The sequence below is a fragment of the Burkholderia sp. SRS-25 genome, from assembly GCF_004343765.1.
Lineage (GTDB): Bacteria > Pseudomonadota > Gammaproteobacteria > Burkholderiales > Burkholderiaceae > Burkholderia > Burkholderia contaminans.
The window spans coordinates 1-57,671 of sequence record NZ_PTXM01000017.1; the positions used below are offsets into that span (position 1 = coordinate 1).

The window sequence follows — 57,671 nt, forward strand, 5'->3', positions numbered from 1 at the left end:
GGGGGAGACGGCGTGGGGGCAGGGGCTGGCGCTGCGTTGGAAGAAGACGGGTTGCTGCCGTCGCCGCCGCCTCCACCGCCGCAACCGGCGAGGGGCAGGAGGGCGGCGGCGGACAGCATGCCGGCGAGCATGCGCGCATGTGCGGAGCGCGCCAGCGCAAAATTGAAACGCTTGGTTCTCATGTTGAAACTCGATCCTCGTAGATAACCGTCGTGCCGGCGGTGGCGCTGGTCCGGCTGACCCGGACCTTGTCTTTTTTTTGTCTGACGGTTGCAGCAAGGTTGCTGCGACGCGCCATGCACTGGGTAACGGCCAGCGCGGCGGCTTCTTGAGTGCGTTTCACGAGAAAAACCGGGGTGGGCGCAAACGATTACGTTGGTGCGTTGCAGCATGAACGCGTGTTTGGAACGCATGGCACAAAAGGTGGGGCGAGTGCGTGCGCGGCCGGTCGGGCGACACGTGCGGCGCGGGCCGGTTTGCGCGGTACGGAAAACATCTTTCACGGCCCGGCCACGATGGAAGGTTGATTGCGCTTTCCCTGATGCGACGCGAATTTTGTCGGGCGTACGATCGCGATTCGATCAACGTTTCGTCAGGAGAAAAGCATGGATCGCCGCTTACGCTGGCTGGCCGTTGCGCTGTCCTGTGCGCTGGCGGGCACCGCGCATGCACAGGCCCTCACCGGCACGCTGAAGAAGATCAAGGACACGGGCGTCGTGTCGCTGGGCATTCGCGAATCGTCGGTGCCGTTCTCGTATTCGGACAACCAGCAGAAGAACATCGGCTATTCGCGGGACATCGCGTCGCGCATCATCGACCAGTTGAAGACGGAACTGAACGCGCCAAACCTCACCGTGAAGGAAATCCCGATCACGTCGCAGAACCGGATTCCGCTGCTGCAGAACGGGACGATCGATTTCGAATGCGGTTCGACGACGAACACGCTCGAACGGCAGAAGCAGGCCGCGTTCTCGAACAGCATCTTTCTTTATGGCATCCGCTTCAGCACGCGCAAGGATTCCGGTGTGAAGGACTTCGCGGACCTGGCCGGCAAGACGGTCGCGACGACGGCCGGCACGTCGGACGAGCGCCTGCTGCGCAAGCTCAACGAAGAGAAGGCGATGAACATGACGATCATCAGCGCGAAGGATCATGCCGAAGCGTTCATGAACGTCACGACCGGGCGCGCGGTGGCGTTCGTGATGGACGAGCCGCTGCTGTACGGCGAGATCGCGAAGGACCGCAACCCGGGCGCGTACACGGTGACGGGCACGCCGCTCGTCCACGAGAACTACGCGTGCATGATGCGCAGGGACGATCCGGCGTTCAAGCATGTCGTCGACGGCGTGATCGCGAAGATGCAGACGTCGGGCGCGGCCGAGAAGCTCTACAACCAGTGGTTCATGCAGCCGATTCCGCCCAAGGGCGTGAGCCTCGGCTATCCGCTGTCGGCGGAAATGAAGCAGCTGTTCAGGAATCCGACGGATCAGGCGCAGTATTGATTCGGCCGTCGCAATGAAAAACCGCCGGCGTATGCCGGCGGTTCGAGCGCGTGGCGCCGAGCGGCGCGACGCGTGTCAGGCCTTGATTTCCGGGCCGCGCGCGGCGGGGGCGGCCGGCGTTGCCGGGGCCGTCGAACGCACCGACGGCTGCGCCGGCACGATGACGAGCACCGGCTCGGGCATGGCCCACGGCGCCATCGCGAAGCCGACGGGCTGCGGCATCGGCATCGCGAACGCATTGGCGAGCGCGATGTGCTGGAGCGCCATCATCTGCTGCTGCATCGCGGCCATCTGCGCCTGAGCCGCCTGCATCAGGTACTGCACGGCCTGCATTTGCCGCAACGCTGCCGCGGGCGGCAGGCCGCCCGACGACGACGTCTGCATCTCGAAGCTCGCGCCGCCTTGCGGGCTATGCCAGCTCCACGTGCTGACCTTCATCGGGCCGACGGCCGTCTGGACGACCCGCGTTTCGGCTTTCACGGGCACGGCCTGCCCGTCGACGTTGACGAACATCGGTTGGGCGGCAGCCGCGCCGGCCTGCCCGGCCAGGGCGAACACGGGCGCCAGCGCCAGCGCGCCCGCCGCCATATACGAACGGAATCGCATCTTCGTATCTCCATCAAACGAGACTGATCGAATCAACAATGACGTGCGGCTCACGGAGTGAGCCGTCCGAGACAATGCAGCCGTCGGCTTAAATCAACATTAAAACCGCCGCCGGTCAGCGCATGTCGGGACGCTCCGCAATCGGCATTCAACCTCGCCCGTGCCAGGGGAATCCTGTCGCTCGATGCAACAACAGGCACAATACGGAATTCGCCACGACACGCACGCGTGTTCGACATTCGAACATTGACGCTGCGGCACTGCTGCCCGACCTCCTTCCCCGTCGTCATGAACGCCACGCTCACTCCCGCGCGCGAGTCGAATTCGCCGCGTTTCCTGCTGTTCCTGATCTGCCTGTTCGCGTCCGCCGGCCAGCTCGCGATCGACATCTACGTGCCCGCGCTGCCCGACATGGCACGTTCGTTCGCCACTACGCCGCAGGCGATCCAGTCGAGCGTGTCCGGCTACATGGCGGCCTACGCGCTCGGCCAGCTGATTTTCGGGCCGGTCGCCGATGCCTACGGGCGCAAGCGTGTGCTCGCATTCGGGCTCGTGATCTACACGATCGGCTGCCTGCTGTCGCTCGGCGCGCAGAACCTGGAGACGTTCGTGCTCGCGCGCTGCCTGCAGGGCTTCGGGATCGCGACCACCAACCTGCTCGCGAAGGCGATCATCACCGATTCGTTCTCCGGCCAGGCGCTGATGCACGCGTTTACGTACATGTCGATCGCGTGGGGGCTCGCGCCGATCGTCGCACCGGTGATCGGCGCGCACCTGCAGGAATGGTTCGGCTGGCGCGCGTGCCTCGTGTTCCTGCTCGTGTACTCGCTGGTGATGTGGGCGCTGCTGTGGCGTTACCGCGAAACCTTGCCGAAACCGGTGCATCTCGAGCCGCGCACGCTGATGACGAACGCGGGCAAGGTGCTGGCGAGCCCGGTGTTCCAGAGCTGCTTCCTCGCACAGGGGCTGTGCTACAGCATCCTGCTCGTGTTCAACATCGTCGGGCCGTTCATGGTGCAGACCACGCTGCACAAGCCGCCGACTTTCTTCGGCTATCTCGCGCTCGGGATCGGGCTGATGTATTTCCTCGGCGGCCTGTCGAACCGGATTCACCGGCCCGGGCTGCCGAGCGCCGAGCAACGGCTGCGCATCGGTGCGCGCGTGATGGCGGGCGCGTCGGTCGCGATGCTGGTGCTGGCGCTGACCGTCGGGCTGCGCGTCTGGACGCTCGCGACGCCGGTGCTCGTGATGGGCTTCTGCGCGGGCGCGATGTATCCGACGCTGATGGCCAAGGGCAATTCGCTGTTTCCGCATATCGCCGGCCTGACGAGCGCGATCCTCGGGTGCGCGCTGCTGCTGGTGTCGTCCGCGATGATGGGGTTGGCCGGCTTCGTGTCGATTCACGTGCTGACGCCGCTCGCGGTGTTCTTCGTCGTGCTGTCGTGCATCGTCGTGTGGATGGTCACCAAGCTGCTGCGGTACCTGTCGCAGCAGCAGGCCCAGGCCGCGTCCGTCGTGTGCGGGCGCGAGGAGGCCGCGTAAGTGCCCCCTGTCGACCGAGCCATGAGCCCGATCCTGCTGAACCGCGTCGCCCGCACCGACGCCGCCGACCTGCTCGCCGCCAACCGCGCGAGCCGGAGCCACCATCTCCCGTGGGTCGATTCGTTCACTGACCAGGCGGGATTCGACCAGTGGTTCGGCCGCTGCCTGACGGGGCCGAACGTCGGCCTCATCGCGCGCGAACGCACGTCCGGGGCGGTGGTCGGTGTGGTGAACCTCAACGAGATCGTCGGCGGTGTGTTCCAGAGCGCGTATCTCGGGTACTACGGAATGGCGGCGTTCAGCCGTACGGGGTTGATGACCGAAGCCCTGCGCGCGGCGATCGGCGTCGCGTTCGGCGAACTCGGGCTGCATCGGCTCGAAGCGAACATCCAGCCCGGCAACCACGCGTCGATTGCGCTGGTTCGGCGGCTCGGTTTCGCGAAAGAGGGGTTTTCGCCGCGCTATCTGCGCATCGGCGGCGAGTGGCGCGACCACGAACGGTGGGCGCTGCTGGCTGACGGCGAACCCGAAGCGCGCACCTGACGGCCGCTACCGGGCGAATTTCTTCCCGCCACAGGCCGCTTACAGCGGATGCGCCGCGCCGGCCTGCGTCAGCAGCGATACGGCAGCCGGATCCGGCATCCCGTTCGAGTCGATCGCGCCGGCTTTCGCGAGTGCGGCGAGATCGCTGTCGACACCCGGTTGCCCGACCGTGAACGATGTGGTCAGGAACGCCGGCGCGGTGAACGCCACCGAATAGCGCTGCTGCAGGTTCGTCACCACGGCCGATTGCGCGGCCTGTACGGTGTCCGCGTTGTTCATCGCCTGCTGATAGCGCGAATTCCCCTGGAAATTGCCGATCAACGTGGCCGTGTTCGTGCCGAGCTGGGCGGCGAGATAGACGAGCATCAGCTCGGTTTCGGGCGTCGTATTGAACGTGCCGCCAGCATAGGCGAGCGAATGCAGGCTCGTGCCGCCCGACGTCACGGTGATCACGCACGGCAGCGCCGCATTGACCGTCACGCGGTAGTTGCCGCCGCCATCCGTCAGCGTCGTCGCCGACCCTGCCACGCAACTGACCGTGACCTGCGCGCTGGCGAGCGCGCCACCCGTCGCGGCCGTGCCGGAAAGCGCGACCGTCTGCGTGTTGTTGTTGAAGCAGGCATCGACGCCGAAGCAGGCATCGCCGTTGCACGCCTGAAGCGTCGCGAGGGTGGCGAGGCAGAGCGTGCCCAGCGCGGGGCGGATGAAACGCCTGGGATGAATGTTCATGGTCGCGGGCCTTGAGGAGAGTGGGGCAACCGGTTGGCGCCGAAAGTGCGGTGCCGTTCCTATTCTAGGTCCCGAATCGGGGCGCTGCTCGGCCGTTTGGCATGCTGCCGTCGAGCGGGTCGTGCGCCGTGCCGCTACGCCGGCGGCGGGGCGTCAGTCGTGCGGTGAGCGAGCCGGCGCCATCGCGTAGGCGAGCAACAGGCAACGCCGGCACACGCATTCACCCGCTCAGGGCTTGCGCGCGGCCGCCTTCGCGAATGCGCCGCGCACCTCGAAGCTGATCGTATCCGCCACATTGCCGCGCGCATCGACGAGTTCGAGCCGGTGCCGGCCCGGCCATGGCATCCACGCGATGCGATCGGCATGCCCGATCACCTTGTCGTCGAGCCGCCACGCGAATTTAGAGGCGTGCCCGGCCGAGCGCTCGAACCAGATCCGCTGGTTCTTCGGCGGAATGTCCGGATCGATCGCGAAGATCGTGCCGTCGGTCGGCGTGCCGATCGTCAGCGGCGCGCGCGCGCCGTCCTTGCCCGGCGTGACGGGGGCGGCAAGCCGGATCGTGTCGACCGCCGTTCCCGCGATGAACCACTCGTTGCGCGACGGTTCGATATCGCGTTCGAACGTGATGCGGCGCGTCTCGACACCGGCCGGCGCGCGCGGCGCACGGCTCGGCTGGTCGCGGTGGAGGTAGCCCACGACGGCCGACCACACGGGCGACGCACCCGTGACGCCCGACACGTCCCACATCGGCGAGCCGTCCGCATTGCCGACCCACACGCCGACCGTATAGCGCGACGTGAAGCCGACGGTCCAGTTGTCGCGCATGTCCTTGCTGGTGCCGGTCTTGACCGCCGAGAAAAAGCGCGTCGCGAGCGGATTGTCGAAGCCGAACGTGCGCACGCGCGCGTTGTTGTCGGAGAGGATGTCGGTCACGACGAAGCTGGCTGCCTCGCTGAACACGCGCGTGCCGTCGGTCGCTGGCGCAGCGGCCGACGCGCCGGATGCCGGTGCCGGCGCTGGCGCTGGCCGGTCGACGACCTTGCGGGCAACGCCGCCGTTCGCAAGCGCGCGGTACGCATTGGTCAGCGACAGCAGCGTGACATCCGCACTGCCGAGCGCGAGACTGAAGCCGTAGTAATCGCCTTCCTGCGCGAGCGGCAGGCCGAGCGCGGTCAGCGTGCGCGCGAAGCGGTGCGGCGTGACGAGCACGAGCGTGCGCACGGCCGGCACGTTCAGCGAGCCGCCGAGCGCGCTGCGCACGCTCACCCAGCCCTTGAAATCCTTGTCGTAGTTCTGCGGAATGTACAGGCCGCCCCCGGCGGCGAGGTTGATCGGCGCATCGTCGAGCAGCGACGCGGCCGTCAACCGTTTCTCGTCGATCGCCTGCGCATACAGGAACGGCTTGAGCGTCGAGCCGGCCTGGCGCGGCGCGAGCACGGCATCGACGTCGCGCGCGCCCGACAGCGCGCCGGACGAGCCGACCCACGCGCGAATCTCGCCGGTCGCGTTGTCGATCACGACGACTGCGCCGTCCTGCACGTTGCGCCGGTGCGCGGGCGCGTTGAGTTCGGTCAGCGCGCGCACCAGCGTGTCGCGCGCGAAGCGCTGCAGCGGCGCATCGAGGGTCGTGCGGATCTGCGCGCCGGCCGTTGGCCGGGCCTCGGCCGCGATGCGTCGCGCGAAGTGCGGGGCGAGGGCGGCGCCGTCATCGCGCGCGGCGCTGGCCGGGCGCGCGATGACGAGCTGTACGTAGCCGTCGAGCGACGCGCAGGCCTGCTCGGCATGCATGTCGCGCAGGATCCGGCATGCGCGCTCGGCGACTTTCGCGGGCGTCGCGTTGGGCGCGCGCACGAGCGCGGCCGCGATCGCGGCTTCGCGTGCATCGAGGCCCGACGGCGCCTTGCCGAACAGCACCTGCGACAGCGCGGCGAGGCCGATCGTCTCGCCACGGAACGGCACGAGGTTCAGGTATGCCTCGAGCACCTGGTCCTTGCGCCAGCCGCGTTCGAGCAGCAGCGCGTTGACCGCCTGCGTCGCCTTCTGCGGCAGCGAGCGCTGGCCCGAGCGGCGCGGCGAATCGCTGAGCAGCCCGGCGAGCTGCATCGTGACGGTCGATGCGCCGCGCGTGCGCTCGTTCCACAGGTTGCCCCATGCGGCACCGGCGATGCCGCGCCAGTCGACGCCGCTGTGCTCATAAAAGCGCTTGTCTTCGGACACGACGATCGCCTCGCGAAACGCGGGCGACACATCGGCGAGCGACACCCAGTCGCCGCGCCGTTCGGTGAGGTCGACACGCGTGCGCTGCAGCGGCGTGCCGTCGCGCGCGAGCAGCACCCAGTCGGAGCTGCGCCAGGTGCGGCGCACTTCGTCGTAGCTCGGCAGCGCATGTGCGACGAGCGGCGCAGCCAGCACGATGGCGACAAATACGCGGCCGGCGAAACGCGCCGGCCGCGGCAATACCGGATCGATCATCAAGGTCTCGTTACTTGCCCGCTTCGGCCGGCTTCACGGTCATCGGCGGGTTCGGCCACAGGCCGTACACGGACGGCGCGTACAGCGCCTCGACACGCGTCGGCGGCAGCCCGAACGTGCCGACGTTGTTCAGCCGCACCGTGTACTCGACCGAGAATTTGCCTTTCGGCAGATAGTCGTAGTACGCGCGGTAGCCGTCGAAGTCGCGCTCGATGAACGCCGGCCACGCGCCGTCCGGCGTCTTCTCGCCCTGCGTCGCCGCTTCGGAGTCGCGGCCGAGGCCCGAACCGAGGATCGTCGAACCGGCCGGAACCGGATCGTTGACGACGACCCACGTCATGTCGCTCTGCGCATCGATGTCGAGATGCACGCGCACGACGTCGCCGCGCGTCAGGACGCCCTTGACCGCAGGTGATACGGGCGTGACGGTCTTCGTGATCCGGTAGCCGGCCGCGAACGGCGAACGCAGCGGCACCGCCGCGAGGCTCTCGATCGTGGCCCACGGGCGGCCCGTGCCGTCCTGCGTGACCGACAGCGTGGCCGGCGCCTGCGACGCGCGCGGCCACGGCAGCATCACGCTGCGGGCCGCGGCGGCGCGGGTGGCCGGGGTCGCCGACGCCGGCGCCTGCGTGTCGGTGGCCGCGGGTGCCGGTGCCGCTCCTTGCGACCACGCGATCGTGCGCGCGTCGCCGCCGAGCGCGACCTTCGTCGCGCCGGTGACCGGCGTGCTCTCGTAGGTGCGCGAGAAGCGCTCGACCGCGAGCAGGCCGAGCGCGTTCGACGTCGTGGTCTGCCATGCACCCTGGTGTTGCAGCGCGAGCAGGCCGGCCGTCACGCGCGGCATCTCGTCCTTCCACGCCGGGTCGCCCGCGAATTCCAGCGCGAGACGTGCCGCGTTGGTTTCGTTGCTGGTCATCAGCCACCACAGGTCGTCGTCGCGTGCGGTCGAGAAGACGAGCTGCGTGCCCTGGTACGTGAGGCGTGCCCGGAGGATCTGTTCGACCTGCGCGCGTTTTTCGTCGCGTTGCGGGATGTCCTTCACGCGCGTCAGGATCGCGTGATAGTCGATCACCGCGGAAGTCGGCCACTGGTTCGGCGCGATCTCGATCGAGCCGAGCATGCGGCCCTGCGCGGCGCCGTAGCGCGACAGCGCCTCGATCGCGGCCAGCTTGCGCAGGTCGCGATCCTGGCGCGGCGCCCACGTGTTGCGTTCGAGGCGGCCGTCGACGAAGCGCACGAGCCCGGCCTCGAGCTGCGTGCGCAGGTCTTCCGGCAGCGCGAAGCGCGGGTCGAGACGGCTCGCCTCGTCGGACACCACGAGCAGGTACGACGAAAGCGTCGCGCTGCCGGCATGCGAATCGTCGGACGACGGCGGGAAGTAGCTCGCGAGCCCGTCGCTGTCGAGATAGACGGGCATGCGTGCGATCAGCGCCTGCCATTGCGCGGCGTCGCGCAGGCCGATCGCGCGCGACGTCTGCTGTTCGAGGCAGCGGTACGGATAGCGCTCGAACCAGCGCTTCACGCCGGGCAGCCCGTCGGCGAGCTTCGACTGCAGCGACACGGCGATGCCGCCGCGCGGCAGGCCTTGTGCGTTGTTCGCGGCGCCGGCCGGGGAGGCGACCGGCACCGTCAGCGTGCCGTCGACTTGCGCGAGCGTCGCCTGCTGGACCGTGACCGGCAGCGCGGGCACGACCTTCTGCGCGACCGCCAGCGCGTCGGACGCGCGCTTGCCGCCTTGCTCGGCCGCCTCGATGCGCCAGTTCAGCGCACCGGCCGCGTCGAGCGCCTGCTCGGGCACGGTGATCGTCCATGCGACCTCGGTGGCAGCGTTGGCCGCGAGCGAGACGGTTTGCGGCGCGACGTCGAGGCCCGTCACGCGCGGCGTCACGACGACCTGCATCGCACGGTCGGTCGTGTTGCGCAGCGTGACCTGCGCACGGAACGCGTCGCCTTCGCGCACGAGCGGCGGCAGGCCGGAGATCAGCTGCAGATCCTGCGTGCTACGGATCGACGTGCTGCCGGTGCCGAAGCGGTCGGCGCCGACCGCCGCGATCGCGACGATCCGGAAGCGCGTGAGCGCGTCGTTCAGCGGCACCTCGACGGTCGCGCTGCCGTTCGCATCCAGCGTCACGCGCGGATTCCACAGCAGCAACGTGTCGAACAGCTCGCGCGTCGGCGCGCCGCCGCCGCCGCCGCCGGCCGGCACAGCCTTGCGGCCGAAGTGGCGGCGGCCGACGATTTCCATTTGTGCCGTGGATGTCTCGACGCCGTACGCGCGTCGCCGCAGCATCGCGTCGAGCAGGTCCCAGCTGTTGTTCGGCATCAGTTCGAGCAGCGCCTCGTCGACGGCCGCGACCGCGATCTGCGTGCCGGCCGGCGCGGGCTGGCCGTTGGGCAGCGTGACCTTCACGTGCGCCTGCGCCTTGCTGCGCACCGTGTAGCGCGTCGCGTCCGTCGTCACGGTCACGCCGAGGCGGTGCACGCCCGTGCCGACCTTGATTTCGCCGAGACCATAGCGGAACGCGGGCTTCGACAGGTCGACGAACGCGGTCGGCGCTTCATAGTGACGGCCTTCGCGCCAGAATGCACGCGCCCATTCGACCGGCGCCTTCCAGCCCCACGTGAAGAACGAGTACCACGGCACTTCGCGAATCCGGCCACGCAGCGCGAGCACCGACACGTAGACGTTCGGCCCCCACGATTCGCCGACCTTCAGGTCGACCGTCGGATTCTTGCCGTTCAGCTCGACGATGTGCGTTTCCATCACGCCGCCGCGTTCGACCGCGACCAGCGCGGTTGCGTAGCGGAACGGCATCCGCACCTGGAAGCGGGCGGTTTCGCCCGGCTCGTACGCGGTTTTCTCGGGGATCACGTCGATCCGGTCGGTGTTGTCGCCGCCGAACCAGAGCTCGTCTTCGCGCGTGACCCACACCGACGTCGATGCGTTCGACGTGCGGCCGTCACCGTCCTTGGCGACCGCGATCAGCTGCACGTTGCCGGCCTGTTCGAGCGTCGCGTCGCAGGCCATGCGGCCCTTGTCGTCGGTCTTGCCCGAGCACAGCACGCCGAGGTCGCGCGTGTCGCTCTTGTTGTCGTACGCATAGAAGCCGCCGACCATCCGCTTGCGCGACGACGTCGTGATGTGCGCGACACCCTTGATCTCGATCGGCACGGACGCGCGCGGCTTGCCTTGCAGGTCGACCGCCAGTGCCTGCACGGGCACGCGCTGGCCGACCGATACCCAGCGGCCCGCCTTGACGCCAGCCACCACCGCGGCCGGCCACAGGATCGTGTCGCCGCGAATCGTCTGCACTTCGCCGTTCGGGTCGGCGAACGTCGCTTCGAGCGCGATGCGCTTCGGTGCGTCGACGTCGGGCAGGCCCTTGAGCGTGACCGAGCCCGCGCCGTTGCGGTCGAGCGTCAGCGGCAGCTTGTCGGCGATCAGCTTCGTTGCATCGGGATCGTTGTTCGACGCCGATGCGTTGTCGCCGTCCTGCGAATCGTCGTCGGCGTTGCCGTCGCTCTTGTCGGCGCGATACGGCGTGAAGCTGAAGTCCTCGAAGCGATCCGCGAACGGCGGCGACGCCCACTTCATCAGCGCCGACACCTGCACCGGCAGGTTCGACGCGCCGCCGCCCGATACGTAGTCGATCTGCACCGCGAGCGGCGCTTCCTTCACGGCGACGAGCGGGCTCTTCTGCGCGTCGCGCGCGCCGATCGACCCCTTCAGGACCGGCAGGCGGAATGCCTCGACGCGGAAGCTGCCGCTGTAATAGGTGGCGGTCGGGGCGTCTTCCGGGCCGCCTTCGAGCTCGACGCTGTATTCGCCGAGCTTCGCGGCGGCCGGCAGCGTGAACTGCGTGTCCGCGCTGTGGTCGGCTGCCCACGTGAGCGGCAGCTTGTAGGTCTGGCCCGTGCCGAGATGGCGGATCGTCACGCGCGTCGGGTATTGCGACGGGAACGCAAGGCTCTGCAGCGTTTCGGCACGAATGAAGTGCTTCATCGACACGGTTTCGCCGGCGCGCAGCAGCGTGCGGTCGAAGACCGTATGCGCGCGCACGGTGCGTGCGCTGTCCGTGTCGGTCGGCACGTTGAAGCGCCACGATTCGATTCCGCGGTTCCAGCCCGAGCTGACGAACGCCATGTCGGGGCCCGTCTTCGGATCGTTCACGCGGGCCGACACGAAGTAGTCGTCGAAGCGTTGCTCCGAATCGGACGAGCTGCAGGCGCGCTTCGATTCGAACGCGCCGTCGATCTTCAGCAGGCCCTGCGCATCGGTCTTGCCGGACGCGATCTCGTCGCCGTTGCAGTCCGATACGCGGATCTGCGCGTTCGGCACGGGCTTGCCCTTGTCGAGCGTCGTGACCCACACGAGGTTGTTTTCGCGGCCCTGTTTCAGGTGCACGCCGAGGTTGGTGACGAGCACCGTGGTGCGCACGTACATGCTCGACGGCTTCGCGAGCAGCGAGCGGCCGAGCGCGGGCGACGCGAGTTCGAGCACGTAGAAGCCGGGCTTGTCGATCGGCACGCCCACGACCTCGAACGGGCGCAGCGCCTTCGGGTCCGCCTTCGGCAGCGTCAGCGCCTGCACGCCGGGCTGGCCCTTGAGCAGCGTCAGCGAGCGCACGTCGATGCGGCGATCCTTCGGCGCGGGCGCCTTCTCGCCGGCCTCGCGCGGCACGTAGACGGGATGCTGGCCCTTGCGTTCGAGCAGGCCGGGAATCTGGCTGTCGATCGAGCCGGCCGTCATCGACCAGTTGTCGAAGCGGTCGACCGTGCGCATCCACTGGCGAATCGCGGTGTCGTCGTCGACCTTCAGGTTCGAGAATTGCGCACCTTGAGTGTTGAGGCCGTCGATATGCAGGTCGGCCTCGACGTTGCGCAGCGTGACGGGCACGAGCGCGGGCGAATCGGGTTCGGCGAAGCGCTCGACGATCCCGAAGGTGCCCGACGAGAATTTCGCGAGCGGCGGCATCGGCGCGGTGCGCGTCGCGAGCGGGAACAGGTCGGCGTTCGACAGCGAGCGGTCGGTCACGTCACGCAGGCCCGACGGCAACTCGATCGTGAGGCCGGCCTGCTCGGGCAGCGGCGGGTTGAACGTGACGGTGGTGACTTCCTCGCTCTTGTCGTCGGCCGCGAAGGTCGGCGAGAGCGTTCCGTCCGGGCCGCGCAGCTTGATCGCCTCGGCGTTCTTGCGCGACATCGGCGCGTTGAACGACAGCGTGAGCGGGCGCAGCGGCGTGCAGGGCGCCTTCGCGTTTTCGCGTTCGCACGAGAAGCTCGCGGCGAACGGGGCGCGCACGGTGAAATCGAAGCGGCGTTCCGTTTCGTTCGGGATCCCGCTCGGGCTCGTGACGCCCTTGCCGTACACGAGCTGCATCTTCGCGCTCGCCGGCAGCGCCTGTGCGCACGACAGCGTCAGCACGCGCGCGGCATCCTTCCTCAGACCGAAGTGGTCGAGCAGTGCATTGCGCGCATCGTCGTCGGCGGCCGTGACGGGAATGCGGTTGCCGATGCCCGCTGCTTCGCACCAGATGTTCGCGAGCGCCGAACGCGGTTCGGCCGGGCCGTTCAGCTTCAGCACGAACATCTGCCGTTCCTCGATCTCGCGCGAGGCGGGGCGGACGTTCACCGGGAACGGGCCGCCCGTCTGGAACGTGAAGCGGCGCGGGCCGCTGGCCGCATTGCCGGCGACCGAGCGCAACGTGTCGTTGAGCGCGACCGAGCAGCGCACGCCGGGCGGCAGGTCGTTTTCGAAATCGTAAACCCAGGTCTTGTCGTCGAGCCAGTGACCCTGGCCGCGCGCCGCGGTGGAATCGTTACAGGTGACGCGTGCGGGATTCGGCGCGGAGGCGGACCCGAACGCGACCATCGGTTCGTCGAACTTGACGACGGTTTGCCGGACCTCGGTGACGGTGCCTTGCGGCGACACGCTCACCGTGCGCGCCGCGCCCGCATGCAGTGACAGCGCCGTGGCGCCGCCGAGCGCCGCGACGGCGCCGATGCGCCAGAGCAGCCGGGTGGTGTGGTCGGTTCGCTTTGCTTTGTTCTGTTTGTCGCGTTGCTTCATCGCTCGTTGCCCTTGGAGGGAAGCTTTCTGTTTGATTGCACGCGATTCTAACCGACCGACCTGCACGCGCATCGCGCGGCACAGTGTGTCGTCGGCGTGCGACACTGGGGTGCGTGCCGCAGATTTGTCGCGTCAACGACACAAAAATGCAGCGAAATGTCGATTGTCTCGGATTGCGGAACATTTAATGGACTATAAAAAGATTGTTCGATCTGATTTGTGCGCGTACATTTCAGGTCCACGCCAATGTTTGAGAAATATCAAGCGTGGTTTTCCCGAATCCGGTGTTCGAGAGAAGGAAACATGCACAACGACAACACTCCCCACTCGCGTCGCACAGGCGACGCAGCCGTAACAGGCATCACACGACGTCAATGGCTGCAGGGCGCACTGGCGCTGACGGCGGCGGGCCTCACCGGCTCGCTGGCGTTGCGGGCCCTGGCCGACGATCCCGGCACCGCGCCGCTCGATACGTTCATGACGCTCTCCGAAGCAGTGACAGGCAAGAAGGGGCTGAGCCGCGTGCTCGGCCAGCGCTTCCTGCAGGCATTGCAGAAGGGTTCGTTCAAGACGGCCGACAGCCTGCCGCAACTCGCCGGCGCACTCGCGTCCGGTTCGCTGAATCCCGATCAGGAAGCACTCGCGCTGAAGATTCTTGAAGCGTGGTATCTCGGTATCGTCGATAACGTCGTGATTACCTACGAAGAAGCATTAATGTTCAGCGTCGTATCCGATACGCTCGTGATCCCGTCGTATTGCCCCAACAAACCCGGCTTCTGGGCCGAAAAACCGATCGAGAGGCAAGCCTGATGGCCGATACCGATACGCAAAAGGCCGACGTCGTCGTCGTCGGATCGGGTGTCGCAGGCGCGATCGTTGCACACCAGCTCGCGATGGCGGGCAAGTCCGTGATCCTGCTGGAAGCCGGCCCGCGCATGCCGCGCTGGGAAATCGTCGAACGCTTCCGCAACCAGGTCGACAAGACCGATTTCATGGCGCCGTACCCGTCGAGCGCGTGGGCGCCGCATCCGGAATACGGCCCGCCGAACGACTACCTGGTCCTGAAGGGCGAGCACAAGTTCAACTCGCAGTACATCCGCGCGGTGGGCGGCACGACGTGGCACTGGGCCGCGTCGGCGTGGCGCTTCATCCCGAACGACTTCAAGATGAAGACCGTGTACGGCGTCGGCCGCGACTGGCCGATCCAGTACGACGACCTCGAGCATTACTACCAGCGCGCAGAAGAGGAACTCGGCGTGTGGGGCCCGGGCCCCGAGGAAGACCTGTATTCGCCGCGCAAGGAGCCGTACCCGATGCCGCCGCTGCCGTTGTCGTTCAACGAGCAGACGATCAAGAGCGCGCTCAACGGCTATGACCCGAAGTTCCACGTGGTGACCGAGCCGGTCGCGCGCAACAGCCGCCCGTACGACGGCCGGCCGACCTGTTGCGGGAACAACAACTGCATGCCGATCTGCCCGATCGGCGCGATGTACAACGGCATCGTGCACGTCGAGAAGGCCGAGCAGGCCGGTGCGAAACTGATCGACAGCGCGGTCGTCTACAAGCTCGAAACCGGGCCGGACAAGCGCATCACCGCCGCGGTCTACAAGGACAAGACGGGCGCCGACCATCGCGTCGAAGGCAAGTACTTCGTGATTGCGGCGAACGGCATCGAGACGCCGAAGATCCTGCTGATGTCCGCGAACCGCGATTTCCCGAACGGTGTCGCGAACAGCTCGGACATGGTCGGCCGCAACCTGATGGATCACCCGGGTACCGGCGTGTCGTTCTATGCGAACGAGAAGCTGTGGCCGGGGCGAGGCCCGCAGGAGATGACGTCGCTGATCGGTTTCCGCGACGGCCCGTTCCGTGCCACCGAAGCCGCGAAGAAGATCCACCTGTCGAACATGTCGCGCATCAACCAGGAAACGCAGAAGATCTTCAAGGGCGGCAAGCTGATGAAGCCCGAGGAGCTCGACACGCAGATCCGCGACCGTTCCGCGCGCTACGTGCAGTTCGACTGCTTCCACGAAATCCTGCCGCAACCCGAGAACCGCATCGTGCCGAGCAAGACGGCCACCGATGCGATCGGCATCCCGCGCCCCGAGATCACGTATGCGATCGACGACTACGTGAAGCGCGGCGCCGTGCACACGCGCGAGGTCTACGCGACGGCCGCGAAGGTGCTGGGCGGCACCGAAGTCGTCTTCAACGACGAGTTCGCGCCGAACAACCACATCACGGGCGCGACGATCATGGGCGCGGATGCACGCGACTCGGTCGTCGACAAGGACTGCCGCACGTTCGACCATCCGAACCTGTTCATCTCGAGCAGCTCGACGATGCCGACCGTCGGTACGGTGAACGTGACGCTGACGATCGCGGCGCTTGCGCTGCGGATGTCGGACACGCTGAAGAAGGAAGTCTGACCGTGCGGAAATCTACTCTCACCTTCCTCCTCGCCGGCTGCCTCGCGCTGCCGGGTCTCGTACGCGCGGCCGATGCGGCCGATCCGGCGCTCGTCAAGCGCGGCGAATATCTCGCGGTCGCGGGCGACTGCATGGCGTGCCACACCGCGAAGGGCGGCAAGCCGTTCGCGGGCGGTCTCGGCATGCCGATCCCGATGCTCGGCAAGGTGTACACGAGCAACATCACGCCCGATCCCGACACGGGCATCGGCAACTGGTCGGCCGAGGACTTCGAGCGCGCGGTGCGCCACGGGGTGTCGAAGAACGGCGGCAACCTGTATCCGGCCATGCCGTACGTGTCGTACGCGAAGATCAACGACGACGACGTGAAGGCTCTGTACGCGTACTTCATGCACGGCGTCGAGCCGGTCAAGCAGGCGCCGCCGAAGAACGAGATCCCCGCGCTGCTGAGCATGCGCTGGCCGCTGAAGATCTGGAACTGGCTGTTCCTGAAGGACGGCGCGTACGAACCGAAGCCGGCGCAGAGCGCCGAGTGGAACCGCGGCGCGTATCTGGTCCAGGGCCTGGCTCACTGCAGCACGTGCCACACGCCGCGCGGCATCGCGATGCAGGAGAAGTCGCTTGACGAGACGGGCGGCAGCTTCCTGTCGGGCTCGGTGCTCGCGGGCTGGGACGGCTACAACATCACGTCCGACGCCAACGCGGGGATCGGCGGCTGGACGCAGCAGCAACTCGTCCAGTACCTGCGCACCGGCAGCGTGCCGGGCCTCGCGCAGGCGGCCGGCCCGATGGCCGAGGCGATCGAGCACAGCTTCTCGAAGATGACCGAAGCCGACATCGGCGCGATCTCGACGTACATTCGCACGGTGCCGGCCGTCGCCAGCGGCGATGCGAAGCAGTCGCGCGCGTCGTGGGGCAAGCCGGCCGAAGATGGCCTGACGCTGCGCGGCGTCGCGCTCGCGTCGTCGGGCATCGATCCGGCACGGCTCTATCTCGGCAACTGCGCAACGTGTCACCAGATGCAGGGCAAGGGCACGCCTGACGGCTATTACCCGCCGCTGTTCCACAACACGACGGTCGGCGCATCGAACCCGACCAACCTCGTGCAGGTGATCCTGAACGGCGTGCAGCGCAAGGCCGGCAGCGAGGACGTCGGAATGCCGGCGTTCCGCCACGAGCTGTCGGATGCGCAGATCGCCGCGCTGACGAACTACCTGACCGGGCAGTTCGGCAATCCGGCCGCGAAGGTGACCGAGCAGGACGTCGCGAAGCTGCGTTGATGCGGCGCGTGACGAAGCAGGGCGATAACTGACAAGAGGAGGAGTACAGCACATCGGGTCGTTGCCCGATGCCGGTTGTTGCAGAGCGGGGCGGGCGGCGCAGGCGGCCGCCCGTCCTGGTTCATTCGCAATCCGGTGCGCCGGCGCTGTTCGGGCTACGCGCATCGTTTTCGTTGATCGACACCATGACACCGAATCAACCGTTTCTCGCGTCCCAGCGCGATGTGCTGCTGCTGCTTGCCCGGATCCTGCTCGTGATCCTGTTCATCATGTTCGGCTGGAAGAAGATCGTCGACTTCCCCGGGACCATTGCGTTCATGGGTTCCGAAGGCGCGCCCGCGCCGATCATTTCCGCCGCGATCTCCGTCGTGATGGAGCTGTTCGTCGGGGTCGCGATCCTGGTCGGCTTCCAGACGCGGGCGCTCGCGCTGCTGCTGGCGCTCTATACGATCGGCACCGGCATCATCGGCCACCACTACTGGACGATGACGGGCGGCGAGCAGATCAACAACATGATTCATTTCTACAAGAACATCGCGATCGCCGGCGGCCTGCTCGCGCTTTGCGCGGCGGGCCCCGGGCGTTTTTCGATCGATCGCGGATAAACGGACCCGGGGCGCACGCATGGGGCGCGCGCTGGAAGGTCGAGACTCCGAGGGGGCATCATTTTGCGACTCAAACATTTCGCATGGCTGATCGCGGCCGCCACACCGGCGGCCGCTTTTGCACAGACGAGCGTGACGCTGTACGGCCGCGTCGACGGCGGCATCGAATACCTGAACCACATCGCGAAGCCGAATGGCGGCAGCGGGACCCGGTGGAGCGCCGAAAGCGGCGACTGGGGCACCAGCATGTTCGGGCTGAAGGGCATCGAGGATCTCGGCGGCGGGCTGTCGACGGTCTTCAACCTGGAAACCGCGTTCCAGGTGATGAACGGCCAGACGGGCGGCGGCCGCATGTGGTCGCGTCGCGCGTACGTCGGGCTGAAGAGCAACACGTGGGGCCAGCTGCAGGCCGGCCGCAACCTGTTCATCGACAGCGACGGCGTGTGGGAATTCGACCCGTTCGTGCAGCAGGCGTTTTCGTCGGCCTCGCTCGTGCGCGGCCGCAACTGGCAGCAGACCAGCAACAACATCGAATATCACAGCCCGGTGATCGGCGGCTTCGACGTGCAGGCGCAATACGCGTTCGGAAATCAATCGCGCGGCTTCAACTATGGCGCGGCCGACGATTTCGGCCGCTCGGACGGGATCATGATCTCGTACCACTCGCCGTTGCTCGACGTGCGCGGCATCTACGACGAACTGCGCGACAACAACGGCAAGTTCAGCAACATCTTCACCGCGTCGCGCGAGTACTTCGTCGGCGCGAACGTGAAGGTGTCGAAGTTCAAGATCCAGGGGGCGTATACGCACTACCAGGCGCCGGATAGCCCGGCGGGCGTTGCGGATCGTGCCGATCATTACTGGCTCGGTGCGACGTACACCGCGACGCCGCAATGGGCCGTGACGGGTGGCGGGTACTACGTGAAGGTGGGCGACGGCGGCGGCGATGCGTCGCACGACCCGTCGGGGCACGCGATGATGTATGTGCTCGGCACCACGTACAACCTGTCGAAGCGCACGTTCCTGTATGGGACGGTTGCATATGTGCGCAACGGCGGGAATTCGAACTTCTCGCTGATTGCGTCGCCGCGGGATGCGACGTCGGGGACGAGCCCGATGACGGGAGAGTCGCAGACGGGGGCGTATGTGGGGATGATGCATACGTTCTGAAGGTAGGCAACGCCAGATACGCAAAAGGCACGGGTGATTGAACCCGTGCCTGTTGCGTTTACAGCGCTTGCGAAGCGTTCTGGCAAGCATGCCGATGTCGGGCGGAGGAATCAGAGGCATCGTATCGGCCGCGGCAGTTCTCACGTACCCAACCGCACGTTGCTCGACTATCCATTGGCCCGCAGAGGGCGCATGGCTTGCGCGAGCATTGCGTTGCGGGGAGTTCGCGCTCGATGGATTCACGGTTTCTGACGTTTATGGACTGGAGGCTTCGAGGTAAACGGCGGTTATTCGATTTATCGCTATCTGGCTGGCCCGAGCTACGGTGGGCGCTGTCGTTAGCGAATGCCGTGGCCTACGGGCTGCGTGCCGGTACCGCCTGACGGCATTGATTTGCGCGAAAGCATGACGTAAGCCACATCCGAGTTCGTTTTGATATGATGAATTCCGGTTCAGCCAGATGTGGTTTGAATCGTGTCTATGCCGAAGGCCTCTGTAGGGGCCAGAAAAAATTCTGGGCCGTTTCCTATTGCGAAGAGATACCAATCTGCCGCCCGGCGATGCTCGGCGGCCGTTTTTGTTACTACACGGTACGGGGTAGTTTGATGGTTTCCGATCTCCTGAACAAGGCGCTGCGCACGCAATACGTGCAACACGGACGCATTGTCCGCCTCGATACGCCGCTTGGCGAAGACTGGCTGGTCCCGCTCTATGTCCGTGGGCGTGCTTGCCTCGGGCGAGACTTCGAATTCACGATCGACGCAACGTCGACGCGACTCGAAACGATTCAGGCGAAGGCACTGATCCGGCAATCCGTGACGCTGTGGATTCGGCAGACGGACGGCAGCGAAATGCCGATTCACGGTTATGTGACTGCGTTCAGTCGCTTGGGCGGAGACGGAGCCAACACCTATTACCAGCTCCGATTCAATTCGTTCCTCGCGCTGCTGCGGCTCGGCAGCGACCGGCGCGACTGGATCGAGACTCCTGCGCAACAAACCGTGTCCGATGTGCTTGGGAAGTATCCGCAGGCGGCCGGTAACTTTACGTGGCAACTGCGTCAGGCATTGCGCTCGTATTCGCAGCGGATGCAATGGGAATCCGACTGGAACTACGTCCACCGTACATTTGAAGAACTCGGCCTTTTTCCGCGTTTCGATATCGCGCAGGACGGCAAGTCGCACAAGGTCGTCATCATGGACGATCTTTTCTCGGTCCCCGAGTTGAAGCAAAAGACCATTTTGTTTAGCCGCTCAGTGCAGAACGAAGAATTCGATGGTCTTAGCGAGTGGATCGATTCGCAGGAAATCCAGTCGGCCGAACTCGACACAGGTACGTTCGACTACAAGCGTCCGGATCTTTCGAAGCACGTCACGATGCCTGCGTTCGATCTTGACGATGTACCGGGGCTGGGTGAGCAGTACGAATACACCGGGTCGCATACGTGGTCCGATCGCGACATGGGCGAGGCTCAGGCAAACGTTGTCACCGAGGAATGGCGCTCACGCGCGCAACGCTTCTACGGCGTGGGCGCATTGCGTTGCGCATGGCCTGGCCGCTATGGGGTGCTGACCGGGCACCCGGTGCATGACGCACAACCGGATCAGGATCGCGAAATGGCGATTCTCTCAGTGAACTGGCTCATCCAGAATAACGTGCCGGGACTCGAGAACCTGATGCGTTTTCGCAGGAGCCTGCGCGCTGAAGTCGAGCAAGCGCGCGCGAGCGGTGCGGGTTCGTCCGTGCGCCATGACGACGGCGGCGTTGGATTCTTCCACGTCGAAATCGAAGCGCAACGGCGCCGCGTCGCGTTTCGTAGTCCGTTCGAACACAAGAAGCCGATCATGCAGCTTCAGACGGGCATCGTCGGCGGTCCCGAGGACGAAGAGATTTATACGGATGCGATGCTGCGTGCGAAGGTGCGGCTGACGTCCAATCGACTCAATGACGGCGACCAGAACGTGTCGGCGTGGATACGTGCGGCGATGCCCGATGCGGGCCGAAAGCGCGGCGGCATGTTTCCACTGCGCAAGAACGACGAAGTCTTGATCGGCTTCATCAACGGTGATTGCGATCGTCCCGTGATCCTGTCCAGAATGCACGGCGGCGAAAGCATGCCCGAATGGCACACGCACGGGCTGACCTCTGGCTTGTTGTCGCGCGAATACGGCGGCGAAGGCTACAACCAACTGATGATGGACGACGCCAGCGGGCAGAACCGTGTGCACTTGTACTCGACGAGCTATAGCTCCCATCTGCACCTGGGCTATCTGATCCAGCATTCGAGCAACACGCGCGGCGCGTTCATCGGGCAGGGCTTTGACCTCAAGTCATTGGGCTACGGTGCGGTGCGGGCCGAACAAGGGCTCTACGTTTCGACGCAACCCGCCGCGACGCAACCGATGAGCGCGACGGCGGCATCCGAACAACTGACCCGCGCCGAGGCGACGCTGGAAACAACATCAAAGGCGAGCCAGACGAATCGGGCGCAAAGCCAGCAAGACGGCCACAACGCGCTGAAGACCTTCACCGACGCGACGCAACACCCGGTGGCAGGCACAACCAAGGGCGGTCGCACGGCAGGCGGCGGCACGGGCAACGCGAACGGCTTCGCGAAGCCGATCATGCTGCTGTCGAGCCCCGAGGGTATTGCCGCATCGACGCAAGGATCGGCGCACATCACAGCAAACCAGCAGGCCAATGTGGTCGCCGGCGAGAACATCAACCTCGCAGCCGGCCGTGCGTTGCTTGCCAGCGTACTGGAACAAATCAGCCTGTTTGCGGAAAAACTCGGAGTGAAAATTTACGCGGCGAGTGGTCCGATCGACCTTCAGGCACAGAACGATTCGATGAGCTTGGCTGCATCGCAGGATGTGAAGATTACGGCGGGCAAGAAGATGTACCTGTCGGCCGACGAAATCTGGATTGGCGCGAACGGTTCGTATATCAAATTGACGGCGAACATGATCGAAAACGCAACGTCAGGTCAGATTGTGGAAAAGTGTGCGGATTGGGAAAAGGCCGGCGCGGCAAGCGGTACGCTGAAAAATCCGCTGCATTCGTCGCCGGTATCGGTCGATGGCGGGCGTTTCACCCTGTTCTCCGGTTGAATCGCGCAGCCGGTATCGTATCAACATAAAAAATTCTGAAAACCGAATCCGAGTCGGGAATCATGAGCAAAACAACGCCTAAAAAGAAGCACCATCCAGCGGCCGCTCCTCACTCGGCCCCCAAGCACGCCGAGCCGGTTGATAGGCCGCTGAGTTGGGCCTACCCGTTCACGCCCGCAGACAAGAGCGACGCGGCGGACCCGATGACGTATTTCAAGGCGCTCGCGAAGTGCGGGACCGGCTTTTTTCCGTTGGGCATCAGTGGCATGTGGCATGGGGGCGTGCACTTCGACGAAGGCAGTGCGCAAATGCTGACGCAGGATAGCGGCGTGCGCGCAATTGCGGACGGTAAGATCGTCGCGTACCGGCTGAACACGAAATACGAGGAAACGAAGTACCCGGACAATAGTCTGGCGCACTTCTCGACCGGTTTTGTACTGGTCCGGCATGAACTGAAACTGCCGCCGAAGCCAGCACCGAAAGAGCCTGCCAAACCAGCGTCGGCTCCTGCGTCGGCTCCCGCGCCCGCATCGACCACCGCCGCGCCTCCCACACCCGCGTCCGCTCCGGCCGATCACGCGCCAGCAAACAGCAAACCGGGGAACGACAAACCCCTCGTGTTCTTCAGCCTGTACATGCACACGATGGATTGGAACACCTATCAAAAATCGCTTGGACAAGCGAAAACCGACCGGCATCCGAATCAAGTACCTCTCTCGCCGATGTCCTATTGGGAAGGCGACCGCTATTATCGGGTGGGCGACAAGGCGAAGGACAAGCAAGCCGTTCCGAAGCCGAAAGCGCCTGCGCAGCCGCCTGCGAGGCGCACCGATGGGGCCGACGATCTGCCGATTAACAATACGAACGAGAACGCACCGCCGCCCGTCGATACCGATCAGGATGTCGCCCTGCCGCCGCCCGAGACGGGATTGCATATTCGAGAATTGCCGAACGGCAAGAGCAAGATTATCGGGATATTACCGACCGGGGCCGAAATCATTGCGGGCGAAGGCGATCCCGCCCACCGGGACTGGATCAAGATCAAGTCCATCAAATCGGGCACGGTTTTGTCTGCGGAAGTTGGTAAGCCGGTGTCTCCCCAAGCGCAGTGGAGCTACGTGTTCAAAGGGGAACTGGACGCCGTTGTCGATCCGCAGCCGCTTGATACGGTCGTGATCCTGAAGGAGCCGCAACGCGTCAAAGCGGGCGAAGTCGTCGCGCATGTCGGCCAGTATCAATGGCCCATGAAAGCCAGTCCGATACCGCCGAAGCCGAACTACCCGATGCTGCATCTCGAAGTATTCGCGGGGCCGGACCTGAAGGACTTCATCGATCGAAGCCGCGCGCGTGCGAAAGAATTGAACGAGAAAAACAAACCGCTTCTGGAAATCGAGCCGGGGGCCAAACTGGTCAGCGAAATTCCCACGCCCGATCAGAAACTGACTCAATCGGGGTTGAAGCTCGTGCCGATAGGCGATGTAAAAAAGGGTTCGCGCTGGATCAAGGTGCAGCCCAAGAGCGTGACTAACGTGCCCGCGAAAGGCAAACAGAAGGCCCAACAAAAGTTAGCGGACGTTGGCAATCCGCTGTGGGTCGAAAGCAGTCTGGCGAACACGATCAGCACGACGAACGTTGCGGGATGGCAGAACTTTCCGCTGGACGTTTCCAAGGCAAGCGGACCGGGCGCGGACTTCCGTGACGTGCTGCGTCGTACTGAACTCGACAAACTCGGTGAGGGCAATGTCGCGGTCGACGACAAGGGCCATCATTGGTGGAACATCACGGTTGGCTCGAAGGACGGCTCCGGCCTGACTGGCTGGGTGTGCGACACCGATCACCCTCACGTACAGCTTCGTAGCCCTTGGGAATGGCCGGGTTTCGAATTGGTGGACAACGGCAGCGTCAACCCTGCCGACATGTTCAAACGTCATATTCATACGACCGAGCAGTATATGGCGGACGAGGAAGGCACTGAGTTTTTGGGGGAAACTGCGAAGGTCAACGCTGGCGAACTCATCACAAAGATTGAAAAGGCGATCGATACGGACCACGACGGAAAGGTGACGGCGCAAGAACTGAAACACGCGCTGGAAACTCCGTGGATGGCCGAAGCGGTGTCGCATCTGGTCGTGCGTAACGAAACCGAATGGGGTGGCGGTCTGGGCAAGTGGGAAGAACTCACCCCGCTCATGCAGAAGCAGACCGAGATGTGGAAGACGGAACTTGAACGGCTCGCGAAGCTTCAGTGGTGGGAGCAAATCAAGGGCGTTGACGGCTTCCCCGCGGACCTTTCTCCTTGGCATCTTCATCCGATTGGGTTGATCGGGAATTTCACGGCGAAAGAGGTGACCATCGGTCACGCTCTTTCTGACGATGGGTTATGGTTTATATTTTCACACGAGGCGCAGGCTGGCACGACTAATCGATTGCATTGGCCCGGCGGAGCAAGCGGAGTTACGTTGGGAGCTGGATATGATATGAAGGGGCGCAGCGAGGCAGGGATTGCTGCGGACATGAAAGCCATTGGCCTGTCTGACGAAGCCGCCGCAGGTATCGCGAAGGCTGCGGGAAAACAGGATTCTGACGCCAATGATTTCGCAAAAAATAATCGAAACTTGGTCGATCTGACCCATGAGCAAGAGGTCGGTTTACTGCGCCATACCGTCAAGCCATATGAGGAAATGGTCCGGCGCTCAATAAAAATCGAACTCTCTCAGAATCAATTTGATGCACTTGTCAGCTTTGCCTACAACCCTGCGGCGCGATGGGACAGTGTGACGAATTTGATTAACGATGGAAAAGTTGACGCTGCAATGAGTAAGATTAAAGAGGGCATTAAATCAAAGGGAACGGTGCTTCCCGGTCTCGTGCACAGACGAGATGATGAAGTGAATTTGTATCAAGAAGGACGATATGAGATGAACGGTGTGCCGATTAATCATGAATGATCGAACTTGTAAGTCCATAGGGGGTGGCATGTTGATAAGATTGCGAGAAATTTTTAAACTGATGTGGGTTGGGTTATTTATTTTTCTCCAGTCGTTGCAAGCTATTGCTGCCGAATGGAATCCAGTCATTGAAGGTCGGTGGGAAGTACAGTCGGTGCACTTGAATGCTGATGCGGAGTGGACTCCAAGCTACGGATGGAATGATCCAAGGTTGGTAGGAAGGCTGTTCGTTTTTAAAAAAAATCAGATATGGACTGACGCCCCTGAAAATCAATCTTGTGCCGAAATAAATAGCAAAACCTCACAAACTAGCTTGCGCGAACTGATTTCATCAAGCATGTCTGGATTTGGAAATCCAGCAATAAATGCTACCGAAAAAAATTACAAAATTGATATTCCGGGATCAACGGCGGTTGATGTTATTCGGGTCTTTTGTGGTGCTCAGCCATGGCAAGGAAGTTTGGGGGCATCAAATAAAGAAAGTGGTGCGTGGATGTTTTCTCCTAGTTCCGGAAAACTTCTGCTGCGGTGGTATGGGGAAACGATTCTCACTCTAAAACGGGTTCGCGATAACGCGAAGCCTAATCCATCTTTCAACTGCAACAAGGCAAAGAGTGAAGTGGAGATGGAGATATGCGGCTCATATGAGCTTTCATCGTTTGATAAAAGCGTTGCTACATCGTTTTCACAATTGATCGAGCAAAGAAAATCGGCCGGGGAGTCGCTGGGCGACGCAATTGGCCAACAAAGAGAATGGCTTTCGAAGCGAAATTTATGCGGCAAAGATGCTACCTGTATTCTTGATGCAATGAAGGCGCAGCTTCTAAAGCTTGACGGCATGGGTCGAAATTAGCGAAAACTATCTAGGTCATTTCATGATGAACTTGATTCGCGTCGGTGACGACACTGACCACGGCGGCAAAGTCGAGACGGGCTCATCGACCATGAAATTCGATGGTCGCTATGTCGCTCGCAAGGGCGATCGCGTGTCGTGTCCGCAGCATCCCGACGTGTCACCGAACCTCATCGAGGAAGGCGATGAATCGATGAAGGACAACGGCATTCCGATTGCTCGACACGGCCATCGAGCAACATGCGGCTGTCACCTGATTTCGAGTCTTGTGTAACGCTACAACAGCGGCGCGAGGCCCGGCCGCGTCGGGCAACGAACGATCACGGAGCCGTCGTTCTTCGATAGCACGACGAGCTGCGTAAAGCTATTGGCGGGCGCGTACCGCGACAGGTATAGGTCGAGCTGAAGGATCAGCGTACCCATGCTGTTTTCAATGAACGCGCTCTCATCTGCCGCCATCACAATTTCGAAGCCTCTCACTAGGGCCGAATGCGGCTTGATCGCCAGTAGTCTCTCGACGACGTTTCGCTTGACGAACGAAATCGCCCCGACGTGTTCGGCGCGTCGGTCGCTCGGTGCAAGTTGGCGCACGAGTTTCACGAAGTCCGGCCACCCCCCGCGTGTCAACTGCGTCAGGTTGGCTGTCGTCAGTGCGAGCACGCGCCACTGCGCTTCCGACTCACGGGACGCGCTATAGGTCGGCGTCGGCTGTTTCAGCAGCGTAATCCTGCAAGGCACTTGATCGTTTTCGTTTTTCAGATCGCCCTTGAGGGAGCCGATCCGCATCCGCGATGGCCAGTCGCGATTCGTGCAGGTGAGGTCGGCACTCAATTGCAGCGGTGTTTTCGCCACCGCTGTCCCGTCCGCTCGTAGCAGTACGAGCGACGTTTCATGTCCGGGGTGATGGATTGCCGCGTAGGGACCGTGGCGCGTGATCCAGAACCGTTCGCCGGCGCCGACACCCCACGCATTCAGTGGTGAAATAGCGATCCCGTCTGACAGATCGCGAACCGCATCAACCGAATAGATGCCGCGTATGTCTGGTCGGCTCGGTTTCGGCACTACGGGATAATCTGCGACGATTTCGCCGCGCGACGACTTCACTCCCATATGCTTAAAGAGGTTCACGATTGGCGTACAGAACAATCCCATGTTGTCCGCCGATAGCGGGGTGAGCGCTTGCGCGACCCGCGAATCGGCGTGCATACCTTCGATCGCCAAATGTAGGGTTAATCGCCGCGCGCGATTCATTTGGAGAGGTTTGAGACATCGGCGTAAATGAATGTCGACAAAATCGAACTTGTCCGGAAATCCGACGTATTCCAGCAGCGGTTGAACCAGCGGCGAATTTTGCGACGGCGGCAGCAGCATATCGTTCGGGCCGAACCCGACCGGAGTGACCGGTATCCCTGCAATTGGCAACCACCGTCCACTGTCGTCCGCTTCGACAAATGCGCCCCGGACGCGCAGCAGGACCGTATCCAGCAGCGCGACGACGGTCTGGCGTTCTCCAGCGAAATGGACGCGCAGCGTGTCGGGCGAAACGGCGCCGAGCAGCGAGGCGGCGATCGTCGGCTCAATCGTGATAGAAATGAAGCGGGTTGTGTTCGGCGGCAATGCGACTTGTGCCGGTGCGACGGTGCTGCGGGAGAATTGAGTGTTTGCGATGCGGATCGGCGCAAGCGTTACGTCATAAGCGGTTCGAAAGCGAACTTCCCCGCCGCGCGACGTGAGCTCCATGCCACGCGGCAAGACGACCGGCTTGCCCGGTAATTCCTTGATCGGATCGAAGCGAGCGATCGAACATGCGGGGAACGGTCGCAAGTAGTGCGGGTGCAAGACATGAAGCAGCGCTTCGGTGAACTTCGGTGCGCCGTCGTCCAGGTTGGCCCGGATTTCGGCTGCAATCAACGCGAATGCCTGCATCATCCGCTGGACGTGCGGGTCGTCCGTCTGTCCGCCTGTAAAGCTCAGGCGGGCGGCAATTCGTGGATATTCGTTGGAGAAGGTTGCGAACTGATTTTCCAGCTTCGCCAGTTCCTGTTCATAGTAGCCGCGCAGCTTGTCGTGCATATTCAACGTCGTCGGCCCTGCAGGTCACGACGTGCGTCGTATTATCCAACGGTCATCGTAGTCGAATCTTCATTCTCCGAGTTCTCGCAGCCCGATAGTCCGACGCCAAAATATGAGTCCGATGCGATTACGGTAACTGCACGACGGCGGGAAAAAGCCGCTTACATTCGCATGCGATTGATATTCAGTAACCGATATTGATGGATTTTGGCGTCAGCCGTCGTTCCTTCAATCTCGGCGTGAATATGTTTCGCACTGTGAAATTCAAGATGCGGCTCGTCGAGATAAAGTCGAGGCGGTAGCCGCCGACGCGGGACGGGATCGGCAGGGTGATGTTGGCGAGCACGCGTTTCTCTTCGTATGGACGTTCGAGGCCGTAAAGCATCCCGGCATGCGTGTCGCTGATGGGCAGTGCGTGTTGAAGATAGCGGATCGGCCATCGCGTTCTCGAGAGTGATCGGTATGGACGGAGACGAGGAAAGACCCCGTCTGGAACCGGTGGAGCCAATGAGGCGTATTGCTGAGAGACGTCGAGCATCTCGGCGGCAGCGATGCGTCGCACGCTCCGTCGGGGCACGCGATGATGTGCATGCTCAGTGCTGACGTTATCGCAACGCGCTCTCTCGCGCGCCCCAATCCGATCGGCGCGTCGTGCGTCAGAACACGCACGCGTCGGTCGTAGTCAGCGTCGCAAACGGGCCGGCAAGCGTCGCATTGTGATGCGCGACGATCCTCTCGGCCGGCAGTTCCGGCGTGTCCATGCAGGTGTGCGCGTCGGTCACGAGCACCGCGCGAAAGCCGTGATCGGCGGCCGCACGGCAGGCCGTGTCGATGCAGTACTGGGTCTTCATTCCCGCGATGACGATCTCGCCGATGCCGGCTTCGCGCAACCATTCGGCGAGCCGCGTACCCGCGAAGCAGCTCGGCCGCGTCTTGTCGAACACGGTGTCGCGCGCCGTATCGATCGCGAGTTCCGGCACCAGCGCGGTCAGCGGCGTTCCGGGTGCGATCGGTGAACCGGCCGGCCCGGTGTGACGCACGGCGAACACCGGCGCACGGGCTTCATGCGCGCGACCGATCAACCGGTTGATGTTCGCGAGCACGCGTTCGCCGTCGTACGGACGGTCGGGGCCGTGAAACAGGCCGACCTGCATGTCGACGACGAGCAGTGCGCGTTTCGGGGAAGAGACTTCGGACATTGCGTTTCTCCTGAGTGACCAGTACGGACGGAGAAACGACAAGACCCCGTCCGGAACCGGCGGGGCCTGTGAGGGATGGCGCTACGACCTTGCGCGCACTCGCCGCACGAGCCCGCCGAAGGCGGTCGTGCGCGTCGTGGTCGAGGTGGTGGTCGTGATGTGGCGCATGGAGCGATCATGCACGATGCGCGCGTACCACGTCAATCGCGCATCGCGCATCGGCCACCGGTCAGTCAAGTGCCTTCCCGGCCTTTTCATCCATGCAGCGGACAGCAAGCAGCGTCATCGCACCGCAGCCGATCGCGTACCACGCAGGTGCGTTCGGGTTGCCGGTCGCCGCGATCAGCCACGTGACGAAGAATTGCGCGAAGCCGCCGAAGATCGCGACGCCGATGCTGTACACGAGCGCGCCGCCGGTCGCGCGCACCGCACGCGGGAACAGTTCGCCGAGCATCGCACCCGTCGCGCCGATGTTGATCGCATGCACGATCGACAGCGCGGCGATGATCGACAGCAGCGATGCGGCGCCGGGCCAGCGGTTCAGCGCGACGAACGCCGGATAGATCGCGGCCATCAGCACGATACGCGTCCACCAGACGATCCGGTTGCGCCCGTAGACGTCGGACAGGTGGCCGCCGATCGGCGTCACGAGCATCAGGATCGCGCCCGCGACGCAGCCGGCCGTCATCGACAGCCAGGTCGGCAGGTGCAGCACCTGCACGCCGTAGATCGCCATGTAGAATACGATGATGTAGTGGATCGACGTGCCGCCGATCGTCACGCCGAGGCCTGCGAATACGGCCTTGCCGTGATGGCGCAGCACGTCGGCGAGCGGCAGCGATGCAACTGGCTCGTCGTGCGCGGCGGCAGGCGCGGCGGCCGGCACTTCCTCGACGGTGCGGCGCAGCCAGTAGCCGAGCGGCACGAACAGCGTGCCGATGATGAACGGCACGCGCCAGCCCCAGCTTTCGAGTTGCGCGGCATTCAGCGTCGACGTCAGCGCGACGCCGGTCAGCGCGCCGGCGAGCGCGGCGAGCCCCTGGCTCGAGAACTGGAACGATGCGTAGAAGCCGCGACGATGCTGCGGCGCCTGTTCGAGCAGCAGCGTGGTCGACGCGCCGACTTCGCCGCCCGACGCGAACCCCTGCAGCAGGCGCGCGAGCACGAGCAGCAGCGGTGCGGCGAGCCCGATCTGCGCGAATGTGGGCGCGACCGCGATCGTCGCGGTGCCGAGCGCCATCAGCAACAGCGTGAGGATCATCGCCTTCTTGCGGCCGGCGCGGTCGGCATACATGCCGATCACGAGCCCGCCGAGCGGGCGCGTGACGAAGCCGACGCCGAAGCTCGCGACCGCGAGCATCAACTGCCCGAACGACGAATGCACGGGAAAGAACAGCTTGCCGATCAGGATCGCGAAGAAGCTGTAGACCGTGAAGTCGTAGAACTCGAGCGCGTTGCCGACGGCGGCGGCCGCGATCAGCCGGCGTTTCTTCGCGGCGGCGCGTGCATCGACCGGCATGCCGGCGAACGAAAGGGCGGACGTTTCCATGTGGGGCTCCCCGGTTGGGCGCGAAACGATGGGGTGAAGGGCTGTCAGGCCGCGAGCCAGGCTTCGGCGATGCGAACCCAGTAGCTCGCGCCGATCGCGAGGATGTCGTCGTTGAAGTCGTAGCCGGGGTTGTGCACCATGCAGCCACCCTTGCTGCCGATCCCGTTGCCGATGAACGCATAGCAGCCGGGGCGCGCTTCGAGCATGAACGCGAAATCCTCGCTGCCCATCAACGGAGCGGCGTCGGTTTCGACGCGTTCGGCGCCGAGCATCTGGCGCGCGATGTCGGCCGCGAATGCGGTCGGCTCCGCGTGATTGACGAGCACCGGGTAGCCGTAGTCGTAGTCGACTTCCGCCGTGACGCCGAAGCTTTCCGCCTGGCCTTTCGCGAGCGCTTCGATGCGGCGCGCGAGCAGCGCGCGCACGTGGGCGTTCAGTGCGCGCACCGACAGTTTCATCGTGACGGTTTCGGGAATGATGTTGAACGTCTCGCCGGCCTGCACGCTGCCGACCGTGATCACGGCCGCATGCTGCGCATCGACCTCACGTGCGACGATCGTCTGCAGCGCGACCATGATGCTGCCCGCGGCCGACATCGGATCGCGCGCGAAATGCGGCATCGCGCCGTGGCCGCCGACGCCGCGCAGCGTAATCGTCACGCGGTCGGCCGACGCCATCGCGGCGCCGGTGCGGAAGGCCATGTCGCCGGCCGCGCGGCCCGGCATGTTGTGGATCGCGAAGATCGCGTCGCACGGGAAGCGTTCGAACAGGCCGTCGTCCATCATCGCCTTCGCGCCGCCGAAGTTTTCCTCGGCCGGCTGGAAGATCAGGTTCAGCGTGCCGGAGAACTGGCGCGTGGCTGCGAGGTGGCGCGCCGCGCACAGCAGCATCGCGGTGTGGCCGTCGTGGCCGCATGCATGCATCTTGTTCGCGTGGCGGCTGGCGTACGGCAGGCCCGTGGTTTCCGCGAGCGGCAGTGCATCCATGTCGGCGCGCAGCCCGACGGTGCGCGTGCCTTGCCCTTCGCGCAGCACGCCGACCACACCCGTCTTGCCGATGCCGCGATGCACTTCATAACCCCAGCCGGTGAGCAGTTCGGCGACGAGATCGCTCGTGAGCGTTTCCTCGAACGCGAGTTCGGGGTGAGCGTGGATGCGGCGGCGCACTTCGACCAGCTCGGGTGCGATCGCGGCGATACCGGGGATGACGGGGTTCACGGCTTGCAGCATGGTCTCTCCTGTGGGGCAGGTGGGGCGTTTGACGCACCTATGACGAGCAAGCATATAAATTTCTTTTGTGTACCAGAAGCTGATAAATTGCTTTGGTGCTCACCACCGGTTGCCGCTCGGGAATACCCTGAGCTGGCGTGTGCCGCGCAGCACAGGGTTTCCACGGGTCACGCGTTGCCGCCATGAAATACCATCAGTTGAAAGCGTTCGTCACCGTCGCGGAAGAGGGGAGCATTCGCGCGGCCGCGCGGCGCCTGAACGTGTCGCCGGCGGCGCTGACGAAGGCGGTCAAGGAACTGGAGATCGCGCTCGGCGTGTCGCTCGTCGTGCGCACCGCGCGCGGCGTGCAGCTCACGGCGTTCGGCCAGCAACTGCAGGTGCGCGCGCGGCTGATCGTCGCCGAAATGCAGCGCGCCCGCGACGACATCGAGCAGGCGCAGGGCGCGATGACGGGCTCCGTCGCGGCGGCGATCACGCCTGCCGCCGCGGTGACGATCCTGCCCGACGCGTTTCGCGCATTCCGGCGCCGCTTCCCGGTGGCGCGCGTCAACCTGATCGAAGGGTTTCCGGGCGTCGCGCTGCCGCGCCTGCATGATGGCTCGCTCGACTTCGCGGTGGCCGTCGTCGTGCCCGAACTGCTCGCGGCCGAATTCGATCACGCGGAGCTCTATGCCAGCCGGTCGCTGATCGTCGCCCGCAAGGGGCATCCGCTCGCGTCGGCCACGTCGCTCGCCGATCTCGTCGAGGCCGACTGGCTGATGAACCCGTCGCCGGAAAGCTCGACGCAGGTGCTGTTCAATTCGTTCGTCGCCTACGGGCTGCCGGTGCCGGCGCGCGTCGTCGAATGCCCGAGCTTCGGGCTCGCGCGCAGTTTGATGATGGAATGCGACCTGATCGCGTCGATGCCCGAGCAATTGCTGCAGGCCGAATGGGCGCGCGACCAGCTCGCGGTGCTGCCGATCCGCGAGCGCCTGCCGGGCGTTTCGGTGCAGGTCATCACGCGCCGCGACAGCCCGCTGACGCCGGCGGCGGCGATGTTGCTCGACTGCCTGCGCGATTCCGCGCGGCGCAAGGGGCTGCGGTGAATCGGCGCCCGCGGTTGACGATCTCAAATGCATCGTCATCCTGACGATTATCCGTGCGGCGTTGCCGTCGTGTGACGGGCACGCGGCTTGCGCGGCGGGCACGCCATTCCGGCACATGCCGCGCGAGCCGGTATCATAGCGGCCGGCCCGCCGCTCCGGCCGGCCTCCAACAACATCGCCATCCGGCATCCAGCAATCAGAGGCATTTCATGACCAGTGCAACCCAATTCGACAACGTATCGGTCGTCAAGCGCGCGAACGTCTATTTCGACGGCAAGTGCGTGTCGCATACCGTGCTCTTCCCGGACGGCACGCGCAAGACGCTCGGCGTGATCCTGCCGTGCGCGCTCAACTTCGGCACGGACGCCCCCGAATTGATGGAAGTGCAGGCCGGCAAGTGCCGCGTGAAGCTCGACGGCAGCAGCGAATGGCAGACCTACGGCGCCGGCGAATCGTTCTCGGTGCCGGGCAAGAGCCGCTTCGACATCGAAGTGCTCGAGACGCTCGATTACGTCTGCAGCTACCTGTAACAGGCAGCCGCGCAGCAAAAGAAAAGCCCCGCCGAAGCGGGGCTTGTCGCAAGCGGATGGCGCCGAGGCCATCCGGAGCGCCTGTTCTTGTTACAGGCAGGCGTTGATGTCGCCGGCCGACGATGCATCGCCGCCGCGGAAACCGACCCAGGTTTTCGCATTCGCGGTGTTGGCCGGGCGCACGACGGCGGCAGCGCCGTTCGGCGGCTGCTGGCCCGGCGCATACACGGCCATCGCGAGGCCGTTCGCGAGTTCATACTGCGACGTCACTTGTTGCTGCGACTTGTCGGCCCAGGTCTTCGCGATGCACTGCGCGACCTGGTCGGCGGGTTTCTGGCTTTGTCCCACGTTCTGCAGGGCAGAATCGGCTGCATGAGCAGAAAATGCCACGGTCAATGCGATGAGCGGTAAGTATTTCACGTTCACGTTATCTCCCTCGAGTCGTGATTGATTGAGTGGGATGCGCAGCACAGGACTGCGTAAAAGTGAGATTGCATCGGCAGAGCACGGTTCCGGCTATTCCGAAACAAGTTGTTAACGCACTTGCCAAATGGCGGCTGCGATGCTGTGCACTTTGCTGCGGCACGGCATGCATCGTGTGCGGCACGACGCCATGCGCGGCGTGGTCGGCGCGCGGCCCGGTCGTGTGGTGACGTGACGGTCGCGGCGAGCGGCATGCGTCTGCATGCCGTGCCGCGACTCTTTATTTGATCGCGAAGTGGAATGGCTGGATGGTTGGCCCCGTCGCATGAGTTCCATGATGACAAACTTTCGCCCGTCTAATTGTTAACCAACTTTAAACACGGAAAGCGGCGGAATGCGATGCGGCACGCGAGGGGCGTGCCGCATCGAGCGGAAGCGGTGACGCGAGCGGGTCGTGCGCGGCGAGGGTGCCGCGGCGCGCGGTGGGTCAGCCGGCCTTGCGCGTGCCGATGTCGCGCAGGTTGGCCGGAACGATCGGGCGGAAGCGTTCGCGCTTCTGTTCGTCGTCGAAGTGCTGGAGGGCGGGCTTGATCAGGTCGCTGCGCGACACGATGCCCATGAGACGCATCGATTGCTCGTCGGCGACGACGGGCAGGCGTTCGAGGCCGAGCATCGCGAGTCGCGACGCGACGACGCGGCACGTTTCGTGCGCCTGCGCGACCGCAGGCGTGCGGTTGGCGAATGCCCCCGCGATCGGCGTGTCGGCCGCGGCCTGCGCACGCTGCGCATCGAGCGTCGCGCGATCGATGAGCCCGAGCAGGCGGCCGTTCTGCACGACCGGGTACGCACGGTGTGTTTGCTTCACGCCGAAATACTGCGACTCGACGGCATCGAGCGTCGCTGCGCCGTCGATCGCGACGAGCAGGTCGGCCGACGTCATCACTTCGCCGATGTCGTGCCGCTCGAGCGGATCGACGCCGTATTCTCGATAGATGTGATAACCGCGGCGCGCGATCTTTTCCGTCATGATCGAGCGCTTCATCACGATGGTCGCGAAGCCGTGCGCGACGAGCGTCGCCGCGAGCAGCGGCAGCAGTGCGTTCGCGTCGTGCGTGAGGCCGAATGCGAACACGATCGCGGTCAGTGGAGCACCGAGCGTCGCGCCGAGCGTTGCGGCCATGCATACGAGCGGCCACAGTGCCGGGTCGCCGCCCGGCAGCATCGGCGACAGCACGGTGCCGAGGCCGGCGCCGAGCATCAGCAGCGGGGCCAGCACGCCGCCCGACGTGCCCGAGCCGAGCGCAATCACCCACATCACAGCCTTCACGATCAGCAGCGCGAGCGCGATCTTCAATGCGATGTGCTGATGCAGCAGATCGCCGATCACGTCGTAGCCGACGCCGAGCGCGCGCGGCTCGAGCCAGCCGCCGATGCCGATCACGATCGCGCCGAGCGCGGGCCACCACATCCAGTGCACCGGCAGTTTCGCGAAGGTGTCCTCGACGCGATAGAGCGCTGCAGACAGGCCGCACGCAAGCATGCCCGACAGCAGGCCCGCGACGATGCACGACAGCAGCGCGACGGGTGTCGGTGCGGCGGTGGTCAGCGGAAACAGCGGATCGACGCCGAAGAACACGGCGCGGGCGAAACCGGCCACCGCGCAGGCGAGCGCGACCGGCAGGAAACTGCGCGGACGCCATTCGAACAGCAGCAGTTCGACCGCGAGCAGCACGGCGGCGACCGGCGTGCCGAACACGGCCGTCATGCCGGCTGCCGCGCCGGCGACGAGCAGCGTCTTGCGCTCGGCGGCGGTGACGTGCACGCACTGCGCGATCAGCGAACCGAGCGCGCCGCCCGTCATGATGATCGGGCCTTCGGCGCCGAACGGGCCGCCGCTGCCGATCACGACGCCGGACGACAGCGGCTTGAGGATCGCGACCTTCGGCGACATGCGGCTCTTGCCGAACAGGATCGCCTCGATCGCCTCGGGAATGCCGTGGCCGCGGATCTTTTCCGAACCGAAGCGCGCCATCAACCCCACGATCAGGCCGCCGATCACCGGCACGACGATCACCCATGCGCCCAGCGTATTGTTCGCCGGCGAGCGGTCGGCGAACGAGACCTGCTGGTAGAAGAACAGGTTCGTGAACAGGTGGATCAGGCTCAACAGCACGAATGCGGCCAGCGTGCTGAGCAGGCCGATCGCGGCGGCGAGCAACGCGATCCTGGGCAGGCGGTCGTTGGTCGCGAAATCGCGTTTGTGGGGTGCGTTCATCGGAGTGGAAAGAGCAGGGGTCAGTAATCGATCTGGGGAACCTGGAACGCGCCCTTGAGCGACTTCAGCTCGGCGCGATGCATGGCTGCGAGGCGGGCGAGCAGCGTCTCGCCGGCCGGCTCGAGGTGGACCTCGACCTGCCGCCGATCCGCTTCGCTCGTCTTGCGCTTCACGAGGCCAAGCGATTCGCAGCGCGTAACCAGCGCGACGACGCCGTGATGCTGCGCCTGCAGGCGTTCCGCGAGTTCGCCGATGGTGGCCCATTCGCGATGCGGATAGCCCTTGATGTGCAGCAGCAGCAGGTATTGCAGCGGCGTCACGCCTTCGCTTTGCGCGGCGCGTTCGGAGAAGCGCTCGAAGCGGCGCATCTGGTAGCGGAACTCGGACAGTTGCTGGAAATCGCTTTTCGCCAGCGCGCGTCGGGTATCGTTCATCGGGCGGTCGGACAGTCAGTTTCGGTAGCGATAAATATATCACAACATGATATAAATGGCCGAATTCTAGGGAAAAGAATGCATTCAGTGTTGCGCTGGCTGCTACGTGGCGTTACATGCGCGGCATGCGCTACGCGGCCTCGAGCATGTGTGCCTGGCGATAGAGGCCCGTGACGAGATCCGTCTGGGTAATGATTCCGACGAGCCGGCGCGATGCATCGACGACCGGAATGTGGTGGTGGCCCGAATGCGTAAACAGCGGAACGAGCGCGGTGATCGGCATCGTCTCCGGCACGCACGCGACATCGCGCGTCATCACGGTGGCGACGCTCGCCGGCTGGCCGCCGAACGATTGCGGCAGCCGTGCCGACAGGCGCTGCCACAGCGGGGTCGGGCGGCGCAGCTGGCGCGTGAGGTCGGCGCGCGTGACGATGCCGGTCAGGCGGCCTTCGCCGTCGACGACCGGCAGCGCTTTTACGCGGTGGCGGTCGAGCAGCGTGAGCGCGGCCGTCACTGACGTCGACGGCGCGACTTCGATCGCATGCTTGGTCATCAGGTCGGCGCACGAGAGCTGGCCGAAGGTGCGCGCATAGGCCTGCATCTCGGTTTCGCGCAGCAGCGCCTCGAGATCGTCCGGATCGACGTCGAGCCACTCGCCGCGGCGCTTCAGCACCGCATCGAGGTCGCTGCGCGTGAAGCCGCCGCGCGCCGGTGCGGCGCCGCCTGCCTGCGGTTTCGCTTCGGGGCGCACGCCGCCATGTGGGTAACGATGCCCGGTCAGCGCGTGATAGGCGAGCGCGGCCGACAGCAGGATGACCGATTGCAGCGCGATCGGCTCCAGCACGAAGCCGAACCCGAGCGAATGAATCGCGGGGCCGCCGACCACGGCCGTGAGCGCGACGGCGCCCGACGGCGGGTGCACGCAGCGCAGCACGAACATGCCGCCGATCGCACATGCGATCGCGACCGCGGCGGCCGTGATCGGATCGGCGATCCACTGTGCGCACGCGACACCGACGGTCGCCGCGACGAGATTGCCGCCGATGATCGACCACGGTTGCGCAAGCGGGCTCGCCGGCACCGCGAACAGCAGCACGGCCGACGCGCCCATCGGCGCGACGAGCAGCGGCACGAGGCCCGGCACGCCGGGCAGCAGCCGCATCGTCACGCCGACCGTCGCGATGCCGACGAGCGCGCCCGTGCACGAACGAAGGCGCTCGCGCCAGCCCAGCGACATCGGATGAGGAATGAAGCTGTGCAGCCATTGCCGCAACGTGCGGCGCGACGAAGGGGAGCCTGACGACATGGACCGTAAGCGATAAAGGTGACGGCGCGGATGCGCGCAGCGACGAGCCGCGAATTATATCGTGTTGTGATACAAATTGTCGCGCTGCTTCAAGCCGTTGCGCGTATGAGACGCGCATTGCTTGCAATGACCTTTCATCAGATGAGAGTTTGCGGGCCGGAAACCAGCGCAAATTTGTCTGCAGCGGCGTACAATTCGGGCCACTGAATCCCCCGTCATGCCAGAACCCCGTACGCGATGCCCGCTCTCCCGCCTTTCCCCCGGCACGGTGATCGATTCGACGTGGTTCGCGGCTGCGTTCCGCTCTCCACCTGACGCGAGCGCTGCCGACGCCTCCCCACAGACTCCCCCCAAGCCAATCCAATGGACATGCTCGAAAACATGCGCCTGTTCGTGCGCGTTGTCGAATCCGGCAGTTTTACTGCGGTCGCGAAGGAAATCGACGCGACCACTGCACAGGTCTCGCGCGCGGTATCGAACCTCGAAGCGCACGTACAGACGCGGCTGCTGCATCGCACGACGCGCCACCTCGGCCTCACCGAAAGCGGCGAACGCTATTTCGAGCGCGCGAAATCGATCCTCGCGGAAATCGACTACGCGAACGCGGAGGCGCGCAACGCATTGCTGCGGCCGAGCGGCAAGATGCGCATCCATGCGATGACGGGGCTCGGGCAGAGTCATGTCGTGTCGTCGATCGTCCGTTACCAGGAGGACAACCCCGACGTGTCGGTCGAGCTGACGCTCGCCCAGCGGATGCCGAATCTCGTCGAGGAGGGGTATGACGTATCGATCGTGACGGCGTCGCAACTGCCCGATTCGGGCTATGTCGCGCAGACCTGCGGCACGAGCTGCAGCGTGCTCGTCGCGTCGCGCGAATACCTGGCGCGCCACGGCACGCCGCAGTCGCCCGACGAATTGCCGAACCACGTGTGCCTGCGCCTCGATACACCCGCATCGCCGGCCGGCGAGTGGCGGCTCGAGCGCAGCGATGGCGAGGAGGCCGTCTACGAGCTGCAGCCCGCGCCGTTCCAGGTCAACGTGCCGGACGCGCTGTGCGTCGCGGTGCGCGCCGGGCGCGGGATCGCGTGCGTCGCGCTGTATACGGTGCTCGACGACATCCGCGAAGGACGGCTGATCCGCGTGCTGCCCGAGTACCGGCTGCAGACGGTGAGCGTGTACGCCGTCTACGCGACGCGCCGCTATCTCGACGCGAAGATCCGCACGTTCCTCGACCACCTGCGCACGACGCTCACGCCCGCGCTGGAGAACGACCTGCGCGAACTCGACCGGCTGACGACCGAACAGATGCCGGGCGGTCGCAAGCGCGCGTGACGATCCGGGCGGGCGTGCGCCGCGCGAACCGCAGGTGCCGCGGCGAGGTTCATGCGCGCGGCGCGATGCGAATCCGCTCGAAGCGCCCTGCGAGCCATCCGTAGGCGGCAATGCCGAGCAACCCGTGCGCGGCGACGAACCACAATGCGCCGGCGAACGAGCCGGTGCTGGCGACGAAATAGCCGATCACGAGCGGCGTGACGATCCCGGCGATGTTGCCGAGGCCGTTGAACACGCCGCCGCTCAGCCCGACCATCCCTTCCGGCGCCGTGTCGGCGAGCACGGCCCAGCCGACCGCCGCGAGCCCCTTGCCGAAGAACGCGATCGTCATCAGCGCGATCACGACCGCATTCGACGTTGCGCCGTTCGCAAGCACGAGCAGCGTCGCCATCGCCATCCCGACGACGAACGGCGTCTTGCGCGCCTTCGACGGATGCATGCCGCGCCGGATCAGCCAGTCCGACAGCACGCCGCCGAGCACGCCGCCCGTGAACCCGCAGATCGCCGGCAGCGCGGCGACCCAGCCGGCCTCCATGATCGTCATCCCGCGCCCCTTGATCAGGTAGATCGGAAACCACGTGATGAAGAAGTAGGTGAGTGCCGTGATGCAGTACTGGCCGACGTAGATCGCCCACAGGTTGCGGTGGCGGAACAGTTGCGACACCTCGTGCCACGACACGCGCGACCGATGGCGCACGCGGTTCGCCTCGAGATCGACGAGCGCGCCGTGCGCGCGCAGGTAGTCGCGCTCCGCGTCGCTCACGCGCGGGTGGCCGTGCGGTTCGCGATACCACGCGAACCACAGCGCGGCGAGCGCGATGCCGAGCATCCCCATCCACAGGAACACGTGCACCCAGCCGAGCGCGTGCGTGAGCCACGCCATCGCGGGCGAGAACAGCACGACGGCCATGTACTGCGCCGAATTGAACAGGGCCGATGCCGTGCCGCGTTCGGCGGTCGGGAACCAGCACGCGACGATTCTCGAGTTGGCCGGGAACGCCGGCGATTCGACGAGGCCGAGCATGAAGCGCATCACGAACAGCGCGAGCGTGGCGGACGCGCCTTGCACGGCGAGCCAGCCGACCGTGCCCTGCAGCATCGTGAAGACCGACCACAGCAGCAGGCTCAGGCCGTACACGCGCCGTGCGCCGAAGCGGTCGAGCAGCCAGCCGCCCGGGATCTGGCCGATCGCATAGGCCCACGCGAACGCGGAAAAGACGATGCCGAGCTGCACGGGCGTCAGCCCGAGGTCGTGCGCGACGCCGGTGCCGGCGATCGACATCGTCGCGCGGTCCGCATAGTTGATGACGGTGACCGCGAAGATCAGCGCGAGGACCGCATAGCGGACGCGGCCGATCGTGCGCGAGGCGGCGGGCGACGCGGCGAGGGCGGCGCCGCTGGAGCGATTGGGCATGCGTGTCTCCTGGCCTCCGTCGAGCGGAGACATCCGGTGTTGTAACGAGGGGCGGCGCAGCGGTGCGCCGTGATCAGCGCGTGACGCTGGTCGGCGGGCGCTGGCCCGCGAAGCACGCGGCGAGGTTGGCCAGCACGATCCGGCCCATCTCTTCGCGCGTTTCGCGGGTCGCGCTCGCACGGTGCGGCTGCACGACGACACGGTCGAGCTCGAGCAACTCGGCCGGTATGTGCGGCTCGTTCGCGAATACGTCGAGGCCGGCGCCCGCGATCGTGCCGTCGGCGAGCGCGCGGATCAGCGCGGCTTCGTCGACCAGCTTGCCACGTGCGACATTGATCAGGAATCCTTTGGGGCCGAGCGCGGCGAGCACGTCGGCCGTCACGAGCACGTTGCCGTGATCGGCCGATGCCGCGATCACGAGCACGTCGCTGTCGCGCGCGAGCGCGGCGAGGTCGGGCACGAAGCGATAGCCGCTGTCGCGATGCTCGCGCGGGCCGAAGTAGCTGACGGGCATCCGGAACGCCTGCGCGCGCTGCGCGATCGCGCGACCGACCCGGCCCAGCCCGACGATGCCGAGCCGCTTGCCGGTCACCTGCGTCGCGAGCGGCTGGGTCGTCTTGCCCCAGCGGCCGGCGCGCACGATCCGCTCGCCGGCGCCGAGGTCGCGCAGCGTCGTCAGGATCAGCCCCATCGCCATGTCGGCGACGTCGTCGGTCAGCACGTCGGGCGTCGTCGTCACGTGGATGCCGCGTGCCCGCGCGCGGTCGAGATCGACTGCGTCGGTGCCGATGCCGCTGATCGCGACGATCTCGAGCGCGGGCAGCCGGTCCATCAGCGCGGCGGACAGGCCGTTCGCACCGCCGGTCACGACACCGCGAATGCGTGCGGCCACGCGATCGAGCAGCGCGTCCGGCTGCTCGGCCGCATACAGCCGGTGCACCGCGTAACGGGCGGACAGTTCGGCGTCGATGGCGTCGGGGAGCGGCTGGGTGAGGAGGATGTCGATGGTCATGAAGGTCTCGGTCGGCGTGCGCGGCGCGGGCCGCGCATCAGGTGCAACCGAGTATAGAAATCACATTGATATCCGTCTAACATCAAAAGACTATCGATTGATTCAAGAATTGGATGATTGAACTGCACCAGCTTCGCTGCTTCGTCGCGGTCGCCGAGGAATTGCATTTCGGCCGTGCGGCCCGACGGCTCTTCATGACCCAGCCGCCGCTCAGCCGGCAGATCCAGCTGCTCGAGCATGCGCTCGGCATCGCGCTGCTCGAACGCAGCAGCCGGCAGGTCAGCCTGACCGCGGCCGGCGAGCGTTTTCTGCGCGACGCGCGGCACATCCTCGAATTCTCCGCACGGGCCGAGCAGGCCGCGCAGCGCGTCGCACACGGCGGCGCCGGCCGCATCACGCTCGGCTTCACGGCGGTCAGCGCATACCGGATGATCCCGATGCTGCTGGCGCATGCCGCGCACGCGCTGCCGGACGTTGACATCGAATTGCGCGAGATGGTGTCGACCGTGCAGATCGATGCGCTGGCGTCGCGGATGCTCGATGCCGGCTTCGTGCGCCAGCGCGCCGCGCGCCAGCCGCTCGAATACCGGCTCGTGCAGCGCGAGCCGATGCTGGTTGCGGTCGCGGAGGGCGCGCCGCTCGCCGCGTGCGAGCGCATCGGGCCCGACGATCTCGACCGGCAGCCGTTCATCGCGTATTCGCCGAATGAGGGGAAATACTTCCACGACCTGATTTCCGGCGTGTTCGCGAACGCGGGGCGGCTGCCGAACTACCTGCATTACGTCGGGCAGACGCATACGATCCTCGGCCTCGTGCGCGCGGGGCTCGGCGCCGCGCTCGTGCCGGCGTCGGCGCGCGAGCTGCATGTCGACGGCGTGGTGTTCCGGCCGCTGGCGGGCGCCGACGTGGCGGCCGAGCTGTATCTCGCGTGGCGCACGGACAACGACAATCCGGCGCTGCCGGTGTTCAACGCGATGGTCGAGCGGTTCCTGACCGAGAACGCGGACGAAGCGGGCACGTAAGGGCGGCGACTCGCGCGGGCGTCCCGCCCGCAGGCTGGGTCAAAAGTCTGTCGTCTGATGATTGGGGTTGCCCGCTCGAATCATTTACGGATGATTTGGAATTGGCGGGAATCCCGTTGATTTACAAATAAACCGACCGGAAATCGACGGCACGGATCTCGCATTTTTACCCTCGTCACGGGAAAACCCTCATTTTGATCTCATCGGTCGTCGTATTACTGTATCGATACACTAAATCGATACAGTGCGTCGCGAGACGCCATCGCAAAGGAGACGGCCCATGAATACCTACACCCGGCGGCGCTTTCTGCAGACGGTGTCCGCCGCCACGCTCGCGGCCGCAGGCGGCTTGCCGGAAGCCGTGCGCGCGCAACCGGTCGTGACGCTGCGTTGCTCGTCGTCGATGCCGGCCGACCAGAACGCCGCGCACTACGTGTGGTACGAGCGTCTTGCCGCGAACCTGAAGGCGAGCGTCGGCGACGCAATCCGGGTCGACTACTTTCCGAACAGCCAGCTCGGCAAGGAAAGCGATGTCGTGCAGCAGGTCAAGATCGGCGCGATCGACATGATGATCGCGGGCTCGTCGATCTGGGCGACGGTGGCGCCGGAGCTCGGCATGCTCGATCTCGGCTATCTGTTCGACAGCTATGCGCATGTCGCGAAAGTGCTCGACGGCCCGGTCGGTGCAAGCCTGAACACGCTGCTGCAAAAGCGCGCGGGCTGCTCGGTGCTGACCTGGGGCTCGCATTTCGGCGGGCGCTGCGTGTTCACGAAGCAGCCCGTGCTGGCGCTGCAGGGGCTGAAGGGCACGAAGCTGCGTGTGCTGCCGACGCCGGCGTTCATGGACACCTTCAAGGCGATGGGAGCCGTGCCGACACCGATTCCGTTCGGCGAGCTGTACATGGCCGTACAGACGGGCGTCGTCGACGGGCTCGAGCACGATCCGGCCACGGTGCTCGCGAGCAAGTTCGACGAAGTGGTGAAATCGTGCTGGCAATCGCACCATGTGTTTGCCGCGATGACCGTCGTGATGGGGCGGCGCGCGCTCGACCGGATTCCGGCGAACCTGCGCCCCGCGTTCGATCGCGCGATAGCCGACGCAACCGCGCAGCAGCGTGCGATTGCCGCGCAGAAGGCCGACCAGGCCGAGCAGGCGCTGAAGCAGCACGGCATGAGCTTCCATCCGATGTCGGCGGCCGAACGCACGGCGTTGCGGCAGACCATGCACGACCGGCTCTATACGGCATTCGCCACGCAGTATCCGGCGACCGCGCCTCTGTTTCCGGCGATCGCCGCCGGGCGGGGCTGAACGATGGAGACCTGTTCCGTTTCGGGCGCCGCGGCGGCGCCCGGCGCCGGCCGCCCGGCACGCCGCGTCGCGCGCATGCTGGACGCGATGCTGCGCGCGATCGAATACGCGTCCGCGGCGGTGCTGGCCGTCGATGTGCTCGTCGTGTTCGTGTCGGTCGTGTGCCGCTATTTCCTGCACGATCCGCTCGACTGGACCGAAGAGGTCGCGAGCGCGCTGATGATCGTGCTGGTGTTTTTCGGCGCGGCGACGGTGCTCGGGCGCAGCCAGCACGTCGGCATCGACTTGTTCCGCGGCTGGTTTCCCGCGCGCTGGCAGGGCGCCCTCGTGCAGATCGGGCACTGGATCGTCGCGGCCGTCTCGCTGAACCTGCTGGTGTCGTCGTGCCAGTTGCTGGCCGATTCGTACGACCAGTTGACGCCGGGCGGGCTGCCGGGCTGGATCAACGTGTACCCGATGATGTTCGGCGCGCTGTTCATGACCGTGTTCGCGCTTGCGAACGCGCTCGACGCGCCGCGCCGCCGTGTAATCGGCACGCTCGCGTGCTGCGCGGGGCTCGCGGCCGCGCTGTACGGATGGAATGCGCTGGCGCCGGCGCACGCGATCGCGCCGGGCATGCTGCTGGCGGCCGGTTTCGTCGGCGGGCTCGTGCTGGGCGTGCCGATCGGTTTCGTGCTCGCGTTCTCGGCGCTGCTGTATTTCCTGGCCGACCCGACCCTGCCGCTGCTCGTCTATTCGCAGCAGGTCATGGCCGGCGCAGACCACTTCGTGCTGCTCGCCGTGCCGTTCTTCGTGCTGGCCGGGCTGCTGATGGAGTCGAACGGCATGTCCGCGCGGCTCGTCGAGCTGCTGCTGCGGATCTTCGGGCGCGTGCGCGGCGGGCTCGGGTTGATCGTGATCCTCGCGACGGCCTGCTTTTCCGGTGTGTCGGGCTCCAAGCTCGCCGACATCGCGGCAGTCGGCGGCGTCGTGATGCCGGCCGTGCGCCGCGCGCGCCAGGATCCCGACGAAACCGCCGCGCTGCTCGCGTGCAGCGCGGTGATGGCCGAGACCATCCCGCCATGCGTGAACATGATCATCATGGGCTTCGTCGCGAACATCTCGATTGCCGGGTTGTTCGTCGCGGGCATCGTGCCGGCCGCGGTGCTGGCCGCGTCGCTCGCGGCGGTCACGGTGGTGACCGGGCGCAGGATCGACGTCTCGGCGGTGTTCACGGAACGCCGCGCATGGTTGCCGCTCGCGGGCGGCGCGCTGGTTGCGCTGGTGATGGTCGCGATGATCGGCAAGGGCGTGACGTCGGGGATCGCGACGTCGACCGAGGTGTCCGCGTTCGCGGTGGTCTATGCGCTCGTGGCGGGCTGGCTCGCGTTTCGCGAGCTGACCTGGCGTTCGGTCGGGCGTGTGCTCGTACGCGCCGCATCGATGGCTGGCGGCATCCTGTTCATCGTTGCCGCGGCGTCGAGCGTGTCGTTCGCGCTGTCGATCGAGCAAATCCCGGCGCTGGTCTCGGGCACAATGACCGCGTTCGCCCACCAGTACGGTGCGACGATGTTCCTGCTGCTCGCGGCGCTGGTCATGATCGTGTTCGGCGCGGTGCTCGAGGGGGCGCCGGCGCTGATCATCTTCGGGCCGCTGCTGGCGCCGATCGCGCTGCAGCTGGGCATCAACCCGCTGCACTTCGGCACGGTCGTGGTGGTGGCGATGGGGCTCGGGCTGTTCGCACCGCCGGTCGGACTGGGCCTGTTCACGACCTGTGCGATCACGGGCACCGAAGTCCGCCACGTCGCGCGGCCGATGGTGAAATATCTGCTGGTGCTGGTCGCCGCCCTCGTGGCGCTGATTCTCGTGCCGGCGTTTTCGTTGTGGCTGCCGGCCCGTTTCGGCCTGTAGCCACCTTTTACAGCAAGACGACATGAGTACGATTCAGGACGTGGCCCGTCATGCGGCCGTATCGGTCAGCACGGTTTCGAACGTGCTCAACGGCCGTACCGACCAGATGAAGCAGGAAACGCTCGAACGCGTGAAGGCCGCGATGGAAGTGCTGCAGTACCGGCCCAGCACGCTCGCGCGCCAGCTCAAGACGGGACAGACGCCGCTCGTCGGGCTGCTGGTGCCATCGATGGCGAACCCGATGTACGGCTACATCGCGCGCGAGGTCGAGGCCTGCGCGCAGGAACGGTACGGCCATCGCGTGCTGATCGGCAATACATATCGTGATGCGAAGAAGGAGGCGTCGTTCTTCGACGACCTGTTCGCACATGGCGTGCGGCGCGTGATCGTGATTTCGTCGCTGGCCGACGAGCGCCACCTCGAGCGCGCGGCCGAGCGCGGGATGACGGTGGTGAGCTACGACCGGCGCGCGACGCCCGGCGAGTCGTCGAAGGTCGAACACGTCACCGCCGACAACGAGGCCGCCGCGCGGCTCGCGACGCGCTGCCTGGTCGATGCGGGACACCGGCGGCTCGCGTTCGCGACGGTCGCCGGCATGACGGTGAGCCGCAGCGACAAGATCCGCGGCTTTCTCGAGACGGCGCGCGAGGCAGGCATCGACGCACACGCGCGGGTGCTCGACGGCGGCCCCGCGAACGAGTACGGCGACGCCGTGATCGTCGACGTGGGGCGTGCGCTGGGCGTCGCGCTTGCCGCCGATCCGGCGCGGCCGACCGGCATCGTCGCGGTCAACGACCTGTTCGCGCTCGGCCTGATGGCCGGGTTGCGCGACGGCGGCCTGCGCGTGCCGGACGACGTGTCGGTCGTCGGGATGGACGGACATTTCCTGTCGGCGATTTCCAATCCGGCGCTGACCACGGTGCAACTGCCCGTCACCGAGATGGCCGAGGACATGGTGCGGCGCGTGATGCGGCCGGATGGCGATACGCCGCTGGCGCACGAGCCGCACGTATTTTCCGGCGTGACGCTTGTCGAGCGCGCATCGGTCGCGTCGCCGCCGCAAGCGGACCGCTCGCACGGAGGGGCCGCATGACGCGCGTCTTCGTAACGCATCCTTCGGGGATGCTCGACCGTTATTTCGGCGCGAAGGCCATGCGCGCGCTGCAGGCGATCGCGGACGTCACGTGCAACCCGCTCGATCACGAGCTGGGCACGGACGAACTGATCGCGGCCGCGCAGGGTTGCGATGCGATGATCGCGTACCGGCAGACGCCTGCGCCGCGGGCGCTGTTCGCCGGGCTGCCCGCACTGGCGGCGTTCCTGCGCTGTGCGGTCGACATCCGCACCGTCGATGTCGACGCGGCGAGCGCGTTCGGCGTGCTGGTCACGCAGGCGAGCCCCGGCTTCGCGCCGGCGGTCGCCGAGTGGGTGATCGGCGCGATGATCGATCTCGCGCGCGGTATCGGCCGTTATGCGTCGGCCTACCACCTCGGGATGCCGCCCGTGCCGCAGATGGGGCGCGAATTGCGCGGCAGCACGCTCGGCCTGATCGGTTACGGACAGATCGCGCGCCACCTTGCGCCGATCGCGACGGCGCTCGGGATGCGCGTGCTCGTCAGTGATCCTTACGTGCGCGTCGACGCGCCGATGCTTGAACAGGTCGAGTTCGCGACGTTGTTGCAAGCGGCCGATTTCGTCGTGTGCCTCGCGCCGGCGACGCCGGCCACCGCGAACCTGATCGATGCGGGCGCGTTCGCGGCCATGAAGCCGGGCGCGTATTTCATCAATGCGTCGCGCGGCGAACTGGTCGACGAGCAGGCGCTGTCCGAGGCGCTCGACACCGGCCGGCTCACGGGCTGTGCGCTCGACGTCGGGCGCGCGGCGGACCAGATGCCGACGCCCGCGCTCGCCGCCCATCCACGCGTGATCGCGACGCCGCATGTCGGCGGCCTGACGCTGCCCGCGGTCGAGCACCAGGCGCTCGAGACGGTCGATCAGCTCGCCGCGCTGCTCGCCGGAAGGATGCCGCGCGGCGCCGTCAACGCAGGGCACGCAACGCGGCTGGCGCGCTGGCGCACGGCGGGGGCCGATACCGGGCCGGGAGCGCGATGAGACACGACCCTCCCACCGGGCGGCCGGCCCACGCGTGCGATTGCCACATCCACATCTATGACGACGCCTATCCGCTCGCGCCGACGGCGACGTTCCGTCCGCCGCACGCGCCGGTGGACGCGTATCGCCGGGTGCAGCAGACGCTCGGCCTGGGCCGTGTCGTGATCGTGCAGCCGACCGGCTATGGTGTCGACAACCGTTGCCTGCTCGACGCGCTGGCCGCATTCGGCCAGCATGCGCGCGGCGTCGCGACGTTGCCGGTCGACGTGCCGGACGCCGAGCTGGCGCGGTTGCACGCGGCGGGCGTGCGCGGCGTCCGGTTCATGATGTTGGCGGGCGGCCTGGCGCGGTGGGATGACCTGGAGCGGGTGGCCGCGCGGATCGGGCCGCTTGGCTGGCACGTCGACCTGCAATTCGACGGCCGGACGCTGCCCGAGGTCCTGCCGTTGCTGTCGTCGCTACCGGCGCGGGTCGTGATCGATCACACGGGCAAGTTCCTGACGCCCGTCGCGCCGGACGCGCCCGAGTTTCTCGCGCTGCGGCGCCTGCTCGATCGTGGCCACGCATGGGTGAAGCTGTCCGCGCCGTACGAGACGTCGCGCTCGGGCGCGCCCGGTTACGACGATGTCGCCTGTCTCGCCGCCGTGCTTGCGCGCCACCACGCGGCGCGTTGTGTATGGGGCAGCAACTGGCCGCACCCGAACGCGTCTCCGGCCCCCGACGACTTGCGCCTGCTCGGCTGGCTGGACGACTGCACGGCGGACGACGCGGTCAGCCGCGCGATTCTGGTCGACAACCCGACCGTGCTTTACGGATTCTGAGCCGGTCGCAAGGACGAGGCCGAGCGTGACAAGCTTTCAATCCGGAAGCTTGCGCATGCGTTGGCAAGCAATCCTGACCGAGCACGACGGGTCGCAGTCCTGCGAATCCTTACCGTGCTGAAAGCTGGTTCGCAACCGGTGTTCCAACGGAGGAACGCGACGCTTCGCTGCACTGCGACAACTGCTTGACGCTGCATGCCGGTCGGCGCACGATACGTCCGTGCATTTGGAGCGGGACGCGCCGGCCGCGCGGTTCCTGCACCCGCGATACGCAGAAGAACAACGATGAGCCTTTACGCACTCGTACCGGAATACCGGCCCCGCGTTTGTCGGCCCGCCGGAACAACGCTTCACCCGACGCCTGTCGCGTCACGTATCCGTCATCCCGTTTCGTACCGTGCATCGGTACACTTTCCCATCCGCGCGCGAGCCGCGACGATGAACGGCGCCCGTCCGGCGCGCCGCATCGCAGCGTCGTTTGCCGCTCCTCACCACCGCATCCCGAACGGCGCCTACACCGGCGTCTCGTGACGTCCGTCGCGCCCATCCTTGCATTGCGCCGCCGGCTTGCCTGACTGCCCGGCGGCACCGGAGTCCGAAGCATTTCGATTGAGCTTGAAGAGGCAAACGCACGCAGTTCGGTTCGAGGTTCAAGGAGAAAAACTCATGTCGCAGCTTTCGAATGAAGAAGCAAACGGCAGTTCGGGGAGTGGCAAGGTCAAGCTGATCAAGTGGGCGATCATCATCGCCGGCGTCGCGATCGCGGCACCGGCGGCGTTGTTCATCCTGAAGGGCGTGATCGCACTGGTCACGGCGGGCGTGATCGGCCTCGGTGCGATCTATTTCGCGCCGGTCGTCGCGATGAAGTTCGCGAACCAGAAGGTGAAGATGATCGTCCAGGAGGCGCAGGCCAATCCGATCGAGACGCTGATCAACCAGCTCGCGGAGAAGCGCCAGGCAGCGCAGAAATTCGCGGACAGCATCACCGCGTTTCGCACCGAGGTGAAGAACTTCGAGAACAAGACGGAGTTGTTCGAGAAGCAGTATCCGGACGACGCGCCGCGCTTCCGGCAGCAGCTCGACACGATGAAGCAGCTGCTCTCGTTTCGCGAGGGCCGCTACAAGCAGGTGCAGGCCGAACTGAAGAACTTCGCATCGGCGATCGACCGCGCGAAGGCGATGTGGGACATGTCGCAGGCCGCGCAGCAGATGAACAAGCTCGCGGGCCGGCAAGCGTCCGACACGTTCGAGCAGATCAAGACCGACGTGGCCGTCGATTCGGTGATGCGCTCGGTCAACAAGGCGTTCTCCGAAATGGAGACGTCGCTGATGGACAACCCCGAGGTCAAGCAGGCACAGCAGCAGGCGGTGATGAACGCGCCGCACGCGCCCGGGCTCGACGCGACGACTCCCGCGCAACTGCCGTCGAAACAACAATAACTTCCTGCAGGCTTGCAACCATGAAAAAACTTCTTGGCGCCATCGCATTTCTGGTCGTGCTCGTCGGCGTATGGATCGTGCATCAGGGCGGCCTGTCGACGTTGATTCCCGCGCATGACGCGGCTCCGGCATCGACGTCCGCGCAAAATGGCGACACCGGCCAGCCCGCGCAGCCTTCACCGTCGGCCAACGTCCTGCCGGCCGGCTTCACGCCGCAGGCCAGCGCGCTGAAATCGATTGCCGAAAACGGCATCGTGCGGATCTCCGTGCAGAACCCGAGCGAACCGTTCTTCGGCGAGGACAAGGGCATGCCGCACGGCTTCAACGTCGAATTCGCGCGGCTGCTGTTCGCGGATCCGTCGTTCTCGCACGGCGGCAAGCCGGTGGTCGTCGATACGCGTCACGAGGTCGACACATACCCGGGCGTGCCGAAGCAACTGCTCGATACGGATGCGAAGGGGAACCACGTGGTCGACGTGGCGATGGACGGGCTGACGTTCCCGGACAACACGCCGTCGGGCGTCGTCTATTCGGTGCCGTACGTTGACGATTTCGGCTATTCGCTGATCGTGCGGCAGGGCTCCGCGATCCGCTCGACCGACGATCTTGCGGGCAAGACGGTCGGCATCCTGAAGGGTGACCCGGACGTGCGTGCGTTCGTCACGCGCCAGTACCCGAACGTGAAGTTCGTCGAGGTCGACGATTCCGATCCGGCCTTCATTGCGAAGAGCATCGACGGCCATACGGTCGACGCGTTCATCTACGACTATCCGTTCGCGGTCAGCTCGATCAAGGACACCGACCTGAAGTTCGCGGTGACCAAGCTCGACGGCTCGAACATCGCGTACAAGATCGGCGTGCGCGCGGACGACCAGGATCTGCTGATCTACCTGAATGCCGCGATCGCGAAGCTCAAGCAGTCGCCCCAGTATCTCGACCTGCTGCGCAAGTACTTCGTCAGCGACCAGGCGGTGACGACCGCGGCCGCGTCGGGCGAGCATACGTACGTGGTGAAGGCGGGCGACACGCTGAACATGATCGCGGCGAGCAAGCTCGGCAGCGGCCAGCGCTATCGCGAGATTCAACGCCGCAACAACCTCGCCAACCCGAACCTGATCCTGGCGGGCCAGCATCTGGTGATTCCGGTGCGGTAACGGCGGCGCGGCGGGAACGAAGGAAGCTGAGGGGACGTGAAGGAAGGCGCGCGGCCCGGCGGAGAGGATCCGCCGGGCCGCGCGCCTTTCTGCGTCAATGCGTGATCGACAGGAACAGGTATGCAGCGAACAGCGACAGGTGCACGACGCCGTGCAGCACCGTCGTGCGCCCCTGGCTGAGCGTCAGCGTGCTGACGAGCAGGGTGAGCGCCAGCAGTACGGTTTCCATCGCGCCGATGCCGAGCGTGAGCGGCTGGCCGACCCAGATGAACACGGCCGCGACGGTCGGGATCGTCAGCCCGATACTCGCGAGCGCCGAACCGAGCGCCAGGTTCATGCTGGTCTGCAGGCGGTTCGCGCGTGCGGCGGTGACGGCCGCGAGCCCTTCCGGCAGCAGCACGAGCGCGGCGATCACGATACCGACCGCGGCCTCGGGGGCGCCGAGCCGCATCACCGCGTGCTCGACGGCCGGCGACAGCAGCTTCGCGAGCAGCACGACCGCGACGAGGCTCGCGAACAGCAGCAGCATGCTGATCACGGCGGTGCGGTTGCTCGGCGCTGCCGCGTGGACGGCCTCGTTCGCGCTGTCGTGCTCGGCGAGGAAGTAGTCGCGGTGGCGCACGGTCTGCACGAACACGAACGCGCCGTACAGCACGAGCGACGACACGCCGGCGAACGCGAGCTGCGATTTCGAGAAGAACGGGCCCGGCGCGGCGTTCAGGTAGTTCGGCATCACGAGCGACAGTACCGACAGCGATGCCAGCACCGCGAGCGCCTTGCTGGCGCCGCGCCCCTGGAAGTCCTGTTCGCCGTGCTTCCACGCGCCGACCAGCAGGCAGATACCGACGATGCCGTTGCAGATGATCATCACGGCGGCGAACACGGTGTCGCGGGCGAGGCCCGATTTCTCGGGGCCCGCGCCGAGCATCACCGACACGATCAGCGCGACTTCGATGACGGTCACGGCGACCGCGAGCACGAGCGTGCCGAACGGTTCGCCGACGCGGTGCGCGACGACTTCGGCATGGTGGACGGCGGCGAACACGGCGCCGGCGAGGGCGGCGGCGAACACCGCGATGACGAAGCCTTCGGCCGGCACGACACGCGACAGCGCGAGTACCAGCCACGCGGCAAGCGGAGCCACGAGGGTCCAGCGCGGGAGCTGGTTGGACGAGAGCGGCATGGAGGGTTTCCTTATGCGAGTGACGGCGCGCGACGCGTCGTCACGGGTTGACGAAGCCCGGCCGTACTATCCGCCGAACGAGGATGATGAAACCGAAGGGGGCTGCACGCAACGGTGCTGCCCGGGGTTCGCCGCCATGAGGCGGCGAGGGGCGCGGGCGGGCCGGAGCCCGTCGCTGGATGAAACGGTTCGATGCAGCCGGCCGCGAACGGCGAGGCGAGCACGTGTGACGACGCACGGGCCGGAGGCGCGGTTCCGACCCCGAAAGAGCGGCCGACGATGGACGGCAGTGGCGGCGTGACACGCGGTTTCCCCCTGAAATCCGGCGGTTTGTCGAATTTTATCAGGCGTTCGGGGGTCACTATCTCATATTCGAATTCTTTCATAGACCTTTCGGTTCATAAAAAGTGCCCCGACCTTTCAATTTTTTTGTCTTTGCAGTTTCCGTAACGGTCTCTTGCACGACAAATTCGGGCTCGCCCTGACATAAATCTACCGACCGGTCGGTTTATAATCACTCACACTCCCACTTCATGACGGATCGCAAGCGATGGCTGTTTCTTCTGCACATTCGGTGAACTCGGGCGCGCTGGCGCCGTCGGCCGTCGTCGGCGTGATCGGCGCCGGCGCGATGGGCGCAGGCATCGCGCAGGTCGCGGCGGCGGCCGGCCATGCGGTGCTGCTGTACGACCTGAACGAAGCCGCCTGCGACAAGGCGCTGGCCGGCATCCGCGCGCAGTTCGCGCGGCTCGCGGAGAAGGGCCGGCTCGAACCGGCGCAGGCCGACGCGGCCGGCAGCCGGATTCGCGCAGTGCGTGAACTGGCCGACTTCGCGGGCGCTGCGCTGATCGTCGAGGCGGCGGCCGAGCGGCTCGACGTGAAGCGCGAGATCTTTGCGACGCTCGAGCGCCATGTCGACGATGCGTGCCTGCTGGCCACCAATACGTCATCGATCTCGATCACGTCGATCGCGGCCGGGCTGCGCGTGCCGCAGCGTGTTGCCGGCCTGCATTTCTTCAACCCGGCGCCGCTGATGGCGCTCGTCGAGGTGGTCAGCGGGCTCGCGACCGCGCCCGAGGTCGCCCAGGTGCTGGTTGCGACCGCCGCCGCGTGGGGCAAGCAGCCCGTGATGGCGAAATCGACGCCGGGCTTCATCGTGAACCGCGTCGCGCGGCCGTATTACGCGGAGGCGCTGCGCGTGCTGAACGAGCAAGGCGGCGCGCCGGCATCGATCGACGCGGTGATGCGCGAGGCCGGCGGCTTCCGGATGGGGCCGTTCGAGCTGATGGACCTGATCGGCCACGACGTGAACTTCGCGGTGACCGAATCGGTGTTCCGCGCGTACTTCAACGATCCGCGCTACACGCCGTCGCTGATCCAGCAGGAACTCGTGAACGCGGGGTTCCTCGGGCGCAAGTCGGGCCGCGGCTTCTATTCGTATGCGGACGGCGCGACGCCGCCCGCACCCGATCTCGAAGCACCGCGCGACGCGCCGGCCGACGTCGCGCTGTTTGCGCAGGACGGCCCGGCCGCCGCGCTGCATGCGCGCTTCGCCGAACGCTTTCCGGGCGCCCGGCAGGCCGGCGCGCATGCCGACGACCTGCTCGCGACGGCCGGCCGTGCATCGATCGCGCCGACCGACGGCCGTACCGCGACCGTGCGCGCTGCGCAGACGGGCGTGGCCGATCTCGTGCTGGTCGATCTTGCGCGCGATTACGCGCAGGCCGGGCTCGTTGCACTGACGCGCGCGCTCCAGTGTAGCGATGCGGCCTACGCGGATGCGGTCGGCCTGTTCCAGCAGGCGGGCTTTCGCGTCGTCGGCGTCGCGGACGTGCCGGGCATGGTCGCGATGCGCACCGTCGCGATGCTCGCGAACGAGGCGGCCGACACGGTGAACCAGGGCGTGTGCTCGCCCGCCGATCTCGATCTCGCGATGGAGAAGGGCGTGAACTACCCGTGCGGCCCGCTCGCGTGGGCCGATGCGATCGGTATCGGCCGCGTGCATCGCGTGCTGTCGAACCTGGCGGCGAGCTACGGCGAGGACCGCTATCGCGTGTCGCCGCGCATCGCCGCGCTGCATGCGGCCGGCCGCACGTTCCGGTCGTAGCCTCGCCCCCGTTGCATCGAACACGATAACGACATCACTCCATTGGAGGAGCACCCCGATGACTCACCCGACGCATTCCGCCGCCGCCCTCGAGCCGATCGAGACCGCCAGCCGCGACGAACTGCAGGCGCTGCAGCTCGAGCGCCTCAAGTGGTCGCTGCGCCACGCGTACGACAACGTCCCGCACTATCGCCGCACGTTCGATGCGGCGGGCGTGCATCCGGACGACCTGAAGTCGCTGGCGGATCTCGCGAAATTCCCGTTCTCGACCAAGAGCGACTTGCGCGACAACTATCCGTTCGGGCTGTTCGCGGTGCCGCGCGAGCAGGTCGTGCGCGTGCATGCGTCCAGCGGCACGACGGGCAAGCCGACGGTAGTCGGCTACACCGCGCGCGACATCGATACCTGGGCGAACGTGACCGCGCGCTCGATCCGCGCGGCCGGCGGCCGCCCGGGCGATACACTGCACAACGCATTCGGCTACGGGCTCTTCACCGGCGGCCTCGGGATTCACTACGGCGCGGAACGGCTCGGCTGCATGGTCGTGCCGATGTCGGGCGGGCAGACCGAGAAGCAGGTGCAGCTGATCCGCGATTTCGAGCCGAAGATCATCCTCGTCACGCCGTCTTACATGCTGAACCTGATCGACGAGATGGTGCGGCAGGGGATGGACCCGGCCGAATCGTCGCTGAAGATCGGCATCTTCGGCGCCGAGCCGTGGACGCAGGCGCTGCGCGAGGAAGTGGAGACGCGCGTGGGCATCGACGCACTCGACATCTACGGGCTGTCGGAAGTGATGGGCCCGGGTGTTGCGTGCGAATGCGTCGAGACGAAGGACGGCCCGGTGATCTGGGAAGACCATTTTTATCCGGAGATCATCGACCCGGTCACGGGCGAAGTGCTGCCCGACGGCAGCCAGGGCGAGCTGGTGTTCACGTCGCTGACGAAGGAGGCGATGCCCGTGATCCGCTACCGCACGCGCGACCTCACCGCGCTGCTGCCGCCGACCGCGCGCGCGATGCGCCGTCTCGCGAAGATCACGGGCCGCTCCGACGACATGCTGATCGTGCGCGGCGTGAACGTGTTCCCGAGCCAGATCGAGGAGATCGTCGTCGCGCTGCCGCAGTTGTCGGGCCAGTTCCAGATCACGCTGTCGCGCGACGGGCACATGGATCGGCTCGACCTCGCGGTCGAACTGCGCTCCGAGGCGGCCGCGTCCGTCAGCGAAAGCGATCGTGCGGCACTCGCGCGCGAGCTGCAGCACCGGATCAAGACGATGGTCGGCGTGTCGTCCGGCGTGACGGTGCTGGCGGCGGGCGGCATTCCCGCGACCGCGACCGGCAAGGCCAGGCGCGTGATCGATCGCCGCCAGGCCGCCTGATTCCCCTGTTTGCCGTTCTACCCGAGGAAACCTGTTCGATGGATGGATTGAAGACCCTGGCCGTCACGGTCGATGCGCGCGGCATCGCAACGGTCGCGCTGCAGCGCGGCGACGTGCTCAACGCATTCGACGAGACGATGATCGCCGAACTGACCGACGCGTTCACCACGCTCGGCCGTCGTGACGACGTGCGCGCGATCGTGCTGCGCTCGGATGGCCGCGCATTCTGCGCGGGCGCCGACCTGCAGTGGATGCAGCGCGCGAGCGCGAACGATGCGGCCGCGAACCTGCGCGATGCGGAGCGGTTCGCCGCGATGATGCGCGCGATCCGGCAATGCCCGAAGCCGACGGTGGCGCGCGTGCAGGGCCATGCGTTCGGTGGCGGCGTCGGCCTGTGCGCGGCGTGCGACATCGTGATCGCGAGCGATCACGCGCGATTCTCGGTCAGCGAGGCACGCTTCGGGATCCTGCCGGCCGTGATCGGCCCGTATCTGGTCGAGGCGGTCGGCCAGCGCCAGGCGCGCCGGCTCGCGTTGACGGCGACCCAGCTCGCCGCGGGCGAAGCGGTCGCGATCGGCCTGATCCACCAGGCCGTGCCGCTCGATGCGCTCGACGAAGCACTCGACAAGACGCTCGCCGAACTCGGTCGCAACGGCCCGAGCGCGCTGATGGAGATCAAGCGCTTCTTCGATGCGATCGGCGAGTATCCGCCGTCGGACGAGCGTGCGGCCTTCACCGCACGGACGATCTCCCGCGTGCGAGCGGCGCCGGAAGCGAAGGAAGGCTTCGCCGCGTTCTTCGCGAAGCGGCCGCCGGCGTGGGAGGCGGGCGCCGAGTAACGGGAAACCGCGGGGAAACCGCGGGGAAACCAAGGGGAAACGGCGACGATCGACGGCACGGCGGGCCCGGCCGAATTTTGCGGCTCGGGCGCGGGCGCTTGCTCTACAATGCGTGACCTCCGGCGCGCTGCCGGCCCAGCCCCGACCGATTCTTCATCCGATGATCGTCAACCGCCTTATCTCCGAGATCCTGTTCGGCTTCACCGGCCTGATCGGCATCATCAACCCGATCGGCATCGCGTTCCTGTTTCTCGAACGGACCGAGGCGCTCACCGAGCAAGAACGCGATCTGCTCGCGAGGAAGGTCGCGTTCAACGCGTTCGTCGTCCTGATGGTCGCGTTCTTCGCCGGCACGCCGGTGCTGCATTTCTTCGGTATCTCGATGGAAGCGCTGCGGATCGGCGGCGGCTTCGCGGTTGCGGTGGCCGGCTGGCAGATGCTGAACGAGCCCGACGGGCCGGGCGGCGGCGACACGCCGGTCAAGCCGATCGACGCGAATGCGATCATGACGCGCGCATTCTTCCCGCTGACCATGCCGCTGACGGTCGGCCCCGGCTCGATCGCGACCGCGATCGCGCTGAACGCGAACCGCACGCACAAGCTGTCGGAGTTCGCGCTGTCGAGCATCGTGTCGATTGCCGTCTCGGTGCTGGTTGCGATCGTGATCTGGCAGGTCTACAGCCGCTCCGCGCT

The 57,671-nt window shown here is 65.8% G+C and carries 45 protein-coding genes and 1 pseudogene (1 of these 46 running past the window's edge); 28 read left to right on the top strand and 18 right to left on the bottom strand.

The features are described from left to right. Window positions 1-182, bottom strand: a pseudogene (locus C5O79_RS23210) (peptidase S8); the annotation flags it as partial. After that, complete coding sequence (locus tag C5O79_RS38215; RefSeq protein WP_163008994.1) at window positions 179-343, bottom strand: hypothetical protein; 165 nt, start codon at window positions 341-343, stop codon at window positions 179-181. The pseudogene C5O79_RS23210 and the gene C5O79_RS38215, both read right to left, overlap by 4 nt. A 262-nt stretch (window positions 344-605) precedes the next feature. On the opposite strand from C5O79_RS38215, the gene C5O79_RS23215 reads away from it, so the two are divergent. Beyond that, window positions 606-1,502, top strand: coding sequence for a glutamate/aspartate ABC transporter substrate-binding protein (locus C5O79_RS23215; protein WP_122476133.1), 897 nt, complete (start codon window positions 606-608; stop codon window positions 1,500-1,502). A 75-nt stretch (window positions 1,503-1,577) separates the two neighbouring features. Here the strand turns inward: C5O79_RS23215 and C5O79_RS23220 are convergent, their stop codons facing one another. Then, complete coding sequence (locus tag C5O79_RS23220; protein ID WP_131931788.1) at window positions 1,578-2,108, bottom strand: hypothetical protein; 531 nt, start codon at window positions 2,106-2,108, stop codon at window positions 1,578-1,580. Window positions 2,109-2,396: 288 nt separating this feature from the next. On the opposite strand from C5O79_RS23220, the gene C5O79_RS23225 reads away from it, so the two are divergent. Then, window positions 2,397-3,650, top strand: coding sequence for a multidrug effflux MFS transporter (locus C5O79_RS23225; protein WP_041493266.1), 1,254 nt, complete (start codon window positions 2,397-2,399; stop codon window positions 3,648-3,650). Window positions 3,651-3,671: 21 nt separating this feature from the next. After that, window positions 3,672-4,193: a GNAT family protein gene (locus C5O79_RS23230; RefSeq protein WP_122476128.1), complete on the top strand. Its 522-nt coding sequence runs from the start codon at window positions 3,672-3,674 to the stop codon at window positions 4,191-4,193. A 39-nt stretch (window positions 4,194-4,232) separates the two neighbouring features. On the opposite strand, the gene C5O79_RS23235 is transcribed toward C5O79_RS23230, so the two are convergent. The 3 genes from C5O79_RS23235 to C5O79_RS23245 all read right to left on the bottom strand — a co-directional run bounded on the left by C5O79_RS23235 (window position 4,233) and on the right by C5O79_RS23245 (window position 13,464). After that, entirely contained in the window at window positions 4,233-4,922 is a 690-nt protein-coding gene (locus tag C5O79_RS23235) for a hypothetical protein (protein WP_046548037.1), read from the bottom strand. Between the two features lie 228 nt (window positions 4,923-5,150). Beyond that, the gene (gene pbpC, locus C5O79_RS23240; RefSeq protein WP_047849806.1) at window positions 5,151-7,394 is read right to left on the bottom strand and encodes a penicillin-binding protein 1C; all 2,244 of its coding nucleotides are present in this window, start codon (window positions 7,392-7,394) and stop codon (window positions 5,151-5,153) included. Window positions 7,395-7,404: 10 nt separating this feature from the next. Further along, window positions 7,405-13,464, bottom strand: coding sequence for an MG2 domain-containing protein (locus C5O79_RS23245; RefSeq protein WP_122476126.1), 6,060 nt, complete (start codon window positions 13,462-13,464; stop codon window positions 7,405-7,407). A gap of 303 nt (window positions 13,465-13,767) precedes the next feature. Here C5O79_RS23245 and C5O79_RS23250 point away from each other — a divergent pair, with 303 nt between their 5' ends. From C5O79_RS23250 to C5O79_RS23290, 9 genes are all read left to right on the top strand, one after another. Beyond that, on the top strand, window positions 13,768-14,274 hold the full coding sequence (locus C5O79_RS23250) for a sugar dehydrogenase complex small subunit (RefSeq protein ID WP_039351163.1): 507 nt from the start codon (window positions 13,768-13,770) through the stop codon (window positions 14,272-14,274). Continuing rightward, window positions 14,274-15,893 (top strand): GMC family oxidoreductase, encoded by a 1,620-nt coding sequence (locus C5O79_RS23255; protein WP_047849808.1) that lies wholly within the window; start codon window positions 14,274-14,276, stop codon window positions 15,891-15,893. Before C5O79_RS23250 ends, C5O79_RS23255 begins: the two co-directional genes overlap by 1 nt. Window positions 15,894-15,895: 2 nt before the next feature. Next, window positions 15,896-17,173, top strand: coding sequence for a cytochrome c (locus tag C5O79_RS23260; protein WP_046548033.1), 1,278 nt, complete (start codon window positions 15,896-15,898; stop codon window positions 17,171-17,173). Between the two features lie 185 nt (window positions 17,174-17,358). Next, window positions 17,359-17,778 carry a DoxX family protein gene (locus C5O79_RS23265; protein ID WP_039351153.1) on the top strand — a complete coding sequence of 140 codons (420 nt, stop codon included), beginning with the start codon at window positions 17,359-17,361 and terminating at the stop codon, window positions 17,776-17,778. Between the two features lie 63 nt (window positions 17,779-17,841). Continuing rightward, the gene (locus C5O79_RS23270) at window positions 17,842-18,948 is read left to right on the top strand and encodes a porin (protein ID WP_047849809.1); all 1,107 of its coding nucleotides are present in this window, start codon (window positions 17,842-17,844) and stop codon (window positions 18,946-18,948) included. Between the two features lie 605 nt (window positions 18,949-19,553). Next, complete coding sequence (locus C5O79_RS23275; RefSeq protein WP_047849810.1) at window positions 19,554-22,058, top strand: type VI secretion system Vgr family protein; 2,505 nt, start codon at window positions 19,554-19,556, stop codon at window positions 22,056-22,058. A 62-nt stretch (window positions 22,059-22,120) separates the two neighbouring features. Next, window positions 22,121-25,006, top strand: a complete 2,886-nt coding sequence (locus C5O79_RS23280; protein WP_047849811.1) for a glycoside hydrolase family protein — start codon at window positions 22,121-22,123, stop codon at window positions 25,004-25,006. Beyond that, the gene (locus tag C5O79_RS23285; protein ID WP_131931790.1) at window positions 24,999-25,859 is read left to right on the top strand and encodes a hypothetical protein; all 861 of its coding nucleotides are present in this window, start codon (window positions 24,999-25,001) and stop codon (window positions 25,857-25,859) included. The genes C5O79_RS23280 and C5O79_RS23285 overlap by 8 nt, the downstream gene beginning before the upstream one ends. Before the next feature lie 22 nt (window positions 25,860-25,881). Continuing rightward, complete coding sequence (locus C5O79_RS23290; protein ID WP_047849812.1) at window positions 25,882-26,133, top strand: PAAR domain-containing protein; 252 nt, start codon at window positions 25,882-25,884, stop codon at window positions 26,131-26,133. A 2-nt stretch (window positions 26,134-26,135) separates the two neighbouring features. On the opposite strand, the gene tssF is transcribed toward C5O79_RS23290, so the two are convergent. The 5 genes from tssF to C5O79_RS23315 form a co-directional block, all read right to left on the bottom strand. Next, a complete protein-coding gene (gene tssF, locus C5O79_RS23295; protein ID WP_047849813.1) occupies window positions 26,136-27,932 on the bottom strand; it encodes a type VI secretion system baseplate subunit TssF in 1,797 nt (598 codons plus the stop codon). Window positions 27,933-28,116: 184 nt separating this feature from the next. Continuing rightward, window positions 28,117-28,494 carry a hypothetical protein gene (locus tag C5O79_RS23300; protein ID WP_131931792.1) on the bottom strand — a complete coding sequence of 126 codons (378 nt, stop codon included), beginning with the start codon at window positions 28,492-28,494 and terminating at the stop codon, window positions 28,117-28,119. Window positions 28,495-28,588: 94 nt separating this feature from the next. Next, window positions 28,589-29,131, bottom strand: coding sequence for a cysteine hydrolase family protein (locus C5O79_RS23305; RefSeq protein ID WP_122476123.1), 543 nt, complete (start codon window positions 29,129-29,131; stop codon window positions 28,589-28,591). Between the two features lie 229 nt (window positions 29,132-29,360). Continuing rightward, window positions 29,361-30,680, bottom strand: a complete 1,320-nt coding sequence (locus C5O79_RS23310) for an MFS transporter (protein WP_122476120.1) — start codon at window positions 30,678-30,680, stop codon at window positions 29,361-29,363. A gap of 44 nt (window positions 30,681-30,724) precedes the next feature. Then, window positions 30,725-31,909, bottom strand: coding sequence for a M20 aminoacylase family protein (locus tag C5O79_RS23315; protein WP_122476118.1), 1,185 nt, complete (start codon window positions 31,907-31,909; stop codon window positions 30,725-30,727). Window positions 31,910-32,091: 182 nt separating this feature from the next. Here C5O79_RS23315 and C5O79_RS23320 point away from each other — a divergent pair, with 182 nt between their 5' ends. Then, window positions 32,092-32,994, top strand: coding sequence for a LysR substrate-binding domain-containing protein (locus C5O79_RS23320; protein WP_046548027.1), 903 nt, complete (start codon window positions 32,092-32,094; stop codon window positions 32,992-32,994). 209 nt (window positions 32,995-33,203) lie between these two features. Beyond that, entirely contained in the window at window positions 33,204-33,524 is a 321-nt protein-coding gene (locus tag C5O79_RS23325) for a pyrimidine/purine nucleoside phosphorylase (RefSeq protein WP_006478890.1), read from the top strand. Window positions 33,525-33,614: 90 nt separating this feature from the next. Here the strand turns inward: C5O79_RS23325 and C5O79_RS23330 are convergent, their stop codons facing one another. The 4 genes from C5O79_RS23330 to C5O79_RS23345 form a co-directional block, all read right to left on the bottom strand. Next, entirely contained in the window at window positions 33,615-33,950 is a 336-nt protein-coding gene (locus C5O79_RS23330; protein ID WP_081421045.1) for a hypothetical protein, read from the bottom strand. Between the two features lie 484 nt (window positions 33,951-34,434). After that, entirely contained in the window at window positions 34,435-36,222 is a 1,788-nt protein-coding gene (locus C5O79_RS23335; RefSeq protein ID WP_122476116.1) for a chloride channel protein, read from the bottom strand. Between the two features lie 20 nt (window positions 36,223-36,242). Then, on the bottom strand, window positions 36,243-36,656 hold the full coding sequence (locus C5O79_RS23340) for a helix-turn-helix domain-containing protein (protein WP_039351101.1): 414 nt from the start codon (window positions 36,654-36,656) through the stop codon (window positions 36,243-36,245). Between the two features lie 130 nt (window positions 36,657-36,786). Continuing rightward, the gene (locus tag C5O79_RS23345) at window positions 36,787-37,962 is read right to left on the bottom strand and encodes an HPP family protein (RefSeq protein WP_122476113.1); all 1,176 of its coding nucleotides are present in this window, start codon (window positions 37,960-37,962) and stop codon (window positions 36,787-36,789) included. A 363-nt stretch (window positions 37,963-38,325) separates the two neighbouring features. Here C5O79_RS23345 and C5O79_RS23350 point away from each other — a divergent pair, with 363 nt between their 5' ends. Further along, entirely contained in the window at window positions 38,326-39,294 is a 969-nt protein-coding gene (locus C5O79_RS23350) for a LysR family transcriptional regulator (protein ID WP_039351095.1), read from the top strand. 49 nt (window positions 39,295-39,343) lie between these two features. On the opposite strand, the gene C5O79_RS23355 is transcribed toward C5O79_RS23350, so the two are convergent. Together C5O79_RS23355 and C5O79_RS23360 are read right to left on the bottom strand one after the other, a co-directional pair. Next, entirely contained in the window at window positions 39,344-40,708 is a 1,365-nt protein-coding gene (locus C5O79_RS23355; protein WP_122476111.1) for an MFS transporter, read from the bottom strand. A gap of 73 nt (window positions 40,709-40,781) precedes the next feature. After that, window positions 40,782-41,720 (bottom strand): 2-hydroxyacid dehydrogenase, encoded by a 939-nt coding sequence (locus C5O79_RS23360; RefSeq protein WP_122476108.1) that lies wholly within the window; start codon window positions 41,718-41,720, stop codon window positions 40,782-40,784. On the opposite strand from C5O79_RS23360, the gene C5O79_RS38835 reads away from it, so the two are divergent. The 9 genes from C5O79_RS38835 (at window position 41,713) to C5O79_RS23405 (ending at window position 51,468) form a co-directional block, all read left to right on the top strand. After that, the gene (locus C5O79_RS38835; protein WP_257791821.1) at window positions 41,713-41,841 is read left to right on the top strand and encodes a hypothetical protein; all 129 of its coding nucleotides are present in this window, start codon (window positions 41,713-41,715) and stop codon (window positions 41,839-41,841) included. The genes C5O79_RS23360 and C5O79_RS38835 overlap by 8 nt on opposite strands. Continuing rightward, a complete protein-coding gene (locus tag C5O79_RS23365) occupies window positions 41,834-42,742 on the top strand; it encodes a LysR substrate-binding domain-containing protein (protein ID WP_047849820.1) in 909 nt (302 codons plus the stop codon). The genes C5O79_RS38835 and C5O79_RS23365 overlap by 8 nt, the downstream gene beginning before the upstream one ends. A 280-nt stretch (window positions 42,743-43,022) precedes the next feature. Then, entirely contained in the window at window positions 43,023-44,051 is a 1,029-nt protein-coding gene (locus C5O79_RS23370; protein WP_047849821.1) for a TRAP transporter substrate-binding protein, read from the top strand. A 3-nt stretch (window positions 44,052-44,054) separates the two neighbouring features. Beyond that, entirely contained in the window at window positions 44,055-45,941 is a 1,887-nt protein-coding gene (locus C5O79_RS23375; RefSeq protein WP_046548021.1) for a TRAP transporter large permease subunit, read from the top strand. A 22-nt stretch (window positions 45,942-45,963) separates the two neighbouring features. Continuing rightward, entirely contained in the window at window positions 45,964-47,034 is a 1,071-nt protein-coding gene (locus C5O79_RS23380) for a LacI family DNA-binding transcriptional regulator (RefSeq protein ID WP_047849822.1), read from the top strand. Then, entirely contained in the window at window positions 47,031-48,053 is a 1,023-nt protein-coding gene (locus C5O79_RS23385; RefSeq protein ID WP_047849823.1) for a hydroxyacid dehydrogenase, read from the top strand. Before C5O79_RS23380 ends, C5O79_RS23385 begins: the two co-directional genes overlap by 4 nt. Continuing rightward, window positions 48,050-48,874, top strand: a complete 825-nt coding sequence (locus C5O79_RS23390; protein WP_122476103.1) for an amidohydrolase family protein — start codon at window positions 48,050-48,052, stop codon at window positions 48,872-48,874. The genes C5O79_RS23385 and C5O79_RS23390 overlap by 4 nt, the downstream gene beginning before the upstream one ends. Window positions 48,875-49,540: 666 nt before the next feature. Continuing rightward, window positions 49,541-50,314: a hypothetical protein gene (locus C5O79_RS23400; protein WP_046548017.1), complete on the top strand. Its 774-nt coding sequence runs from the start codon at window positions 49,541-49,543 to the stop codon at window positions 50,312-50,314. A gap of 20 nt (window positions 50,315-50,334) precedes the next feature. Next, a complete protein-coding gene (locus tag C5O79_RS23405; RefSeq protein ID WP_122476100.1) occupies window positions 50,335-51,468 on the top strand; it encodes a transporter substrate-binding domain-containing protein in 1,134 nt (377 codons plus the stop codon). A 94-nt stretch (window positions 51,469-51,562) separates the two neighbouring features. Here the strand turns inward: C5O79_RS23405 and C5O79_RS23410 are convergent, their stop codons facing one another. After that, the gene (locus C5O79_RS23410) at window positions 51,563-52,651 is read right to left on the bottom strand and encodes an ionic transporter y4hA (protein ID WP_122476098.1); all 1,089 of its coding nucleotides are present in this window, start codon (window positions 52,649-52,651) and stop codon (window positions 51,563-51,565) included. A 550-nt stretch (window positions 52,652-53,201) separates the two neighbouring features. Between C5O79_RS23410 and C5O79_RS23420 the strand changes: the two genes are divergently transcribed. From C5O79_RS23420 to C5O79_RS23435, 4 genes are all read left to right on the top strand, one after another. Beyond that, window positions 53,202-54,758, top strand: a complete 1,557-nt coding sequence (locus C5O79_RS23420) for a 3-hydroxyacyl-CoA dehydrogenase (protein ID WP_122476095.1) — start codon at window positions 53,202-53,204, stop codon at window positions 54,756-54,758. Window positions 54,759-54,816: 58 nt separating this feature from the next. After that, window positions 54,817-56,139, top strand: a complete 1,323-nt coding sequence (gene paaK, locus C5O79_RS23425) for a phenylacetate--CoA ligase PaaK (RefSeq protein ID WP_122476093.1) — start codon at window positions 54,817-54,819, stop codon at window positions 56,137-56,139. Window positions 56,140-56,177: 38 nt separating this feature from the next. Continuing rightward, the gene (locus C5O79_RS23430) at window positions 56,178-56,978 is read left to right on the top strand and encodes an enoyl-CoA hydratase-related protein (protein ID WP_122476090.1); all 801 of its coding nucleotides are present in this window, start codon (window positions 56,178-56,180) and stop codon (window positions 56,976-56,978) included. A 160-nt stretch (window positions 56,979-57,138) separates the two neighbouring features. Beyond that, window positions 57,139-57,671 carry the 5' portion of a MarC family protein gene (locus C5O79_RS23435; protein WP_046548012.1) on the top strand. Its footprint extends 139 nt past the window's final position, so 533 of the gene's 672 nt are visible here — the first part of the coding sequence; it begins with the start codon at window positions 57,139-57,141; its stop codon lies beyond the right edge, outside the window.

Bases quoted from the DNA above. Each gene is read 5' to 3' on its own strand.
- C5O79_RS23215 (WP_122476133.1), top strand. From the start codon at position 606: ATGGATCGCCGCTTACGCTGGCTGGCCGTTGCGCTGTCCTGTGCGCTG.
- C5O79_RS23220 (WP_131931788.1), bottom strand. From the start codon at position 2,108: ATGCGATTCCGTTCGTATATGGCGGCGGGCGCGCTGGCGCTGGCGCCC.
- C5O79_RS23225 (WP_041493266.1), top strand. From the start codon at position 2,397: ATGAACGCCACGCTCACTCCCGCGCGCGAGTCGAATTCGCCGCGTTTC.
- C5O79_RS23230 (WP_122476128.1), top strand. From the start codon at position 3,672: ATGAGCCCGATCCTGCTGAACCGCGTCGCCCGCACCGACGCCGCCGAC.
- C5O79_RS23235 (WP_046548037.1), bottom strand. From the start codon at position 4,922: ATGAACATTCATCCCAGGCGTTTCATCCGCCCCGCGCTGGGCACGCTC.
- pbpC (WP_047849806.1), bottom strand. From the start codon at position 7,394: ATGATCGATCCGGTATTGCCGCGGCCGGCGCGTTTCGCCGGCCGCGTA.
- C5O79_RS23245 (WP_122476126.1), bottom strand. From the start codon at position 13,464: ATGAAGCAACGCGACAAACAGAACAAAGCAAAGCGAACCGACCACACC.
- C5O79_RS23250 (WP_039351163.1), top strand. From the start codon at position 13,768: ATGCACAACGACAACACTCCCCACTCGCGTCGCACAGGCGACGCAGCC.
- C5O79_RS23255 (WP_047849808.1), top strand. From the start codon at position 14,274: ATGGCCGATACCGATACGCAAAAGGCCGACGTCGTCGTCGTCGGATCG.
- C5O79_RS23265 (WP_039351153.1), top strand. From the start codon at position 17,359: ATGACACCGAATCAACCGTTTCTCGCGTCCCAGCGCGATGTGCTGCTG.
- C5O79_RS23275 (WP_047849810.1), top strand. From the start codon at position 19,554: ATGGTTTCCGATCTCCTGAACAAGGCGCTGCGCACGCAATACGTGCAA.
- C5O79_RS23280 (WP_047849811.1), top strand. From the start codon at position 22,121: ATGAGCAAAACAACGCCTAAAAAGAAGCACCATCCAGCGGCCGCTCCT.
- C5O79_RS23285 (WP_131931790.1), top strand. From the start codon at position 24,999: ATGAATGATCGAACTTGTAAGTCCATAGGGGGTGGCATGTTGATAAGA.
- C5O79_RS23290 (WP_047849812.1), top strand. From the start codon at position 25,882: ATGATGAACTTGATTCGCGTCGGTGACGACACTGACCACGGCGGCAAA.
- tssF (WP_047849813.1), bottom strand. From the start codon at position 27,932: ATGCACGACAAGCTGCGCGGCTACTATGAACAGGAACTGGCGAAGCTG.
- C5O79_RS23305 (WP_122476123.1), bottom strand. From the start codon at position 29,131: ATGTCCGAAGTCTCTTCCCCGAAACGCGCACTGCTCGTCGTCGACATG.
- C5O79_RS23310 (WP_122476120.1), bottom strand. From the start codon at position 30,680: ATGGAAACGTCCGCCCTTTCGTTCGCCGGCATGCCGGTCGATGCACGC.
- C5O79_RS23315 (WP_122476118.1), bottom strand. From the start codon at position 31,909: ATGCTGCAAGCCGTGAACCCCGTCATCCCCGGTATCGCCGCGATCGCA.
- C5O79_RS23320 (WP_046548027.1), top strand. From the start codon at position 32,092: ATGAAATACCATCAGTTGAAAGCGTTCGTCACCGTCGCGGAAGAGGGG.
- C5O79_RS23325 (WP_006478890.1), top strand. From the start codon at position 33,204: ATGACCAGTGCAACCCAATTCGACAACGTATCGGTCGTCAAGCGCGCG.
- C5O79_RS23335 (WP_122476116.1), bottom strand. From the start codon at position 36,222: ATGAACGCACCCCACAAACGCGATTTCGCGACCAACGACCGCCTGCCC.
- C5O79_RS23340 (WP_039351101.1), bottom strand. From the start codon at position 36,656: ATGAACGATACCCGACGCGCGCTGGCGAAAAGCGATTTCCAGCAACTG.
- C5O79_RS23345 (WP_122476113.1), bottom strand. From the start codon at position 37,962: ATGTCGTCAGGCTCCCCTTCGTCGCGCCGCACGTTGCGGCAATGGCTG.
- C5O79_RS23350 (WP_039351095.1), top strand. From the start codon at position 38,326: ATGGACATGCTCGAAAACATGCGCCTGTTCGTGCGCGTTGTCGAATCC.
- C5O79_RS23355 (WP_122476111.1), bottom strand. From the start codon at position 40,708: ATGCCCAATCGCTCCAGCGGCGCCGCCCTCGCCGCGTCGCCCGCCGCC.
- C5O79_RS38835 (WP_257791821.1), top strand. From the start codon at position 41,713: ATGGTCATGAAGGTCTCGGTCGGCGTGCGCGGCGCGGGCCGCGCATCA.
- C5O79_RS23360 (WP_122476108.1), bottom strand. From the start codon at position 41,720: ATGACCATCGACATCCTCCTCACCCAGCCGCTCCCCGACGCCATCGAC.
- C5O79_RS23365 (WP_047849820.1), top strand. From the start codon at position 41,834: ATGATTGAACTGCACCAGCTTCGCTGCTTCGTCGCGGTCGCCGAGGAA.
- C5O79_RS23370 (WP_047849821.1), top strand. From the start codon at position 43,023: ATGAATACCTACACCCGGCGGCGCTTTCTGCAGACGGTGTCCGCCGCC.
- C5O79_RS23375 (WP_046548021.1), top strand. From the start codon at position 44,055: ATGGAGACCTGTTCCGTTTCGGGCGCCGCGGCGGCGCCCGGCGCCGGC.
- C5O79_RS23380 (WP_047849822.1), top strand. From the start codon at position 45,964: ATGAGTACGATTCAGGACGTGGCCCGTCATGCGGCCGTATCGGTCAGC.
- C5O79_RS23385 (WP_047849823.1), top strand. From the start codon at position 47,031: ATGACGCGCGTCTTCGTAACGCATCCTTCGGGGATGCTCGACCGTTAT.
- C5O79_RS23390 (WP_122476103.1), top strand. From the start codon at position 48,050: ATGAGACACGACCCTCCCACCGGGCGGCCGGCCCACGCGTGCGATTGC.
- C5O79_RS23400 (WP_046548017.1), top strand. From the start codon at position 49,541: ATGTCGCAGCTTTCGAATGAAGAAGCAAACGGCAGTTCGGGGAGTGGC.
- C5O79_RS23405 (WP_122476100.1), top strand. From the start codon at position 50,335: ATGAAAAAACTTCTTGGCGCCATCGCATTTCTGGTCGTGCTCGTCGGC.
- C5O79_RS23410 (WP_122476098.1), bottom strand. From the start codon at position 52,651: ATGCCGCTCTCGTCCAACCAGCTCCCGCGCTGGACCCTCGTGGCTCCG.
- C5O79_RS23420 (WP_122476095.1), top strand. From the start codon at position 53,202: ATGGCTGTTTCTTCTGCACATTCGGTGAACTCGGGCGCGCTGGCGCCG.
- paaK (WP_122476093.1), top strand. From the start codon at position 54,817: ATGACTCACCCGACGCATTCCGCCGCCGCCCTCGAGCCGATCGAGACC.
- C5O79_RS23430 (WP_122476090.1), top strand. From the start codon at position 56,178: ATGGATGGATTGAAGACCCTGGCCGTCACGGTCGATGCGCGCGGCATC.